The 54,545-nt window shown below is 56.3% G+C and carries 56 protein-coding genes; 35 read left to right on the plus strand and 21 right to left on the minus strand.

The window, feature by feature from the left end; all coding sequences use genetic code 11:
• The 7 genes from ACIQT8_RS24730 to ACIQT8_RS24760 all read left to right on the plus strand — a co-directional run.
• Window positions 1-203: hypothetical protein (locus tag ACIQT8_RS24730; protein ID WP_400971075.1), on the plus strand; the 203-nt coding region annotated here is incomplete at its 5' end.
• Window positions 204-894: 691 nt separating this feature from the next.
• Window positions 895-1,722, plus strand: a complete 828-nt coding sequence (locus tag ACIQT8_RS24735; protein ID WP_400971078.1) for a DUF3100 domain-containing protein — start codon at window positions 895-897, stop codon at window positions 1,720-1,722.
• A complete protein-coding gene (locus tag ACIQT8_RS24740; RefSeq protein WP_400971081.1) occupies window positions 1,719-2,237 on the plus strand; it encodes a hypothetical protein in 519 nt (172 codons plus the stop codon). Before ACIQT8_RS24735 ends, ACIQT8_RS24740 begins: the two co-directional genes overlap by 4 nt.
• Window positions 2,238-2,288: 51 nt before the next feature.
• Window positions 2,289-3,452: a M20 aminoacylase family protein gene (locus tag ACIQT8_RS24745; RefSeq protein ID WP_400971084.1), complete on the plus strand. Its 1,164-nt coding sequence runs from the start codon at window positions 2,289-2,291 to the stop codon at window positions 3,450-3,452.
• 64 nt (window positions 3,453-3,516) lie between these two features.
• Complete coding sequence (locus ACIQT8_RS24750) at window positions 3,517-4,428, plus strand: LysR family transcriptional regulator (protein ID WP_400971087.1); 912 nt, start codon at window positions 3,517-3,519, stop codon at window positions 4,426-4,428.
• Between the two features lie 126 nt (window positions 4,429-4,554).
• Window positions 4,555-5,442, plus strand: a complete 888-nt coding sequence (locus ACIQT8_RS24755; protein WP_400971090.1) for an NAD(P)-dependent oxidoreductase — start codon at window positions 4,555-4,557, stop codon at window positions 5,440-5,442.
• A 13-nt stretch (window positions 5,443-5,455) separates the two neighbouring features.
• Complete coding sequence (locus tag ACIQT8_RS24760; RefSeq protein WP_400971093.1) at window positions 5,456-6,994, plus strand: aldehyde dehydrogenase family protein; 1,539 nt, start codon at window positions 5,456-5,458, stop codon at window positions 6,992-6,994.
• A gap of 355 nt (window positions 6,995-7,349) precedes the next feature.
• Here ACIQT8_RS24760 and ACIQT8_RS24765 read toward each other — a convergent pair whose 3' ends face one another.
• Entirely contained in the window at window positions 7,350-8,633 is a 1,284-nt protein-coding gene (locus ACIQT8_RS24765) for a Gfo/Idh/MocA family oxidoreductase (RefSeq protein WP_400971096.1), read from the minus strand.
• A 496-nt stretch (window positions 8,634-9,129) separates the two neighbouring features.
• On the opposite strand from ACIQT8_RS24765, the gene ACIQT8_RS24770 reads away from it, so the two are divergent.
• Window positions 9,130-10,050, plus strand: coding sequence for a LysR family transcriptional regulator (locus ACIQT8_RS24770; protein WP_400971099.1), 921 nt, complete (start codon window positions 9,130-9,132; stop codon window positions 10,048-10,050).
• Window positions 10,051-10,104: 54 nt separating this feature from the next.
• On the opposite strand, the gene ACIQT8_RS24775 is transcribed toward ACIQT8_RS24770, so the two are convergent.
• From ACIQT8_RS24775 to ACIQT8_RS24785, 3 genes are read right to left on the minus strand one after another with little or no spacing between them, the layout of a single operon-like run.
• Window positions 10,105-10,860: an ABC transporter ATP-binding protein gene (locus ACIQT8_RS24775; RefSeq protein ID WP_400971102.1), complete on the minus strand. Its 756-nt coding sequence runs from the start codon at window positions 10,858-10,860 to the stop codon at window positions 10,105-10,107.
• Window positions 10,836-11,705 (minus strand): ABC transporter permease, encoded by an 870-nt coding sequence (locus tag ACIQT8_RS24780; RefSeq protein ID WP_400971212.1) that lies wholly within the window; start codon window positions 11,703-11,705, stop codon window positions 10,836-10,838. The genes ACIQT8_RS24775 and ACIQT8_RS24780 overlap by 25 nt, the downstream gene beginning before the upstream one ends.
• A 38-nt stretch (window positions 11,706-11,743) precedes the next feature.
• Window positions 11,744-12,769 carry an ABC transporter substrate-binding protein gene (locus ACIQT8_RS24785; protein ID WP_400971105.1) on the minus strand — a complete coding sequence of 342 codons (1,026 nt, stop codon included), beginning with the start codon at window positions 12,767-12,769 and terminating at the stop codon, window positions 11,744-11,746.
• A gap of 403 nt (window positions 12,770-13,172) precedes the next feature.
• Here ACIQT8_RS24785 and ACIQT8_RS24790 point away from each other — a divergent pair, with 403 nt between their 5' ends.
• Window positions 13,173-14,111, plus strand: a complete 939-nt coding sequence (locus ACIQT8_RS24790; protein WP_400971108.1) for a LysR family transcriptional regulator — start codon at window positions 13,173-13,175, stop codon at window positions 14,109-14,111.
• 48 nt (window positions 14,112-14,159) lie between these two features.
• Here the strand turns inward: ACIQT8_RS24790 and ACIQT8_RS24795 are convergent, their stop codons facing one another.
• The 4 genes from ACIQT8_RS24795 to ACIQT8_RS24810 all read right to left on the minus strand — a co-directional run bounded on the left by ACIQT8_RS24795 (window position 14,160) and on the right by ACIQT8_RS24810 (window position 18,548).
• Window positions 14,160-15,437: a CitMHS family transporter gene (locus tag ACIQT8_RS24795; RefSeq protein ID WP_400971111.1), complete on the minus strand. Its 1,278-nt coding sequence runs from the start codon at window positions 15,435-15,437 to the stop codon at window positions 14,160-14,162.
• A gap of 162 nt (window positions 15,438-15,599) precedes the next feature.
• Window positions 15,600-16,298 carry an RraA family protein gene (locus ACIQT8_RS24800; protein WP_400971114.1) on the minus strand — a complete coding sequence of 233 codons (699 nt, stop codon included), beginning with the start codon at window positions 16,296-16,298 and terminating at the stop codon, window positions 15,600-15,602.
• Window positions 16,288-17,286 carry a hydroxyacid dehydrogenase gene (locus ACIQT8_RS24805; protein WP_400971117.1) on the minus strand — a complete coding sequence of 333 codons (999 nt, stop codon included), beginning with the start codon at window positions 17,284-17,286 and terminating at the stop codon, window positions 16,288-16,290. The genes ACIQT8_RS24800 and ACIQT8_RS24805 overlap by 11 nt, the downstream gene beginning before the upstream one ends.
• A 371-nt stretch (window positions 17,287-17,657) precedes the next feature.
• Window positions 17,658-18,548, minus strand: coding sequence for a LysR family transcriptional regulator (locus ACIQT8_RS24810; protein ID WP_138791510.1), 891 nt, complete (start codon window positions 18,546-18,548; stop codon window positions 17,658-17,660).
• 202 nt (window positions 18,549-18,750) lie between these two features.
• On the opposite strand from ACIQT8_RS24810, the gene ACIQT8_RS24815 reads away from it, so the two are divergent.
• From ACIQT8_RS24815 to ACIQT8_RS24840, 6 genes are all read left to right on the plus strand, one after another.
• Window positions 18,751-19,755 (plus strand): ABC transporter substrate-binding protein, encoded by a 1,005-nt coding sequence (locus tag ACIQT8_RS24815; protein ID WP_400971122.1) that lies wholly within the window; start codon window positions 18,751-18,753, stop codon window positions 19,753-19,755.
• A gap of 25 nt (window positions 19,756-19,780) precedes the next feature.
• The gene (locus ACIQT8_RS24820; RefSeq protein ID WP_400971125.1) at window positions 19,781-20,614 is read left to right on the plus strand and encodes an ABC transporter ATP-binding protein; all 834 of its coding nucleotides are present in this window, start codon (window positions 19,781-19,783) and stop codon (window positions 20,612-20,614) included.
• 73 nt (window positions 20,615-20,687) lie between these two features.
• The gene (locus ACIQT8_RS24825; RefSeq protein WP_400971215.1) at window positions 20,688-21,491 is read left to right on the plus strand and encodes an ABC transporter permease; all 804 of its coding nucleotides are present in this window, start codon (window positions 20,688-20,690) and stop codon (window positions 21,489-21,491) included.
• A gap of 37 nt (window positions 21,492-21,528) precedes the next feature.
• Window positions 21,529-22,413 (plus strand): hypothetical protein, encoded by an 885-nt coding sequence (locus ACIQT8_RS24830; protein ID WP_400971127.1) that lies wholly within the window; start codon window positions 21,529-21,531, stop codon window positions 22,411-22,413.
• Between the two features lie 23 nt (window positions 22,414-22,436).
• The gene (locus ACIQT8_RS24835; protein WP_400971130.1) at window positions 22,437-22,922 is read left to right on the plus strand and encodes a PPC domain-containing DNA-binding protein; all 486 of its coding nucleotides are present in this window, start codon (window positions 22,437-22,439) and stop codon (window positions 22,920-22,922) included.
• 11 nt (window positions 22,923-22,933) lie between these two features.
• Window positions 22,934-23,911: a 2-hydroxyacid dehydrogenase gene (locus tag ACIQT8_RS24840; protein WP_400971133.1), complete on the plus strand. Its 978-nt coding sequence runs from the start codon at window positions 22,934-22,936 to the stop codon at window positions 23,909-23,911.
• Window positions 23,912-23,968: 57 nt separating this feature from the next.
• On the opposite strand, the gene ACIQT8_RS24845 is transcribed toward ACIQT8_RS24840, so the two are convergent.
• Together ACIQT8_RS24845 and ACIQT8_RS24850 are read right to left on the minus strand one after the other, a co-directional pair.
• A complete protein-coding gene (locus ACIQT8_RS24845; RefSeq protein WP_400971136.1) occupies window positions 23,969-24,157 on the minus strand; it encodes a hypothetical protein in 189 nt (62 codons plus the stop codon).
• Window positions 24,158-24,440: 283 nt separating this feature from the next.
• Window positions 24,441-25,145: a GntR family transcriptional regulator gene (locus ACIQT8_RS24850; protein WP_400971139.1), complete on the minus strand. Its 705-nt coding sequence runs from the start codon at window positions 25,143-25,145 to the stop codon at window positions 24,441-24,443.
• A gap of 233 nt (window positions 25,146-25,378) precedes the next feature.
• Between ACIQT8_RS24850 and ACIQT8_RS24855 the strand changes: the two genes are divergently transcribed.
• The 6 genes from ACIQT8_RS24855 (at window position 25,379) to ACIQT8_RS24880 (ending at window position 29,882) form a co-directional block, all read left to right on the plus strand.
• Window positions 25,379-26,218, plus strand: coding sequence for an ABC transporter ATP-binding protein (locus ACIQT8_RS24855; RefSeq protein ID WP_400971142.1), 840 nt, complete (start codon window positions 25,379-25,381; stop codon window positions 26,216-26,218).
• Between the two features lie 2 nt (window positions 26,219-26,220).
• Window positions 26,221-26,994, plus strand: a complete 774-nt coding sequence (locus ACIQT8_RS24860; protein ID WP_400971145.1) for an ABC transporter permease — start codon at window positions 26,221-26,223, stop codon at window positions 26,992-26,994.
• 29 nt (window positions 26,995-27,023) lie between these two features.
• On the plus strand, window positions 27,024-28,046 hold the full coding sequence (locus tag ACIQT8_RS24865; protein ID WP_400971147.1) for an ABC transporter substrate-binding protein: 1,023 nt from the start codon (window positions 27,024-27,026) through the stop codon (window positions 28,044-28,046).
• Window positions 28,047-28,274: 228 nt separating this feature from the next.
• Window positions 28,275-28,880 (plus strand): J domain-containing protein, encoded by a 606-nt coding sequence (locus ACIQT8_RS24870; RefSeq protein ID WP_400971150.1) that lies wholly within the window; start codon window positions 28,275-28,277, stop codon window positions 28,878-28,880.
• A 212-nt stretch (window positions 28,881-29,092) separates the two neighbouring features.
• Window positions 29,093-29,323 carry a BrnA antitoxin family protein gene (locus tag ACIQT8_RS24875; RefSeq protein WP_400971153.1) on the plus strand — a complete coding sequence of 77 codons (231 nt, stop codon included), beginning with the start codon at window positions 29,093-29,095 and terminating at the stop codon, window positions 29,321-29,323.
• 247 nt (window positions 29,324-29,570) lie between these two features.
• Window positions 29,571-29,882 carry a diguanylate cyclase gene (locus tag ACIQT8_RS24880; protein WP_400971156.1) on the plus strand — a complete coding sequence of 104 codons (312 nt, stop codon included), beginning with the start codon at window positions 29,571-29,573 and terminating at the stop codon, window positions 29,880-29,882.
• 873 nt (window positions 29,883-30,755) lie between these two features.
• Here the strand turns inward: ACIQT8_RS24880 and dgoD are convergent.
• Both dgoD and ACIQT8_RS24890 read right to left on the minus strand, forming a co-directional pair.
• Window positions 30,756-31,904, minus strand: a complete 1,149-nt coding sequence (gene dgoD / locus ACIQT8_RS24885; RefSeq protein ID WP_400971158.1) for a galactonate dehydratase — start codon at window positions 31,902-31,904, stop codon at window positions 30,756-30,758.
• 44 nt (window positions 31,905-31,948) lie between these two features.
• A complete protein-coding gene (locus tag ACIQT8_RS24890) occupies window positions 31,949-32,704 on the minus strand; it encodes a FadR/GntR family transcriptional regulator (protein ID WP_400971218.1) in 756 nt (251 codons plus the stop codon).
• A 188-nt stretch (window positions 32,705-32,892) separates the two neighbouring features.
• Between ACIQT8_RS24890 and ACIQT8_RS24895 the strand changes: the two genes are divergently transcribed.
• The 5 genes from ACIQT8_RS24895 (at window position 32,893) to ACIQT8_RS24915 (ending at window position 38,060) form a co-directional block, all read left to right on the plus strand.
• Window positions 32,893-33,876, plus strand: a complete 984-nt coding sequence (locus ACIQT8_RS24895) for a substrate-binding domain-containing protein (protein WP_400971161.1) — start codon at window positions 32,893-32,895, stop codon at window positions 33,874-33,876.
• 69 nt (window positions 33,877-33,945) lie between these two features.
• Complete coding sequence (araG, locus tag ACIQT8_RS24900; protein ID WP_400971164.1) at window positions 33,946-35,472, plus strand: L-arabinose ABC transporter ATP-binding protein AraG; 1,527 nt, start codon at window positions 33,946-33,948, stop codon at window positions 35,470-35,472.
• Between the two features lie 2 nt (window positions 35,473-35,474).
• The gene (gene araH / locus ACIQT8_RS24905) at window positions 35,475-36,422 is read left to right on the plus strand and encodes an L-arabinose ABC transporter permease AraH (RefSeq protein WP_400971167.1); all 948 of its coding nucleotides are present in this window, start codon (window positions 35,475-35,477) and stop codon (window positions 36,420-36,422) included.
• Entirely contained in the window at window positions 36,419-37,288 is an 870-nt protein-coding gene (locus ACIQT8_RS24910) for an aldose 1-epimerase (RefSeq protein WP_400971168.1), read from the plus strand. Before araH ends, ACIQT8_RS24910 begins: the two co-directional genes overlap by 4 nt.
• On the plus strand, window positions 37,281-38,060 hold the full coding sequence (locus tag ACIQT8_RS24915) for an SDR family oxidoreductase (RefSeq protein ID WP_400971171.1): 780 nt from the start codon (window positions 37,281-37,283) through the stop codon (window positions 38,058-38,060). Before ACIQT8_RS24910 ends, ACIQT8_RS24915 begins: the two co-directional genes overlap by 8 nt.
• Before the next feature lie 82 nt (window positions 38,061-38,142).
• Here ACIQT8_RS24915 and ACIQT8_RS24920 read toward each other — a convergent pair whose 3' ends face one another.
• A complete protein-coding gene (locus tag ACIQT8_RS24920; RefSeq protein ID WP_400971174.1) occupies window positions 38,143-39,072 on the minus strand; it encodes a LysR family transcriptional regulator in 930 nt (309 codons plus the stop codon).
• A gap of 76 nt (window positions 39,073-39,148) precedes the next feature.
• Here ACIQT8_RS24920 and ACIQT8_RS24925 point away from each other — a divergent pair, with 76 nt between their 5' ends.
• Together ACIQT8_RS24925 and ACIQT8_RS24930 are read left to right on the plus strand one after the other, a co-directional pair.
• Entirely contained in the window at window positions 39,149-39,859 is a 711-nt protein-coding gene (locus ACIQT8_RS24925; protein ID WP_400971176.1) for an SDR family oxidoreductase, read from the plus strand.
• A gap of 212 nt (window positions 39,860-40,071) precedes the next feature.
• Window positions 40,072-40,923 carry an NADPH-dependent oxidoreductase gene (locus ACIQT8_RS24930; RefSeq protein ID WP_400971221.1) on the plus strand — a complete coding sequence of 284 codons (852 nt, stop codon included), beginning with the start codon at window positions 40,072-40,074 and terminating at the stop codon, window positions 40,921-40,923.
• Window positions 40,924-40,998: 75 nt separating this feature from the next.
• Here ACIQT8_RS24930 and ACIQT8_RS24935 read toward each other — a convergent pair whose 3' ends face one another.
• Window positions 40,999-41,394 carry an FCD domain-containing protein gene (locus ACIQT8_RS24935; protein ID WP_400971179.1) on the minus strand — a complete coding sequence of 132 codons (396 nt, stop codon included), beginning with the start codon at window positions 41,392-41,394 and terminating at the stop codon, window positions 40,999-41,001.
• A 327-nt stretch (window positions 41,395-41,721) separates the two neighbouring features.
• Here ACIQT8_RS24935 and ACIQT8_RS24940 point away from each other — a divergent pair, with 327 nt between their 5' ends.
• On the plus strand, window positions 41,722-42,072 hold the full coding sequence (locus tag ACIQT8_RS24940) for a hypothetical protein (RefSeq protein ID WP_400971182.1): 351 nt from the start codon (window positions 41,722-41,724) through the stop codon (window positions 42,070-42,072).
• Between the two features lie 175 nt (window positions 42,073-42,247).
• Window positions 42,248-42,478 (plus strand): hypothetical protein, encoded by a 231-nt coding sequence (locus ACIQT8_RS24945; protein ID WP_262527048.1) that lies wholly within the window; start codon window positions 42,248-42,250, stop codon window positions 42,476-42,478.
• Between the two features lie 470 nt (window positions 42,479-42,948).
• Here the strand turns inward: ACIQT8_RS24945 and ACIQT8_RS24950 are convergent, their stop codons facing one another.
• Window positions 42,949-44,115 (minus strand): MFS transporter, encoded by a 1,167-nt coding sequence (locus ACIQT8_RS24950; RefSeq protein ID WP_400971185.1) that lies wholly within the window; start codon window positions 44,113-44,115, stop codon window positions 42,949-42,951.
• 429 nt (window positions 44,116-44,544) lie between these two features.
• Here ACIQT8_RS24950 and serA point away from each other — a divergent pair, with 429 nt between their 5' ends.
• Complete coding sequence (serA, locus tag ACIQT8_RS24955) at window positions 44,545-45,783, plus strand: phosphoglycerate dehydrogenase (RefSeq protein WP_262527052.1); 1,239 nt, start codon at window positions 44,545-44,547, stop codon at window positions 45,781-45,783.
• A gap of 50 nt (window positions 45,784-45,833) precedes the next feature.
• Here serA and ACIQT8_RS24960 read toward each other — a convergent pair whose 3' ends face one another.
• Window positions 45,834-46,253 (minus strand): BA14K family protein, encoded by a 420-nt coding sequence (locus ACIQT8_RS24960; RefSeq protein ID WP_400971189.1) that lies wholly within the window; start codon window positions 46,251-46,253, stop codon window positions 45,834-45,836.
• A 378-nt stretch (window positions 46,254-46,631) separates the two neighbouring features.
• Between ACIQT8_RS24960 and ACIQT8_RS24965 the strand changes: the two genes are divergently transcribed.
• A complete protein-coding gene (locus ACIQT8_RS24965; RefSeq protein ID WP_400971191.1) occupies window positions 46,632-47,033 on the plus strand; it encodes a hypothetical protein in 402 nt (133 codons plus the stop codon).
• 131 nt (window positions 47,034-47,164) lie between these two features.
• Here ACIQT8_RS24965 and ACIQT8_RS24970 read toward each other — a convergent pair whose 3' ends face one another.
• The 3 genes from ACIQT8_RS24970 to ACIQT8_RS24980 form a co-directional block, all read right to left on the minus strand.
• Window positions 47,165-47,881: a DUF6065 family protein gene (locus ACIQT8_RS24970; protein WP_262527056.1), complete on the minus strand. Its 717-nt coding sequence runs from the start codon at window positions 47,879-47,881 to the stop codon at window positions 47,165-47,167.
• 71 nt (window positions 47,882-47,952) lie between these two features.
• Window positions 47,953-48,684 carry an anti-sigma factor family protein gene (locus ACIQT8_RS24975; protein WP_400971194.1) on the minus strand — a complete coding sequence of 244 codons (732 nt, stop codon included), beginning with the start codon at window positions 48,682-48,684 and terminating at the stop codon, window positions 47,953-47,955.
• Window positions 48,681-49,223, minus strand: coding sequence for an RNA polymerase sigma factor (locus ACIQT8_RS24980; protein WP_400971197.1), 543 nt, complete (start codon window positions 49,221-49,223; stop codon window positions 48,681-48,683). Before ACIQT8_RS24980 ends, ACIQT8_RS24975 begins: the two co-directional genes overlap by 4 nt.
• A 112-nt stretch (window positions 49,224-49,335) precedes the next feature.
• Between ACIQT8_RS24980 and ACIQT8_RS24985 the strand changes: the two genes are divergently transcribed.
• The gene (locus tag ACIQT8_RS24985; RefSeq protein ID WP_400971200.1) at window positions 49,336-50,748 is read left to right on the plus strand and encodes a S8 family serine peptidase; all 1,413 of its coding nucleotides are present in this window, start codon (window positions 49,336-49,338) and stop codon (window positions 50,746-50,748) included.
• Between the two features lie 78 nt (window positions 50,749-50,826).
• Here ACIQT8_RS24985 and ACIQT8_RS24990 read toward each other — a convergent pair whose 3' ends face one another.
• Complete coding sequence (locus ACIQT8_RS24990) at window positions 50,827-51,042, minus strand: hypothetical protein (protein ID WP_400971203.1); 216 nt, start codon at window positions 51,040-51,042, stop codon at window positions 50,827-50,829.
• 38 nt (window positions 51,043-51,080) lie between these two features.
• Here ACIQT8_RS24990 and ACIQT8_RS24995 point away from each other — a divergent pair, with 38 nt between their 5' ends.
• On the plus strand, window positions 51,081-52,763 hold the full coding sequence (locus ACIQT8_RS24995; protein ID WP_400971206.1) for an SLC13 family permease: 1,683 nt from the start codon (window positions 51,081-51,083) through the stop codon (window positions 52,761-52,763).
• A 144-nt stretch (window positions 52,764-52,907) separates the two neighbouring features.
• Window positions 52,908-54,083: a glycerate kinase gene (locus ACIQT8_RS25000; RefSeq protein ID WP_400971209.1), complete on the plus strand. Its 1,176-nt coding sequence runs from the start codon at window positions 52,908-52,910 to the stop codon at window positions 54,081-54,083.
• Between the two features lie 159 nt (window positions 54,084-54,242).
• Here ACIQT8_RS25000 and ACIQT8_RS25005 read toward each other — a convergent pair.
• A partial coding sequence (locus tag ACIQT8_RS25005) for a 4Fe-4S dicluster domain-containing protein (protein ID WP_400964314.1) occupies window positions 54,243-54,545 on the minus strand: 303 nt, incomplete at its 5' end.

Consider the following 54,545-nt stretch of genomic DNA (forward strand, 5'->3'; position numbering starts at 1 on the left):
AAAATCCTGCCACGCCAAATCCGGCCCCGCAGCAGACCATCAGAACACCCCCGCAAGACGCCCAAAACCACGGCAAAACCCAGGCGACACAAGCCTTCAACACCGCCAGAATGACCTCAGAAACACCGCCTCACAGCCCAGAATCCAGATCCGTCGACGGGCTGAAACGTGCGACAAATGCATGTGCCCAATTTGAATACTAACGTTCCGCGCCACATGGGAGGACTTTGGGGTTCGTTCGAAAAGCGTTGGGATCCATGTGGGGAGTGCTCTGTATTTGCCGGACCACATCTGGCATCACACAATTTCTGTTTCGCAAAGGGATCAAAACTTAGAGGGCCTGTTAGATTTGGCCGTCACACTTCGCCTGGATGGCTTTGACAGACGTACAAGCCCAAGCGTCATTGCCTCTGTCTATTGGAGCCCCCCTGGCACTATCGACGTTGAGGGCTATTTTGACGCTCTTATTTGGCGTCGCACTGCGCCAGAGATCTATAGAATCTATTTCCCCGATCCATAGCTGTCGAACAGCGTTTGGGTTCGTCACCGGCAGCTTCCCGGTCGCTGACATTGGTTATGCGGGCGACAGAAACATCGTCACATTACCGTACAACCGAAATCAGGGTAACGCTCTTATTATAGTGGAAGCGAAGCGGGCATATCTGTTCTGAATCTTGGCGCTCGAATGAAACACTGATTTCTGTGAGATGGCCCGTATCCTCAGAAGGATGTGGTTAAGCCTCAACAGGGCTTGCAAGGCGTCTGGCGTTGCCACTATGGCAACGCGTCGTTGCTTTTCGCCATACTTCCAATCGAATTGACTGGGGTCATAATTCGGTCATGCGGGCGACAAGAGCAAGGACGGCGCCGCATCGACCAGAGGGACAACAATCTATGACTAATACATCCGCAGGCGGATGGTGGCTGCACGCAGTTGTGCTGGCTATCGTCATCGTCGCTGAATTCATCGGCATTCAAAGACTGTCAATCGGCGTTGGCACTGTTGTCTTCTTGCCGATCCTTTACGCGTTCGCCCTGGGCATCGCGCTCAATCCCCATATTCTTAAAAAGACGGCTGCGCTCATTCCACCTGCAGCCGTGAAACTCTCCGGCACGATGATCACCATTTCGATCATGCCATTCATCGCCAAGTTCGGCACCACGGTTGGCCCGCAGATCGACAAGATCATTGAAGCAGGTCCTGCACTGGTGATCCAGGAACTCGGAAACCTCGGCACGATCGTCGTTGCCTTCCCGATTGCCGTCTTCCTTCTGAAGATGGGCCGTGAATCGATCGGTGCGACCTATTCCATCGACCGTGAACCGAACCTCGCCGTGATCTCGGACCGTTATGGCCTGAACAGCCCTGAAGGCGCCGGCGCGATGGGCGTTTACGCAACGGGAACACTGATAGGCACTTTCGTGTTCGCAATCATGCCACCTCTCATCCATTCTCTGGGATGGTTCGACTACCGTGCGCTCGCCATGTCGTGTGGCGTCGGTTCTGGCAGCATGCTTGCAGCGTGCACCGGGAGCCTTGTCTCGGTTCTGCCTGACAACAAAGACATCATCCTGGCACTCGCAGCCGCCAGCAACATCCTGACTTATGCAACCGGTCTTTATGTTGGTCTCTTCGTTGCGCTTCCGCTGACGGAATGGCTCTACAAGAAAGCCCGTCCAAATGACCCTGCAAACTGGGCAGCCAAAGGAGAGAGCAAATGAGCATGAATTCCGCGCAAACCTCCTCCGTCGAGGACCAGATCCCCGCCCACGGTGAAGACGAACGCAAGGTCAACGTTATCAGGTATTCTGGCCTGCTTCTGATCGCCTGCGCAATCGGGCTTGTCGCTAACTGGGTTGGAACAGGCACCAACCCGCTTGTCGCCCTCCCCGGCATGGCGATCCTCTACCTTGTTTCTGTCGCAGGTCTCATTCTGGCCCGCTACATGCCCTTCTATCTTCCGGGCGTTGCCTGGACTTCGCTGCTTGCGATCGTTGTGACATTGCCTTTCGTACCGGGTTCGGCCTGGACCCTCGAAAAGGTCAATGCTCTCAACTTCCTTGCACTCGCAACCCCTGCGCTTGCCTATGGCGGGCTGGCACTGACCAAGGGCGAGTTCGATATCGCCAAAAAGTCGGGTTGGAAGATCGTGATTGTCGCGATTTGCGTCATGTTCGGAACCTATATCGGTTCCGTCGTCATTGCAGATCTTTCACTCCGCATCGCGGGTCAGTAAAACTATCAACCGGCCACATATCACATGCGGCCGGTTTTTATTTGAAAGGGAATGCAGGTGCAGAATTTTCTTCAACACTCCGATATCGAAGAAGCCGTCAACTGGCGTCATCATTTGCACCGCAACCCTGAACTCGGGTTTGAAGAAACCGAAACGTCCGCCTTCATTGCTGCGCGTCTCGCAGAATGGGGCTATTCGGTTAAAACCGGCTACGGAAAAACTGGACTCGTTGGCAGCCTGACCCGCGGTAGCTCGTCTAAAGCAATCGGCATTCGCGCCGATATCGATGCCCTGCCGATTTCGGAGAAAAGCGGCGTTGACTACGCGTCACGCTCACCAGGAAAAATGCACGCCTGCGGCCACGATGGCCATGTAGCCATGGCGCTTGCTGCAGCGAAATCGCTCACAGCTCAATCATTCGACGGCACCGTTCATTTCGTCTTCCAGCCTGCTGAAGAAAACGAGGGCGGCGGACGGGCCATGGTAGAAGACGGTCTCTTCCGTGATTTTGCCATGGACGGTATTTACGCCATGCACAACTGGCCAGCGCTGGACCTTGGGCAGTGCGTTGCACGCAACGACCAGATGATGGCCGCATTCGGTACTTTTGAGATCAAGGTTAAGGGTCGAGGGGCGCATGGAGCCATGCCGCACGAGGGAGCAGATCCGATCGTTGCCGCATCTCAGATTGTCTCCGCTCTACAGACCATCACCAGCCGCAATGTCTCCCCGCTGCAATGCGCCGTCGTCTCGGCGACCCAGGTTCACGGTGGTGATGCTTGGAACGTCATTCCCGAAGAGGTCGTGATCCGGGGCACAACACGCTGGTTCGATGAACAGGTTGGCGCGAAAATCGAGGCGCGTCTTGCAGCACTTGCAGGCTCCATTTCAGCGGCATTCGATTGCGAAGCTGACGTGGACTACATGTACCGTTATCCCGCCACGATCAATGACCCAGCTTGTGCGGCAATCGTCCGAGATGTTGCGCCCGATGTGGCTGGTGTGACTGTGGTCGAGGCCGATCCGAGCATGGCAGCGGAAGACTTCTCTTTCATGCTGCGTGAAAAGCGCGGGTGCTATTTCTGGCTTGGCGCGAAGAAGAGCGGCAGCAATCCCGGCCTGCATTCCGCCTATTTTGACTTCAACGACGCTCTCCTGCCGATTGGTGCCAACATGTGGGTCTCGCTGGTCCAGAACCAGTTAAAGACGGCGTGATCGGGATCAAGGTTGAGGTATCCAGTCGATTGACAGGATCTCGCGACCGGCGAAGTATGCCCTGATGGAGACGCTTGACGCCAAAGCCCTGCGAATGTTTACCGCTGTCGTTCGTACGGGTTCGATCCGTAGCGCGGCCGAGCATCTGCATGTGGCGGCATCCGTTGTCTCTCGTCAGATTGCCGAGACCGAAAAAAACGTCGGCCTGCCGCTCTTTGAGCGAAGCAGTCGTGGTGTAGGGCTCACCGACGCCGGCAGGCTGGTGCTTGAGCACGCACAGCGTGTCATCGAGGACAGCAATCTTCTCTCCGAACAGCTCGACCAGCTGCGTAGCGTCCAGCAGGCCCGTATCCGCATATGTTGTGGTGAGGGCTTTCTGGGCGACATGATCGAACATGGCCTCAAAAGCTTCGTGAATATCTACCCAACGGTTGCGTACTCCCTGACACTCGGCAGTACAGATGATGTGCTCGATACCGTTGCGAATGGCGATACCGATATCGGCATCGCTTATAATCCGGTGATCGACACACGCATCCGGTCTCTGGCGATTTCCCGCCAACCGCTTTGCCTGGTGGCACCCAACGGACATCCCCTGCTCGAGCGAAAAACTGTGCTGCTGCGGGATTGTCTGGCAGAATGTCGCTACGCTCTTCTCAGCAAGGGACATGGTGTCACGCAATTGGTTGGCCGCGTTGCAGCAGACTGCGGGGTCGCCGTTGCTCCTTTGGTGGAAACGCCCTCAATCGACGTCCTGCGTCGCTTCGTTATGGCTGGCCTTGGCGTTACCTTCCTGCCGCACTTTGCCGTAACGACTGAACTCACTCGCTCCGCACTCGGTGTTGTCGAACTGAGTGACCCGCTTTTGTCACAGGCGAGCGCCCATCTTCTGGTCAAATCCCGTCGCCGACTGCCTGCCTCGGTCGAGCGCCTTGCAAGCCATCTTGCCGTTGAGATGGCCGCCTTCAAACTCTGAATAGAGCGTTGCTCCACTCGCAACGCGTCGTTCCCGACACCTAGACTATCGGTACCGGGACGAAGATGAGAACGTTCGCCATCACCAAACCAGCAGAGCGCATTGCTCTCTAAAAGGGAACGTTCAATGTCGACAGACAAAAAGGTTACAGTCGGGGTCATCGGACTTGGCAGCATGGGGCTTGGCATGGCTCAAACACTTGCGTCCAGGGGCTTCCGCACACTTGGCTTCGATCTCAGTGCAGAGCGTCGCGACCTTGCAGCCAAGTCGAACATCGAGCCTCTCGATACGATTGCAGCAGCTTTCGAAGCGAGCGATTTCCTCGTCTTTTCATTGCCGACGGCAAAAGACGTGGCTGATGTCGTCAATCAACACGTCGACATCCTGGAGAAGCGAAAGAGCGCTCATGTCATCATCATCGACACGTCGACGTCCGAGCCAGATGTCAGCCGTGAACTCGCCGACCGCCTCGTTGCTCTCGGACATGGTTTCCTCGATGCTCCAGTCAGCGGTGGCCCGGCAGGCGCGGCGTCCGGCAAGCTCACCATGATGCTTGGCGGAAGCGAGGAAGACGTGGCTTTTGCGCGCCCTGTCATCGAGGCACTGGCCGCCAAGGCTTTGCATGTCGGTGCGAGTGGTGCAGGCAATGTTGCAAAGCTGGTCAACAATCTTTTGGCAGCCGCGCATATGGTCACCACCAGCGAAGCACTGAAACTCGCACTTGCTGGCGGTATTGACCCGGAGGCTGCATTGCGTGTCCTCAATGCCGCATCCGGTCGTTCGATGATCAGCGAAGTTCATTTCCCGACCTGGGTCATGTCAAACCGTTTCGACAGCGGGTTCTCCATGGGCCTGATGCGCAAGGATGTCCGTCTCGCCAGTGAATTGGCACAGCGCACGGGCGCTGAACTTCCAATGGCCGACCTCGTGGCCAAGCTCTGGGCCGGCTCCACCGACCTCAAGGACGGCGACGACTTCACCCGCATGGGTGCTTTCAAACCAGTTTCAAACTAAAGGACTGCAGATTATGGGCAAGAACGAAATCATCCTCGATCAGGGTCCGCGTGTTCGTGAACTTCTCAAAGGTTTCTTCAGCACCGAGGAAATCGGTAGCCTTGTGAATGGCGAGATTGTTTTTGGAGGAGGCGAAACACTCACCCTCACAGACCCCTCCTCGGGTAAAGCCTTCGCAACCTTCAAGGATGCCGATCAATCCGTTATCGATGCGGCCATGGATGCCGCCGCCATCGCACAGCGCGCATGGATGAAGATCACCGCTTCGGCTCGCGGCCGCATCATGTTCGAAATCGGCCGCCAGATCCGTGACAACGCCGCCGCGATTGCCGAAATCGAGAGCCGTTCAGCCGGCCGCCCCATCCGCGATATCCGCGGTGAAGTGGTCAAGGTCGCGGAAATGTTCGAATATTACGCCGGATGGTGCGACAAGCTCCACGGCGACGTCATTCCAGTGCCGACCTCGCATCTCAACTACACGCGCAACGAGCCGATCGGCGTTGTGGTGCAGATAACACCATGGAATGCACCTCTTTTCACCGGCGGATGGCAGATCGCTCCAGCACTTTGCGCAGGCAACGGCGTTGTCATAAAACCGTCTGAACTCACACCCCTCAGCACACTGATCCTCGGTCTGCTCTGCGAACGCGCTGGTGCGCCGCGCGGACTTGTCAACGTGATCGCCGGCCAGGGAACCACTGCGGGCCAGGCTGCCATCATGCATCCGAAAACCGGCCTGGTGGTGTTTGTCGGTTCGGCACATGCCGGATCGCTGATCGCAGCAACAGCGGCAAGAAGTGTAGTTCCCTGCATTCTCGAACTCGGCGGCAAATCAGCAAACATCGTCTTCGACGATGCGGATATCGAGCGCGCCATTCTTGGCGCCCAATCAGCAATCTTCGGTGGCGCCGGCCAGAGTTGCGTTGCCGGTTCGCGTCTCCTCGTTCATCGCTCAATCCACCAGAAATTCGTGGAACGCTATGCCTTTGCCGCTAACAAGATCCCGGTCGGCAATCCTTTTGAGGACACAACGCAGGTAGGCCCGATCAACAATCTTCGCCAGTGGACCAAGATCACCGAGATGGTACAGCAGGGCGTTAGCGAAGGCGCAACGCTCGCCGCAGGCGGCGGTCGGCCTGAGGCGCTGGAAGGAACTGGCGGCTTCTACTTCTCCCCGACCATTCTTGACAACGTCTCTCCGACAGCCACGCTTTCCAAGGAAGAGGTATTTGGGCCTGTTGTCGGCGTTACGCCGTTCGACACGGAAGAGGAAGCGATTGCGCTTGCCAACGACAATCCTTACGGTCTTGCCGGGGCCGTCTGGACGCAGAATGTTGCACGCGCCCATCGTGTGGCGTCACAGGTACGGGCCGGAACTTTCTGGATCAACGGCTACAAGACCATCAGCGTCATGTCGCCGTTCGGCGGCTTCGGAAAGAGCGGATATGGCCGCTCCAGCGGCAAGGATGCACTGATGGCCTATACCCAGACAAAAAGCATCTGGGTTGAGACCGCAGAAGAACCCGCCGTCGCATTTGGTTACGTCGGCTGATGTTATCCGAGGGGTCGGCGAAAGCCGGCCCTCTTCTTTGCAAGAAATCAGCAATGCCAATCCTGGCGTAAACAGGCCCCTTGCGACGGAACCGGTGTACCTCAGAAAAGTTGGTAATTGGCGGCATAGATCTCCTGAAACTACGTCCATCCATCTCGAACGGTCCGCTTTGCGCGACACATCGTGGCCCCTTGTAGGAAGGCAGGCTCGTTCCCGAGCCAGGCTGTTGGCGCGCCCCTTCACAAAGGCGTGCGCCACGCACTGCGACTATGTTTCGGTGGAAAGCAGACGATCATCAACCAACTGATTCATCGCTGTCTCCTTTTCCAGCTTTGCACGCGCGTCTGATGACCGGTCAGAGATCAACCATGTCGGCGACTTCGACCGGCAGGCCCGTCTGGAAAGAGCGGTTGGCAGCAAGGCCGGTCAGGATCGACATGGCACCGTCACGAAAATCTGCGGCGAAGGCGCTGCCCGAGTTCGAGCCACCAAAAATATCCGCGAGCATGCGCCTGTCGCCGCCGCCGTGACCGCCCTCCTCCATCAGCACCGGTACGACACGCGGTTCGCCATGCAGCGGGAAATGATAGAGCTGTATCCCCTTTGCCTCGCCTTCATTTTCTGAAGAGCCGCCGGCATTAATGTAGGAGGTTTCGCGAACCATGAGCTCGATTCGTCCTTTCGAGCCGTTGAAGGCGACGTTGAATCCTTCCCAGGGCGCATAGGTGTTGAGCGAATAGGTCATTACCGCACGGTTCCTGTAGCGCACCATGACCTGCATCGTGTCTTCGATGCTGATGCCGTCGCCAAAGACGTTCTGGTCACGCTGATAACCGTCCTCATGTTCGGCATCCCAATAGAGCGCTTTCTGGACCGGGCTTTCGGTCAGGTCGATGGCGAAGGGATCGGTTTTCGCAGCTGCAACCTTGGTGGTGCGGGTATAGGGCGTGAACAGGCCGCGCTCCTCGGCATTGGCGCGGCCATAGAAGCGCAGATCGCCCATTCCGAAGACCGTCTGCGGTTGGCTTTGCAGCCAGAAATTGACGAGATCGAAATGGTGGGTGGACTTGTGGACCATAAGCCCGCCGCTGTTGCGCTTGTCACGATGCCAGCGACGAAAATAGTCGGCTCCGTGCTTGGTATCGAGCAACCACTCGAAATGCACGGAATACACGTCACCGATGCCGCCTGAAGCGATGAGCTCATGGACCGCCGCATTATGCGGGGCATAACGGTAATTGAACGTGACGCGGACTGAGCGACCCGTCCGCTTTGCCGTATCGATGATCTGCTGGCATTTGACCACATCCGTCGTCATCGGCTTCTCGGTGAGAACGTCGCGGCCAGCCTCCAATGCTGCAATGATGTAGATGTGGTGGGTACGGTCGATCGAGGTGACGATCACGACATCGGCACCCGTCTCGTCAAGCATGCGGCCAAAATCCTCGGCCTTGTATGTCGGCAACTGGCTGAGGCCGAATTCCTCAATCAGGACCCTGTTGGTGTAATCCATGCGGGTCTGGTTGGTATCGCAGAGCGCTGCCAGTTCACTATTCTCACTGTAATCGCGAGCAATGGCTTCGTAAAACATGCGGGCGCGTGCGCCTGTGCCAACCAGCACATACTTTTTCTTGGCCATGGACTATCTCCTCTTCCTTTCACGCCAAACCGTTCCGATTGATGATGCCGGTCCGGCGCATCCATTTGTTTCTGATCATCTCTTGAGAAGGACGCTTCCTCTACTGTGGCCATGCGCAACCTCCGGAATCGAATAGCCGGCAATCTCCGAGTGCGGCTCGATCATTTGACCGGCAGGACTACTGGCCTGAGGGTGACATTGATCTCGCTGGAACGTCGGAAACACATGCAGAATTGCGATGTCACCGAGATATCCGGCAGGCTCGACACATTACTCACCGATCACCGGTCCCGCCCGTTACTGCTATCGACGTGCATCGAGGATGCTGCGGGCCAGCTTCCCAGGTGAAAATCCGGTTGGCTGCATTGTTTTTCGATGTCCGCTGACTCCTCCCCGAGTGCACTTTCTTGGCGAAGACTAGCCGTCACAAGACATATGGACAAATAGAATATTTCCGCCCAATCATAGAATTTCTTTATGAAGACGGGAGGTGAATATGGACAAGGCACTGGAGCAATTCGCGGCGGTTGCCGAAGCCGGATCATTTATGGCGGCAGCCGAAATACTGCACATCTCCCAACCGGCGCTGAGCTACAACATCAAGCGGCTGGAAACGTCATTGGGTGTGGAGCTCTTTCACCGCTCAGTGCGCGGCGTCCAGCTGACGCCCTATGGGGAAACGCTCTACAACAGCACTATCTTTATGAAGCGTCTTCACACGAATGCCCTTAACACAATTGCCCGGCAGAAAGCGGAGCTGGAAGAAGGCATCAGCATAGGCACGGGTTATTCGACCTGGATCCTGCTTTTGAAGGATTTTGTGATCGAACACTTCAACATGCACCCGGCAGCGCCGATCAATGTCAGCATCGGCAACACGATGCGCTGCATGGACCAATTGGTCGCTGGCGATATTTCCCTGTTCATGGGGCATCGGATCGACCAGTTGAAACCAGGGCTCGCGGTTGACTTCATTCCCCTGGGGCGAGCGACCGACGGGTATTTCGTCCGTGACGGGCACCCACTTCTTGAACGAACGCATTCGGTAGACGAGATACGCGGCTATCCAACGACAATGGCGAATCCGATGGAAGCACGACAAAAACGCCTCGTCTCAGGATCGGGTAAGCGGGATATCGATGGCATTGGCCACGCGTTCGCATGCAACTCGATGGACGCATGCATCGACTTCGCGCTCAATACGGATTCGGTGCTGATTCACAGTGATGTGCTAAGAGACTACTTTGTAGAGAAAGGCCTGCGAGAGGTGAAGATCGTCCCATCAGGGGCCGGTCGCCGCGCTTTGATGGGATTTTACATTTTACCGGAGGGCCGATCCAAGCCCAAGATCAAGGAAATCATCCAGTTGATATCAGCCCGAGCCGAGGCTGCAGGACTGTTTCCATCGACAGTTTGAATACACCTTGCTTTTCTCCGGTCGCTCACGGCCATGGAAATCTTCCCAATTTTTTCATTGGTTATCTGGCACTCGCTCAGAGACGGATCCGACCCCGAGACTGGCGAGAAGTCTGTTACGGAGGCTCGCAAAAATGGGGTCGGCATGGTCGCGTGGCGACTTCAGGTCGATTGGGACATCTTCTATGAAGCGGCCATTGTCGAGCACAAGCACTCTGTCAGCCAGTGAGATTGCCTCATCGACGTCGTGCGTTACCAATAACACCGCAGGTCGATGCCGAAAACAAAGCTCTCGCAACAACTCGTGCATTTTTAAACGGGTAAGGGCATCCAGAGCGCCGAACGGTTCGTCTGCGAGAAGAAGCTCAGGTTGCCTAACAAGCGAACGAGCCAGCGCGACGCGCTGCTGTTCACCACCAGATAGCTCGATAGGCCAAGCGGAATCACGACCTTCCAGCCCGACTTCCACGAGTGCCTGCTTGCCAGTCAGGCGTTCATTTTTCGGAAGCCCAAGCGTAACGTTTTGAATGACGGTTTGCCATGGGAGCAGGCGCGCGTCTTGAAATACCACCGAAACATTGTCGGGCGTCAGCAACGTACCCGATCCCTCAGTTCCGTAGTCCAACCCCGCGAGAGCCCGCAGAAATGTACTTTTTCCTGAACCACTACGCCCGAGCATGGCAACAAACTCGCCTTGCGGAATATCGAGGTCGACGTTGTCGAGGACTTTCTTTTGGCCAAAACTTCGGCTGACATTGCGGATATGGACAGCAGTTTCATCGGTATTCAATGTGCCAAGGTGCGACGCCATGAGAGCAATCTCCTTTCAAGAAGGCGAACAAGACTGTCGGACACCAGACCCAGAAGGGCATAAATGACGATGCCAACCAGAATGACGTCGGTCTGACCGTACGTGCGAGCAAGGTCGATCATGTAACCGAGCCCGCTTGTGGCGTTGATCTGCTCGACCACAACAAGTGAAACCCAGCACAATGTCACGGCAAATCGTAGCCCCAACAAGAAACCGGGCAACGCTCCCGGTAGCACAACCTGAAAAATGAAGTCTCGCTGGCTCATCTTGAGCGTTTCCGCGAGTTCAACATATCGGCTGTCGATACTGCGCAGCGCGTTATGCGTGTGTATGTAAACCGGGACGATCACTGCCAGGATGATTGTGGTAATTTTCATCTCCTCACCGATTCCGAACCACAGGATCAGCAAAGGGATCAGCGCCATGGTTGGCACGGCGCGTTTGATCTGAACGGGGCCATCAATGAGGGCTTCACCGATACGCGATAGTCCAGAGACAACTGCGAGTGCAGTACCGACTATCAATCCGAGACTGAGGCCTATTAGCGCTCTATACGACGATGTTATCAGGTTATCTTGCAGACGCCCCTGTTCGATCAGCCTGACAAACGCACCGACCACTGTCCATGGTGCAGACAGGATCCTTGGGTCTATGAGTCCAAGGGCCGAACCCGCAGCCCAAATCAAAATCAGCAAGAGAGGCCCGATGTGTAAGCCGAAGGGGATTTCGGCACCAGGTCCAAGGCGCTGCCTCACGCCGTTTTGTAATCGTCTGCGGCCGTTTTTAGACGCCTTTTGTGAAAGCGCGCCTGGGCGCTCGTTGTCCACTTCCCATGTTGTCGCCATGTTCATTGTTCCTTCGCCAGATGCAGTGGATGAGGGATTCACTGCCCTTGGGCTAGAGCGGATACACCGAGCTTTTCGAACCGATTGTCGAATATTGCCTCCACGTCGAATGGCTTGTAGCCAAGTTGGTCAGCCAGCAGGTTGATTGTTGCTTGGTGGCGCTCCTTAACATCCCGCCAGTCGCCGGAAACCACCTGTTCCCCTGTCAACTCGATAAGGTATTTGCCGTCTTCCTCGCTCAGGCCCTCTTTGCCGACATAGTACTCTTTAAGCCATCGTTCAGGATTCCGGTTAACCCAGTCGTTGGCTTTCGCCCAGAGACCGACAAACTCAGCCAGCGCCGCGGCCTTGGCTGGATCGTCCAGCACCCACTGTGGCGCGTAGAGGTGGCCGGGATCGTCTCGCAATCCATGTTCAACCAGAGTGGCACCGTCTGAACCATACTGCGAAATGTAGCGTCGGATGTTCACGCCGCCAATCGGTGCGATATCGACCTGTTTGCTTGCAAGCGCTTTGGGATAGACATCGGCAGTGCTAGGTAGTTCAACGAGCGTGACATCATCTTTTGTAAGGCCAACGCTTTGCAAGGCCCTCAGCACCAGTGTGCCCTGCGCTTGCCCAGGACTGAAGGCGATACGCTTGCCCCGGAAATCGGCAAGCCCCTTTACTTCAACCCCTGGAGCCACGCCGAACCGATAAATTGGATTTGCAATTGGGTCGCGTCGCTCTTTGTAGGCGATATTGCGTACCGGCAAATTGTTCCAGTTTGCAAATATGGACGGGATTTCGGCTACTGACCCCACATCGAGGGCGCGGGCGCGAAACGCCTCCGATGTTTGTGGTCCACCGCTGATATTTGCCCATCTCACCTCGAAGCTTAACTCTTTGTCGAGACCCGACAGTTCGAGCGCTTTTTGGGTAACTGGGTCACCAATCGTCAGTACCGTCCCCTCTGGAACCGCGGTTGCAAGGGGAGTATTGCTGGCCGAGTTCGCAATACCGGATTGAATGCTTACTGCACAAAAAACGGTCACGGCGAGTTTTGTTAGACGTGTTAATTGCATGTCGTGCGTTCCCCGGTGATATTGGTGCAACTACGTTGGAAAGCTCATGCTCATACATTGTATATAAAATTTATAGACTATTAGATCTAAGATTGGCCTCGAGAATAAAAAATTCTTCCGTCGACATAGACCTGGAGCATCCGGCTCGTCCGCCAACCAAACTGCGACGGGCGGATAAATCGATCACAGAGGCCACGCAGACGCCGCGACGCCAACCGAGCCGCATTTGATGATGCGAACCGACAGCTGGCCCTTTGACTGTTGATCTTTCGAAATCTAGTTTTTGCGGACGACCGGTACCACGGCTTGCGAGGCTTGGGAGCGAAAGCAAGGACGGATAAACTGGTAACACACCAGGTAATCGCGCAGGGCGAAGTCCTCGCTCAATGCAAGATGGAAGACGATGATCGACCTTAGAGATGCTAATTATTTTGTCACGGTTGCCGAAGCGGGGAGTCTTGCGCTTGCGGCGGAAAAACTCGGACGCACGCAGCCTGCTTTGACCAAATGCATACAGAGGCTAGAGGACGACCTGCGGATTGAGTTGTTTCGTCACGAGGGACGGCAACTCGTCCTGACAGAGGCGGGCCATGTATTCCTAACACGTATGCGCAGTCTTCTCGGTTTTGCGACCGAAGTCCGACGCGAGATGTCGGATCTCGGAACCGGCGTCGCTGGTTCGATAAAAATAGGCAGCGCAGCCACGACGGCGGAATATATGCTGCCGCATTTGACAGCTCAGTTAATCAACCAAGCACCCGCAGTGACTTTGGAGCTGACAGTGGGCATGAATGACGTACTCATGCGTGCGCTCATTGAAAAGTCCATCGACCTTGTCTTCGGGCCACTGACACGGTCTACAAGCGAGAGCGAACGGTTCGAATCTTTTTCGCTAACCAGTGATGACGTTGTCGCTGTTGCCAGTAACGATCACCCCATTTTCGATCATCCGCTAACACCTGAGACCCTGGCTGCATATAAATGGGTACTCGCAGGGCCGGGAGTTGCCACGCGTCAGTGGCTGGAGAGTACGTTCCGGTCGCTTGGATTGAACGAACTTCAAGTGCAGATGGAAACCAGTTCCATCTTTCTTCTGCCGAGACTGATTTCAGAGACAAAACTGCTTAGCTTCATCTCCAGACGTAATCTGGCCCCCAACGCCGTAGGCGAGCATCTGCGTGAAATCCCGCTGGAAGCAACAACGATGCGCCGCGAGTTCGGTATCATCCGCTTGCGTGAGGCCTATTTCACGCCGGCAGCCAGATTGCTGGTGCGGATTGCAGAAGAGAGCAGAGCACAGTTCGAAAACCGCCCTCTGCCGGGTACGGAGAGTTCCTTCTGAGCAACCGTGCCTGACGACAGCCATCCGCCGTCAGGCATCGGACCGGCCCTATCGGTGAATGGGGATGACACCGATAACGATGGACATGCCCAACATGATGAGTGACGCGGCCACCGACCAACCAATGGTAAACTTCTGGGTCTCACCGTAGTTGAGGTCCAGACGACTGACCAGCAGGTAGGTGGAGGCAACCAGTGGACTGAGGATATGCACCGGTTGGCCGACCAGGGAGGCACGTGCCATTTCCGCTGCGGTAATCCCGTAATGTCCTGCGGCTTCGGCAAGAATGGGCAGCATTCCGAAGTAGAACACGTCATTGGAGACGAGCCACGTGACCGGAATACTCAGTAGCGCCGTGATGACGGCCATGTAGGGACCAACCTGCTCCGGGATGATCCCCACGATCGATTGGGCAAGGGCACTGGCCATGCCGGTTTCATTGAGTATCCCGATGAAGACGCTGGCCGAAAACAACATGGCAGCGACTGAAAGGATAGCCGGTGCGTGATTGGCGAGCACATGCTGTTGAGCGGAGTATTGCGGGAAATTGACAGCCATAGCGATGGCCGCGCCGATCATGAAGAGGTAGGAAAGCGGCAGGAGTTCCAGCACCAGCGAGGTCATCAGCGCAATGGTGAGTGCCCAGTTGAAATATAGCTTCCAGCCAGGCACGCCCCGGGCTTCGAGCAACTGGGCAGAGTTGAATTCGATTATACCAACCCGCTTACGTTCGCGAACACCGAAAATCCACGCCATCACGAATGCCCAGGCGACACAGGCGAGCAGCGGAATGATGAGCGGAGTGAAAACATCGCCCATTTCGACCTTCATGGATGCGGCCGCACGCGCAGTCGGGCCACCCCAGGGAAGGAGATTGCCCACCCCCGTGCACTGCAAGAGAAGACAGGCCACCATTGGCAACGACAGACCAAGCCGGCGATACAGCGGCATGAATGCGCCAAGCGTGATCATGTAAACCGTTGCGCCATCCCCATCGAGAGCGACAAGGTAACCGAGAGCCACCGTACCGACGAAAATCTTGACAGGATCACCGCCAACCGCGCTGACGATCCGTTTGACGATCGGGTCGAATAAGCCGGCGTCCGTCATCACCATGAAATATATCATCGCAAAAATCAGCAGCACGCCCGTCGGAGCAATCGTCCTGATACCCTTGACGACCATGTCGCCCATATCGGCACCGAAGCCGCCGATCAACGCAAAGACGGTCGGCACCAGAATAAGCACTGTCATGGCCGACATGCGGCCACTGATCAGCAGGTAAATGAAGCAAGCAAACATTGCGAAGCTGAGTGCAATGAGCACGATAAAATCCTCCTCCCACAGGCATGCAGCCCGCGAGTAATTTCGATTGAATTGCCTTTAAAGATGCAAGGCTAGAATTTTGCAGCCTGTCGGCCTCTGCTGCATGGCGGCAGCACCTCCCGTAACGTCACCCAGTCCCAACGCCCCTTGGCGACGCGCTGATCAGACCGGTAAACCTTTCGCTCGCAGAATGGCGTCGAAACGCTCAGGGTCCGAGGTACCCTTGACGTTGCTTTCGCGGATCTTTGCTTCCCGCTCAAGATGCGCGAGGGTCTTGGGCAGGAGGGCGGCAGCGTCTTCGGCTGGAATGGCGATCACACCGTCAAGATCACCCAAGACAAGATCGCCCGGCTGGACCACAAGCCCTCCGACGGAAACCGGAACATTGATCTCGCCCGGACCTTCCTTGCTCGGGCCGCGATGTGTGTGCCCGCGGGCAAAAACCGGCATCTCGCCCTCAGCCCATTCTGCCAGGTCGCGAATGGCGCCATCAATGACGAAACCACCCAGCTTCTTTGTCATTGCGGTTGTTCGGATCAACCCGCCGATGACCGCCTGCGTAAGATCGCCTCCGCCGTCGATCACGATGACGTCGCCAGCCTGCGCCATCATCATCGCCTTGTGGACCATGAGATTATCGCCGGGCCTGACACGCACGGTCACGGCCTGACCACAAAGAATCTTGGCGCCGTGATAGGATTTCAAACCCATCGAACCGATCGACCGCCCCATGCAGTCTCCTGCGACCGCAACAGGAACTCTGCCGAACTCTTCAAGAAGATCTTTCGGCAAATCGCCGTGTCGCGGATTGATGTGATAGCCGGCAGGCCAGACGACAGCCGTCTTGGTTTCACCGCTCATGGAAATACTCCTTTATGGATGGTATCGTTTCGGGATTGACGCAGGCCGATTTCGGCGGGGGCTCTCCCTTGAGAAAACCGAGAACATTTTCCGCCGCACTCTTTGCCATTTCTGCAAGTGCGGCCGGTGTCGAGCCGCCCACATGCGGCGTGAGAACCACATTTGCGAGCTTCAGCAACTCATTGTCGGGCAAGATCGGTTCGTCAGCCGTAGTGTCGAGCCCTGCTGCGAAAAGCCGTCCTCCCTTCAACGCCGAGATCAGAGCTGCCTCATCGACAACTTCACCGCGGGCAGTGTTGATGAGAATTGCCTGATCGGGGAGTTTTGCAAACGCGCCGGCATCGATCAGGCCGCGGGTATGCGCGTTCAGCGGAACATGCAGGCTCAACACGTCGCAGACAGGCAGCAGTTCATCGACCGATCCCACCATGTAGATGCCGTCCATCGGCGCGACGCTTCCGTAGCCGGGATCATACGCCGCGACGTTCATGCCGAGCGCGAGGCACGCTTTGGCAAGGCGCTGACCGATCTGACCGAAGCCGACCAGACCAAGCGTGCGACCGCTGAGCTCCAGACCATCCTGGGCGCGGGACCAGCGTCCGTCTTTTATTTCTGCATCCATCCAAGCGATCTTGCGGGCACAAGCGAGCATCAGGCCGAGTGCCATTTCAGCAACCGACTGCGCATTGGCGCCAGGCGTGACAAAGACCGGGATGTTGCGGGCCGTGGCGGCTGCAACATCAATGTTGCTGACGCCGACACCGTGTTTTGAGATAACTTTGAGACTTGGGCAGCTTGCTATTGCCCTTGCTGAAAGGGTGACAGTGCGAGAGATAACCGCATCGATCTGGTTGGCGGCCATAATATGGTCGACCGCTGCTTCACCGCCGCCCGCGTCCAGATAGATCAATCTGCAACCGGCGGCCTCCAGCACAGAGGCACCTTTGGGATGAAGTGCTGATGCAGTTATGAAAATCGTGTAGGCCAAGATATCTCCTCCATAGTGCCGAGGTCGCCAAGGAGGTGCAATATCTGCCCGTCGACGCCATCTACCGTTCAATGAAAGGAGCCTGCAATCGATCTGCGGTCGGTGTTGCAGAAATAGGATTTGCCCGGCTCCTCCACACGGTCATTCGACTTTATGGACCGAGAACATCAAATCAATTTCATTATTTTCATTTTCATATTCCTGTCGGGAATATGTTCCGCAGTACAACCGCGAAGATGGCTGGCGGCGTCAGTCGTAGCGCCTGCCATCGGTTCAGCGGGATCATGCACAGTCACGGCATCCAGGCGCACCTTCGGCGCAGCATTGGCAACGGAAGCCCCAGACAAAAGAAGATTGCTGTCCTGTGTTCATTATTCGATTTCCGCCGTCGCCTGAATGATACGATCGACGAGTACCTGGCTTGCCGTGGGAATGTACCCACCCTTACGCATGAAAATTCCGAAATGGCGCTCCAGGGTCATTTCCGGGATAGGCAGTTCGACCAGATTTTCACCACCATTTGTCCGAGTGAGGTTCTGCCGTGATGTGAAGCTGAGCAGATGGGTACGCGCGATCAGCTTCGGCATCAGCGGCAACGAACTGATCTCCACCTGCACGCGTGGGGGCGGTAATGAGAGCCGTTCAAAAGCGCGTTCGAGCCAGACACGCATTCCGACGCTCGATTGTGGCAGTATCCATTTGAACTCGTTCAAATCCTCCAGCGCAACCGGCCGTCCCGCCAGCGGATGATCGCGGCTGGCGACTATAACCACATGATCCTTCATGATCGGCAGACAGTCGAATTCATCGCTTTCGTAGACAGGACTGATGACCACATCGAGTTCATCTCGCCGCAGGTTATCCAGCAGTAAGTCTGTCATGCCTACGGTGAGCTTCAGCGTGACATCCGGGCTCGATCGCGTCAGGTTCTGAAGGATTTCAGGCATCAGAAATTCGGTGATGGTCGCAACGACGCCCAGACGCGCATGGCCGCGCGATCCATTGACGTAATCATGGATCTCGCGCTGCGTTTCATCAATCGACTGGATGATGTGCTTTGCCCGGCGAATGAGTACATTGCCGACCGGCGTCGGGACGATAAGGCGCCCCTTGCGCTGAAACAGTTTCGTCTCGGCCTCTTCCTCCATGCGCATGATGCATTTGGTCAGCGCAGGCTGGGTGACGTTCATCCGTTCGGAAGCGAGCCGCAGATTGCCACACTCGCTGATGGCAACAAGGTACCGAAGATCGCGTTCATTCATCTGATGTATTCCTATCGGTTATCGGATTTGGAATATTATCCATTGGACGTCATCGATTTCTTGGCGATATCGTGACTGCACTGAGATTTCAAGCATCACGCCAAGCCTGTCGGCGCATCATGCTCCCAAAGGCCCCTGCTGAGGAGAGCAGGCCCAGCTGCTTGAAGTTTTTGCAAAGTGCAGACTTGGTTGGGAGGACCATATGAACGCGTTCAGGAAGTTTCTCATTTCGACGGCCATCGCCGTCTCGGCCACGGTCGGCCAGATGGCTCCGGCGACTGCAGCAGAAATCCGTGTCGCCGGTGGCGTCGGGATCCTGTTTGCACCGATTCACGTGATGAAGCAGGGCCAGCTTGTCGAAAAACATGCCAGGCAGATGGGGCAGGATCTGTCCCTGCAGATGCTGAGCTTCCCAAGCGGCAGTGCAGTGACCGACGCGCTTCTTTCGGGCAATGTCGATATCGTTGCAGCAGGCGTGTCCAATGCGGTGCTGCTCTGGTCGCGCACCCGCGGCGACGTCAAGAGTATCGCAGCAGTCAGTGGCACGAAAAGTGTGCTCGTCACAAAAGATCCAGCCGTCAGGACCGTTAAGGATTTCAAGGAAACAAGCCGTATTTCGGTAACGTCCCTAAAGGTCTCCAACCAGGCGATCTATCTCCAGATGGCTCTGGACAAGGAATTCGGCGACGCCAAGAAATTCGATCCCATGATGGTTCAGTTGGGTTTTGCCGATGGCGTACAGTCGATGATGAACCCAAAAGGGCCAACCGACGCGATGTTCGCAGGTCCGCCCTATTACCAGCAACTGCTCGAACAACCCAACATGCACGCGGTCCTGACGACTCTCGATGTTGCCGGGCCGACGACTAACCTGCTGGCCTTCAGCACCGCCGCGTATCACGATGAAAACCCCGAAGCGATCAAGGTCTTTCTCGCAGCTCTCAACGAGGCGCAGGACATGATCAACAAGGAGCCGAAGAAGGCAGCCGAGCTATATCTCGCCTCGACAAAGGAAAAGTTCACGGTCGATCAGCTGGCCGGTATGTTCGCGGAAGAGGGAAATATCTTCCAGTCGCTGCCGCTCGGCGTGCAGCAGACCGCCTCCTTCATGGCCAAGATCGGCCTCATCAAGACCGCCCCTGAAAGCTGGCGGGAATTCTTTTTCCCCGATCTGCAGTCCGCACCACAGGCGGAACACGCGAACTGACCATTACAACAGGGAGGAAACCGCGATGAACGTCAATCTGCCGTCGTCCGGAAACCAAATTCGGAAAATCACGAAAGCGGAACCCATTCTCGATATTTCCGATGTCACGCTGCAATACACCGCGGGCCATCTTTCTATCCTCGCGACACATAAGGTCAGCGCCCAGGTTTTCAGCGCCGACCGCTTCGTCCTGCTGGGCCCTTCCGGCTGCGGCAAGTCTACGCTCCTGAAGGCGATAGGAGGCTTCCACAAGCCAAGTGAAGGCGAGATCCGTCTTCACGGCAAAAAAGTCGTCGGCCCCGGACCTGACCGGATGATGGTGTTTCAGGAGTTTGACCAGCTCTTGCCGTGGAAGACCGTCGTACAGAACGTCATGTTTCCGTTGGTCGAGTCCGGTAAGCTGAAGAGCCGCAAGGAGGCAGAACAACGCGCGCGCCACTATCTCGACAAGGTCAACCTGACCAAGTTCGCGGATAATTATCCTCACATGCTGTCAGGTGGTATGAAGCAGCGTGTTGCAATTGCCCGCGGAATGGCGATGGAACCCGACATCCTGCTGATGGACGAACCGTTTGCGGCCCTTGATGCCCTCACCCGCGTCAAGATGCAGGACGAATTGCTGGAGCTTTGGGACGATACCCACTTCACCGTCCTTTTTGTCACACACTCGATCGCCGAGGCCATCAAGATCGGCAACCGCATCCTTCTTCTTTCTCCCCATCCCGGCCAGGTGAAGGCGGAACTGAACGGTCTTTCCCGCGACGACGCCGCTGGAGCCAAGGGCAGCGCACTGGAACGGGACATTCACGACATGCTGTTTGCCGAGAAGGCAAGCCAGGAGGTTCAACATCATGGCTGACGTCAGCGCATCACCGCTCCACAACTACCGCCCCGAGATTCGCCGCGAGCCGGCAGGTGCCGAAGCCTTCGGCATGATCGAGCGCAAGCTGACTATCTGGGAAAAGATCTACGGCTCGGGACCTGCACGCAAATTCTTCATTCTCGCGCTTCTTGCCATTGCATGGGAAATCTACGGCCGCGCTGTCGATAACCCGCTGTTGTTTCCGACCTTTTCGGAGACAGTTTCGGCACTCGTTGCCGGTATTGGGTCGGGTGAACTCCTGCAACGGATCTGGGCCTCGTTGCAAGTTCTGCTGACAGGCTATGTCATCGGCATATTCGCGGCCGCGGCACTGACGATGGTGGCAATCAGCACCCGCATCGGCGAGGATCTGATGGTGACGCTGACGGCTATGTTCAGCCCACTGCCAGCGATCGCGCTGCTGCCGCTCGCGCTGATCTGGTTCGGCCTCGGATCGGCAAGTCTCGTCTTCGTGCTGGTCCACTCGGTTCTGTGGGCGGTGGCGCTCAACACGTTCTCCGGCTTTCAGTCGACCTCCCGCACTCTACGGATGGTTGGTCGCAACTACGGGCTTAAGGGCTGGCGCTTTGTCAGCCGCATCCTGATCCCTGCGGCACTGCCCAGCATCGTCACAGGGCTGAAGATTGGTTGGGCCTTTGCATGGCGCACGCTCATTGCCGCCGAGATGGTCTTTGGCGTCTCTTCAGGCCAGGGCGGGCTCGGCTGGTTCATCTTTCAAAGCAAGAACATGCTGGACATCCCATCGGTATTCGCCGGCCTGCTGAGCGTCATCCTGATCGGCTTGTTCGTCGAAGGCGTCCTTTTCAAACTGCTCGAAGACCGCACCGTCCGCCGCTGGGCGATGCAGAACTGACGCCTGCATTCGCGGGCCCAAAACTCTGGAGGATTAAATGAACACCAACGTTGCGACTAAGGACATCGGTATGGACAGGACCGATCTCGTCGAGACCATTGCCGACTATTTCCGCTCCGAACATTGGCGCAAGGTGATCGAGGTTCTGAGCATAACGCAGGAGCCGATCTACCACGCCCACGCCTATATCGAGACGCAAATCCACCCGCTCAGCCTGGAGGAAATAGTAAAGGGCTATTTCGACAAGATCGGCCGACCGGTGCATCGTAAGATCGAGATCTTCACCTCCGGGCAGGTGGCTGATTCCGGCTCCATCCACGGGATCGAGCCGCATGGCATGCCGCATTTCGACCTGTTGTGGAAATATTCGAAGACAGCCCTGATCGAGCCCGCAAAGCGCGATCACAATGTCGAATACTGGGGTCAGAGCTATATGGACCAGTTCTACAAGAAATTTCCGTTCAAGACCGAATTGACGGCACAGGAACAGGCCGAACTGGACGGTTATTTCGAGACGGCCGCATTCACAAAATACTGTGAACTGAACGAACATCCGGACGTCGTGCATATCCACGCCAATGTCGAAACCTCAGCACATCCCGATCTCATCCGCGCCGCGGCGCTGAAGGCGATGGTCAAGCGCGGCTGGGAGATCGAGGAAGCGGTTCCTGTCGCCTTCCAGATGCGCGGCCAGATGCACGGCAAGATCGTCTTCATCGGCAACACGCCCGAAAAGATCTTTGACATCGCTTGGGCCTTCAACCCCGCCGTCACGCTCATCCCGAGCACCCGTTACTGGCTGACGACGGAAAATCCGACTTACGATGCCCGCACCATGCATGAATTGCCGCAGTTGCTGAAGCGCGATCCCTATCGCCAACTCTCCCTCGTGGAGATCGAAGCTGTCGTCGCGGCTATCTGACACACGTTTCCAAGGAAAAGACCATGACCTCTTCCCATTTTTCATCCGCCACCGGCCAGGGCGGTCGGGTAATTGCGGCCCGCATTCATCCGGATCGCGACGTGCTGCAGTCGATCGAGGAAATCTGCCTTGCGCACAGCATTTCTTGCGGTCAGATCACGACGACGATCGGCAGCCTCAAGCGCGTCGCCTTGCATTACGTCAGCCGCGTGGAACCGGATCCGACACTCGGATACACGACGCAGCTGATCATGGAAGGGCCTTTCAGCCTGCTGACCGGCCAGGGACTGGTATCTCCAAGCGAAGAGCCCGGGCGCCTGAATATTCACTATCACGCAGTGATCAGTGGCGAAAACGACGTGGTCTATGGTGGCCATATCGAACCGGGAACCATCACGCTGACCACGCTTGATCTCTTCATCAGCGAGGTTCAGGGCGTCGACATCATCCGTGGCCGAGATCCCCAGACCGGCGTCATCGTCACCACCATCCAGGCTGCGGCCGCTTGAAAGGCATATCCATGAAAGTCTTCATCACCCAGCCTCTGGAGCATGAGGCCGTCGCAATGCTCGAGAATGCCGGTATCGAGGTCGTCTGCAGCGGCGTCAGCCGTCCGCTGACACGCGAGGAGTTTCTTGCCGGTATCCAGGATGCGGACGGCGTGATCTTCGTCTGGCATACCGAAGAACTCGACAAGGAGGCATTCGATCATGCGCCCAAATTGAAGATAGCGGCACGGCGCGGCGTCGGTTACGACAATATCGATATCGAGGAGGCGGCGCGCCGCGGTGTCGAAGTTACCGTCACACCCGTACACACCCACACGATCGCCGATCTGACCTTCGGTCTGATGATCAACGCCGCACGCAAGCTGCACCATGCCGATGCCTTTGTGCGTGGCGGCCATTGGACGGAGGCCGGCACGTGGGTGGCACAGCGCTTCATGGGCTTCGACGTCTCCTATAAAACGATCGGCATCATCGGTTTCGGCAAGATCGGCAAGCATATGGCGAAACGCGCTCGTGGTTTCGACATGGAGGTGCTCTATAGTGACGTCATCCGCCAACCCGAGGCGGAGAAGGAGTTGGGTGCCACTTTCGTCTCGCTCGACGAACTTTATGCGCGCGCCGATTTCATCTCGGTCAATTGTGCGCTGACGGAAAAGACACGGCGAATGATCGATGCTGATGCGATCGCCAAAATGAAGGATACGGCAGTTATCGTGCTATCTGCACGTGGCGGAATTGTTGATGAAGAGGCACTCTATCAGGCGCTGTCGACCGGTAAACTCGGCGCTGCGGGCCTCGATGTGTTTGAGGAGGAACCGGTTTCGCCGGAAAATCCACTCTTGAAACTCGAGAATACCGCCTTCTCACCACATCTGGGCACAAGCGTCATGGAAACGCGCATCCGCATGGCAACGACAGCCGCAGAGGACGTGATCCGCGTTCTGAACCGGCAGGAGCCGATTTACTCACTTATTAAGCGAGCCAGTTAGCCGTTGGGTGTCGGATAGTGTCAGCCGCGAGTAGATTTCCGCTCGCGGCGATATTTGTCATAGGTCGCCCCCCGACACAGCCGCAACGGCAGAGCAGGCAGGACTTCTCAAGATGCACACGGGTATAACGAAGCCCGACAACACCAGTCGCCCGTCGATCACCTCCTCCTCCTCCTCGCGCCCCATCCCGGCGGCGATGCGACCATCGATGATGCCGATATCCTGCGGCGCGACATGTCCCCTCATTTGCGCGTCGCGCCGCACGAGATCGAAGGATTCTTGAAATCACGTCTCTGTAACTAGAGGGGGCGGGATTTGCGTAACAATCTTTGTATGCACTTCTGGCGCACCATTCGCAACACTCTTGAAGATTTCGAGGCTTGAGACGACAGTGGCGGTCTGCAGGCGGAGAAGGATTATCTCGCGGCTTTCATGGCCCCTTATCCGGTTCGCGCCGCCACCTATTTCGCTCCCGCTTCACGACGGCGCCGAATGAATACTAGACCCTTCCGGGGCCCGTCAGGTCCCGTCAGTCCGCGTAGGGTGCCAGAATATCCATCAGATCGCGTGGCTTCGCACCGGAACTTTGCAGCAATGCCCTTGAGGCGACCGCCTCCAGATGCTCCGCCATCATCGCCTCCGCCTTTTCCACCGGTCCGGTGCGGATCGCCTCGATCAATTCAAGATGCTCACTCACAGCGCAGTCTGAAGAATGCGGACGCCCGAAGGCGGCAAGGGACAGGCCGGCGCGATAGCATATTTCCGTGACGTAGCGGATCAGAATCGGCTTGCCGGTCATCTCCGCCAGAAGCACGTGAAAATCGGTAGCAAGCCGGATCGAAGTGCCCTCGGATCCGTGCCGCGCATCATGCTCGGCATCGACGATCTCCCTTAACTGCTTCACCTGCGCATCCGTCAGCCTGCCGGCAAGACGCCTCACCACCTGCTTTTCCAGGTCAAGGCGGATATCGAAAATATCCCGCGCATCCTCGAAGGAGGGCGTGGCGACAACCGCAATGCGGTTGCGCCGCAGATCGACGAGGCCTTCCGCCGCCAGCTGACCGAGCGCATGTCGGGCAATGGTGCGACTGACGCCGAAGCGCTCGCCGAGCGAGTCCTCCGGCAGTCTGTCACCCGGCTGCAGCGCCCGCTCGATAATGGCGCGGCGCAAAGCCGTACAGATCGCTGCGACACGATCCCCTTCACTTCTTGCCGAACTCTTTTTGCCCGTCATCACGAACCCTCTGCTTCTGACAACTCGATAAGGGAGGTCACAGCAAAGATCAACTCGGCGCGGTGCCGCATTTGAATGCAGCTCAAGCCGAATCTGCCCAAAACTAATGCATGCACTTATTGCATTCACTTTAGTAAGTGAATTCTCGTTCGTAAAATCCATCGATTCCGTACGCATGCAATATGGCACGCTGATTGCATGCACTTTTCCGAAACGCTTTTGATGGTGACCTTATGCTGATTGTTCCTCAACCGACGACATCCGCTCCTCTTGCCGTGGAGCTATCCCAAGCTGCCGTCTCTTTCGGCCGGCAGGAAAAGGCCGTCGTCGCGCTGCAAGAAACCAGCCTGCGCATTGCCGATGGGGAATTCGTGGCGCTTGTCGGCCCGTCCGGCTGTGGCAAGTCGACCATCATGCGGCTCACCGCCGGCCTGCTGCAGCCGACCAAGGGTGCGGTCATCGTCGGCGGGCGGGAAGTCAGCGCCAAGGCGCTGCGCATCGGCATGGCCTTCCAGAACCCGACCATGCTTCCCTGGCTGACAATCGAGCGCAATGTCATGTTGCCGCTGAAAATCGTAAAGCCCTTCCGGTCTGAGTACCGGGCCAAGAAGAACGGCGAATTCCGCGACCGGGTTCGCGCACTGCTGACCGATGTCGGGCTCGATAAGTTCGCCAACCATTACCCGTGGCAACTTTCCGGCGGCATGCTCCAGCGTGCCAATCTCTGCCGTGCCCTCGTCCACGAACCGAGCCTGCTCCTGCTCGACGAGCCGTTTGGCGCGCTCGACCAGTTCACCCGCGAAGAACTTTGGGGCACGATGCAGTCGCTCTGGATGAAGCGCCGCCCGACAGTGCTGCTCATCACCCATGATCTGAAGGAGGCAGGCTTTCTCGCCTCGCGCATCTGCGTCATGAGTGCAAGACCCGGCCGCATCATCGATGACAGTCCCGTCAATTTTCCGCGCCCCCGCACCGTAGAGATGACCTTCGAGCACGATTTTGTTGTGCTCAACCAGCGTCTTCGCGAACTCATCATCGATGCCCGTTCCGACACCGCAATCCAGGGAGCCTGACCATGAGCTACGAATTGCGCCGCCGCTTCTGGGCCGCCGCCCTCATCGTCGCCTTTTTCGGACTGTGGGAAATCCTCTGCTTAGCGCTGCAGGTGTCCGATCTCGTCCTGCCCCGCCCAAGCCAGGTCTTCGAAACGCTGGTCGATCGCTTCCCGGTCCTCGTGCCGCATATCATGCAGACGCTCTGGACGACGATGGTCGGCTTTGTGCTGGGCGTTGCCGTCGGCGTCGTCATCGGCGCGGCGATCGGGGTGTCACGCACGGCCTATGATACGGCCTATCCGCTGCTGATCGGCTTCTCGTCGATCCCCAAGGTCGCAGTCGTGCCGATCTTCGTCCTCTGGTTCGGCTCCGGCTCTGTGCCGGCCATTCTGACGGCGCTTGCCATGTGCTTCTTCCCGATCGTCGTCAACATCGCCACCGGTCTTGCGACGACCGAGCCGGAACTGGAGGACGTGCTGAAATCGCTTGGCGCCAGCAAGCTCGATATCCTCTGGAATGTCGGCCTGCCGCGCACCATGCCCTTCTTCTTTGCCTCGCTGAAGATCGCCGCCACCTTCGCCTTTGTCGGCTCCGTCCTGTCGGAAACCGTCGCGTCCAACCGCGGCATTGGCAATGTCATGATGTCGGCCTCGTCCAATTTCGATGTACCGCTGGTCTTTGCCGGCCTCTTCATCCTCGCCCTGCTGGGCGTGGCTCTCTACGTCGCCTTCTCGCTGATCGAGACACGCGTTACCGGCTGGGCCACCCGCCGTCAGGATTTCACTGCCGCCTGAACATCTACCCAAACCCAACGGAGCCAGACATGCTGAAGAAACTGATCTCGACTCTTGCGCTGAGCCTATGCCTCGGCGGTACCGCCATGGCTGATACGGATATCAAGTTCACCCTCGGCTGGAAGACGCAAGGCTCGGACGCCCCCTTCCTGCTCGCCATGCAGAAGGGCTATTTCAAGGAAGAAGGCCTTAACGTCACGATCGACCAGGGCGAGGGCTCGGCCGCCACCGTTACTCGCATCATGTCGGGCGTCTACGATGCCGGCTTCGGCGATATCAACGCCATCATCCAGAATGCCGCCACGAGGCCCGACGAAGTGCCGGTGATGGTCTACCAGCTGTGGAGCAAGCCGCCATTTGCCATCGTCAGCAAGCAAGAGACCAACATCACCACGCCGGCCGATCTGGAAGGCAAGAAGCTTGGCGGCGCGCAGGGCACGCCCACGACCCGCCTCGTCACCGTGCTCGGTTCGATCAACAAGGTCGACATGACCAAGGTCGCAATCGAGAACATGGGACCGAACCTGCAGGAGCCGATGCTGATCAAAGGCGATATCGACGGCGCCCTCGTCTTCAACATCACCAGCTGGTTTAACCTGATCAACAACCGCCAGGACCCGGCCAAGGACTATAACTGGCTTTCCTTCGGCGATTACGGCCTCGACCTCTATGCCAACGGCATGATGGTGTCGCAGAAGCTCGTCAAGGAAAACCCGAAGGCGGTGGCAGGACTGGTGCGCGCCGTGAACAAGGCCGCCAAGGAGATAGCCGGGAATTCCAAGGCCGGTATCGACGCCGTGATGGCCTATGACAATCTGGCCAAGGAAGAGCTCGAACTGGCGCGCATGAAATTCTCCTACGAGAACCTTATCGTCTCGCCTGAGGTCGACAAGCTTGGTCTGGGTGACGTCGACGATGCCCGCCTCGCCCGCTCGATCGACATCGTCGCCGACGGCTACCAGCTGCCGTCCAAGCCGAAACCGGAACAGATCTTCACCCGCCAGTTCCTGCCGGCGCTCGAAGACCGCAAGCTGGTCTACAAGGCCGACTGATCCGCGCAGATGCGCTTTGCTGGTCGGAAGTATCCGGCCAGCCTATGGAACTGGTCGTTCATTCTATTTCGATGTGCGACATGCCAATGATTTCGATTGCTTAAAAGGAACGTCAACGGGGTCATTCCTGATGCCAGAGAGGAGAGAGTGCGCAATCTCAATGCCTAACATCAAATGTGAGGCCATCTCAGCGTTGCTCAAGTGACCCTCAGCGTCCATAAAGTAGCGATGACGCATGATTCCAAAATATTCGTAGGCCTTCGGTCCGCTCGTAAACAACCCGCGTCGGCCAGCGCGGGTTCAGGTCCTCGATGTCAGTGGGACGGGTGCGAAAAAAGTGGTACCCACCGAGCGCCCGTGGGTGCTGGCGCTGAAGGGCTTTACCTTCTATTCTGTCTGGAACATGTGAAGGACTACAACAAGGGATACAGCTACACATCGGCAGCAACGAATGCCGACGTCGCCCGTTATCAAAAAGAGGCGACGACCGGCTCTCGCCGGACGTTTGGAACCCGCGTTGAGGACGCAAAGGAAATCCCGATACCCTCGACCGAGCGTTCTGGCTCGGCAAAAACCCTTAATGCTCGCAAGGCAGGCACGCCTGGACAGACGAAGTCCGGTCAGCAGGAAAGAAAACTCAAGCCACTCGAAGCCAAGGCTTTTGAAACACTTGGACTTTCACCTCGCGCTACAGCTGACGAGATCAAGAGCCGTTACAAGGAACGGCTCAAAATGCACCATCCAGACGCCAATGACGGAGATCGAAATTCTGAGGATGAACTTCGTGCAGCGATTGGAGCCTACAGGATTCTCAAGCTGAATGGCTTTTGTTGAGACGTGTTCGCTCGAATTATTCTTGTGGAATTTAACTTCGCAACATCCGGTCCCTGATGATTTGCGGGCGGCTGACCACTTTATCAGCAGCATTGCGTTCTTTCGGCCACCCACTACGCCTATGGCTACGACCACCGCTTTTTGGACATACAGTCTGCAAACTTAAACTGACCAGGTGCGCTGCCAAGCGCTAGACACAAAAGGATATGACCATGGCAACAACCCGACGACCGTCCAATCCGAAAGACGCAGCGGAGATGCTGTTCAAGCCGGTGAAGAAGGTCGCAGCGCCGGCCGTTGAACGGCCTGCAATCCCTAACACCAAGGAGCTTGTATCGTTGAAGATCGACAGCGATGTACTCGCGCATTTTCAGGCGGACGGTCCGGGCTGGCAAGAGCGCATCAACGATACCTTGCGAGCTGCAATGAATGTGTCCAATTGAGCTCTGGAACGTATGAAACTCTTGACCTCAAATGGGAGATTGCGAAGGCGCTTGTAAACGTGGCGGACAATATCGACGCTTCAAAAAAAACGCTCTGATTTTATAATTTGTCCAAAACAATGTTCAACCTCCTCGATACTCGAGTTGGGGTCATCCTTTGCGAGCGTGCTCGATCTCTTCGCCACGGGGCTGCCTTGGCGGGCGTCTCCACCGTTCCGGTCACTATCACTTGTCCTGAAGGGATAAAGTGGCCGCGTGCGCGGTCTCAATCGCACAGAGCACGGCTCAATTGACACTTTTTGACTTCGCAGTTCGCTATGGAGGAGAAGAGATTCTTCTTGTGATGCCGAACACTGATGTCGACACGGCAAATGATCGGATTGATAATCTTCGACGTGTTTTAGACGCTAAAACCTTCACGTCTGAGAAGCTTCACGTGACGTTTTCGGCTGGGATTGCGGAGTACCGTCATGGAAGCCGGAAAGAATTTCTGATACGAGCCGACAACGCACTCAATGATGCAAAAAATTCGGGACGAAACTCTACGAAGCTTGCTTGATTTTGCTGACGATCGTGACTTGCACTCGATCAAACTTGGCCGAGGCGGTGCTCAATGACCTCGATATCTTGTCGTCATAAGTGCGTTGATGGTAGACTCGCGGCTATGCAGCAGCCTTCATTATTAGCAGCCGCCAGCCGATCGGGAGTTCACACGTTTTACTACAAACTGTGTGCGGGTTATCCACTGCGGCCGGAGAAACCCTCTATTGCATTGCCCTCAAAAAATCTCATCGCGGCAACGGCTGATATCATCCCTCTTGAGAAACTCCGTGGACCGGGATCCGTGTACCGTCACTTGTCCCCGCCAGAAGGTCTATCGCTGAATTTCATAATTCAGGGCCGCAGCATTGTAGAAACACACTTCAGTCTTGAGACGATTGGCACGCGGCATGAGAGCTCGTTCGCAATTCTCAGCAAGGAGTTGACGGAATTTGCCGGCACTGCAAAACACGTCCCACCTTATCCGAGGCCAGCCTTCTATTCACTCGACGAACTGATCGGAATACTCCAGTCGTTCGATGAGCTGGCACGGCTTCTTCACGGATCGTCACGGACCTCGTATGGCGGTTGAATCCACGGCCCCGGCTCTATGGGTTGCTTGACGTGTTTTAACCGTTACCTCAAGCTCGTTAATGCGCATACCATGGCACAGAATTCTGTTCCCGAGTAACGTTCCGCGAGTGGGAGACCTTCGCCTCCAATGAGGTTAAAACGGTCGATCAGCTGATTTCCGAATACGCGGCACCGAGTACGCCACAAGGTGAATACTTATTCTCCCTGTGGCTTAGATCGTGGTCGAGCCGGCCAGGCAGCTTGACTGCGAGCTTGCACTAGAACGCTCGCTGCAAAGCTGGCTATGACGTAACTGACGTTACCACTCAGCAACGCTTCCGTCTTCGTGACGCCAGACTGGATTTCGCCAGCGATGCCCTTCCTTGGCACGCTCGATCACGTAGGCTTCGTCAACCTCGACGCCGAGACCCGGCCCCTGGGGGATGGACACGAAGCCATCCGCATAGTGGAAGACTTCCTTGTTGGAGATGTAGTCCAGAATATCGTTCGACTTGTTGTAGTGAATTCCGAGGCTTTGCTCCTGGATGAAGGCGTTGTAACTGACAGCATCCACCTGCAGGCATGCCGCCAAAGCGATTGGGCCGAGTGGGCAATGAGGAGCAAGTGCGACATCATAGGCCTCTGCCATGGTCGCGATCTTGCGGCACTCCGTAATACCACCTGCATGAGACAGATCGGGCTGGAGAATGTCGACATAGCCGTCTGACAGAACCTGCTTGAAGTCCCAGCGAGAATAAAGTCGCTCGCCGAGTGCAATCGGTGTCGAGCAATGGTTTGCGATTTCCTTCAGAGCTTCGCGATTTTCCGACAGCACCGGCTCTTCGATGAAAAGAAGGTTGTATGGCTGCAATTCCTTGGCCAGAACCTTTGCCATCGGGCGGTGGACGCGACCGTGGAAATCGACGCCTATGCCGACGTGCGGGCCGATTGCCTCGCGGATGGTCGCGATGGTTTCAACGGCTTTTTCAACCTTCTCCCAGGTATCAACGATTTGCATTTCCTCGCAACCGTTGAGCTTGATTGCCTTGAAGCCACGAGCCACAACGTCACGGGCATTTTTTGCCACATCTGAGGGACGATCGCCGCCGATCCAGGAATAGACCTTGATCTTGTCGCGTACTTGCCCACCCAAGAGGGAGTGGACTGGCTGGCCAAGTGCCTTGCCTTTGATATCCCAAAGCGCCTGGTCGATGCCGGCAAGGGCGGACATGTGGATCGCGCCGCCGCGATAAAATCCCGCACGATACATGACCTGCCAATGGTCTTCGATCATCATGGGATCTTTGCCGATGATGTTATCTGCAAGCTCATGCACAGCCGCTTCCACGGTCAACGCGCGGCCTTCTACGACCGGCTCCCCCCAGCCAACGATACCTTCGTCGGTTTCGATCTTCAGGAACATCCAGCGCGGCGGGACGATGTAGGTGGTCAGCTTGGTTATCTTCATTGCTTCACTCTGTCTGGGATGATGGCGACTGGAGCCGCCGGATTTTAGACGGCGCTTGCGGGATATTTCTGCATGGCGATGGCGAGATCGCGGGCGGCAATATCCAGCATGCGCTGCGAACAGTGTCTCGCTGCTTTCCCGTCACGCATGCGCAGGGCCTCTATCAAGGCATGATGCACATCAAGTGCTTCGCCGCGTGTATCGACAGCCTCGTTGGAGGCATGCAAAGAAAACTCAAGTGCCGCGCTGATGATGCTTGAGAGCTGCATGAACACCTGATTTCGACTGGCTTTCAAGACACCGGTATGAAACGCGACATCGGCCTTGGTGAATTTCTCGACATCGCCTTCAGCGTCACACATTGCCTGCCATGCAGCCTCGATTGCCGCGATTTCCTGAACGCCTGCGCGCTGCGCCGCCAACTCCGCTGCAAACGGCTCGATTGCGCGCCGTGCATCCAAAACACATTGAAGAAGATCCATTTCAACGATCCGCGGACCGATCCATTCAAGCATCTGCTGATCGAGAATGTTCCACTCTTGCTTATCGCACACCGACGTGCCGACACGAGAGCGGCCACGGACAAGTCCCTTGGATTCAAGGATTTTCAGTGACTCACGGATCACGGTACGGCTCACGCTGTAGCGAATGCAAAGCTCGCTTTCGGTCGGCAGCAATGACCCCGGGGGAAAGACATCTGCAAAAATGTCGCTCGCTATGGAACGCGTCACATTTTTTTGGACACGCGGGCGTTTTTGAACGGCATCTGCGGAAACACCTTCTCGCTCAATCACTTCAATACTCCATCCCGAACGCGTCGCCCTGCGGTCGATCAATAGACCAATTTGCACTCAAACGCGACAATACCTGCCCAAGCGTCAAAGTCATACACTGATATTTTATTCATCATACAAATGCAATTGACGAATATGATGGAAGACACTAAACCTCGTCGCACTGCATCAGCAGAAGATCAGGGAGAGAGACAATGGGCATTTTCAAGACAGCCATCCTGGCTGGCACTGTCGCCGTTATCGCGGCCACCTCGGCATTCGCGGCCGACGTCAAGATTGGCTTCGTCGTCAAGCAGGCAGAAGAACCGTGGTTCCAGGACGAATGGAAGTTCGCTGAAGTCGCCGCCAAGGAAAAAGGCTTCACGCTCGTCAAGATCGGAGCTGAGGATGGCGAGAAGGTTCAGTCGGCGATCGACAACCTTGGTGCCCAGGGAGCGCAGGGCTTCATCATCTGCACACCCGATGTGAAACTTGGCCCCGGCATCGTTGCAAAAGCTGCGGCCAATGACCTCAAGCTCATGACTGTTGACGATCGCCTTGTGAATGCTGATGGCAGCCCTATCGAAGACGTGCCACACATGGGCATCTCCGCGACCAAGATCGGTGAGGCCGTTGGCGAGGCTATCGTTGCCGAAGTCAAGAACCGCGGCTGGAATATCGCTGACGTCGGTGTCATTCGTGTCTCCTACGAACAGTTGCCAACAGCGGTTGATCGCGTCGGTGGTGCCGTTTCCGTTCTGAAAGTCGCCGGTTTCGCTGACGCCAATATCTTCGATGCACCGCAGGCTAAGACCGACACCGAAGCAGCACTAAACGCCGCGACGATCGTTCTCAACAAGAACGCAGGCATCAAGCACTGGGTCGCTGTCGGCCTCAATGACGAGGCCGTTCTTGGTGCGGTTCGCGCGACCGAAAGTGTTGGTATTGCTGCCGATGGTGTTATCGGGATCGGGATTGGCGGCGCGGAGTCGGCCATCAACGAATTCAAGAAGCCCGCTGCGACCGGCTTCTTCGGCACGGTTATCATCTCTCCTAAGCGTCATGGCTACGAGACCGCACTCAACATGTACGAGTGGATTGCCAACGGAAACGAACCGGAAAAGCTGATCCTTACAGCAGGTCAGCTCGCCAAGCGCGATGACTATCAGTCCGTGCGCAAAGACCTCGGCATCGAATAATCTTTCCTTCCGAAGTTATGAAGCTGGCGACCTTTTGTGTGCCGCCAGCCTTCCTGCCGGAGCGCATTCATGCAAGACTTTCTCGAATTCAAAGCGATATCAAAAGGCTACCCCGGCGTTCAGGCGTTGTCAGGCATTTCGTTCGGTGTCCGCAAAGGTGCCGTGCATGGCCTTATGGGCGAAAATGGCGCGGGTAAATCAACGTTGATCCGCCTGCTTTCCGGCGACCAGGCAGCCGACACGGGTCAAATCGTCATCGGCGGTGAGGTTCAGCACTATCACTCCGTACGGGACGCGTTCGACGCCGGGGTGATTGTTATCCATCAGGAACTGCAGCTTGTCCCCGAGTTGACAGTCGCGGAAAATCTCTGGCTCGGCCGATTTCCCGGCAAGGCAGGCGTGATCGATCGGCGTAAACTTCTCGATGTCGTTCGCCAGAAACTCGACGAAATCGGCATCGATGTCGATCCTGCCGCCAAAGTCGCGACGCTTTCGATCGGCGCCCGGCAGATGGTTGAAATCGCCAAGGCAATCATGGAGGATGCACGCGTCATTGCGCTGGACGAGCCGACATCATCGCTTTCATCGCGCGAAAGCGAAATTCTCTTCACATTGATCGACCGCCTGCGTACGCAGGGCATTGTCATTCTCTATGTTTCGCATCGCCTGGACGAAATCTTCCGCTTGTGTGACAGCATGACCGTTCTGCGCGACGGCAAGCTTGCAGCCCACCATCCTGACATGAACCATGTGACGCGCGACCAGATCATCGCTGAAATGGTCGGACGCGAGATTTCCAATATCTGGGGCTGGCGCGGCCGTGACTTCGGACCGGTCCGCCTTGAAATTGAGGACATCGCAGGACCCAAACTTATGCATCCCGCCGCATTTTCCGTGCGCCAAGGAGAAATCCTCGGCTTCTTCGGCCTGATCGGCGCCGGACGCAGCGAGCTCATGCGCCTTGTTTACGGCGCGGATGACCGTGCGAAAGGAACAGTGCGTGTAGACGGTGCTGTGGTGACGGAAAATAGCCCGCCACATTCGATCCGATCTGGCCTCGTCCTGTGCCCTGAGGACCGAAAATTCGATGGGATTGTTCAAGGACGCTCTATCGAAGAAAATATGGCGATTTCCTCCCGCCGGCATTTTTCTCCCTTCGGCCTCATCCAGCCGAAGAGGGAGGCTGATCTCGCCGAAACATTCATTGCCAAACTCCGCGTCCGCACGCCCTCGCGAAAACAGGACATCATCAATCTCTCGGGTGGAAACCAGCAAAAGGTCATCCTCGGCCGCTGGCTCTCCGAGCAAGGTGTCAAAGTGCTCATCATTGATGAACCCACCCGAGGCATAGACGTCGGAGCAAAATCCGAGATTTATGAAATCCTCTACGACCTCGCTTCACAGGGAATGGCTATCGTCGTCATCTCCAGCGAGTTGCCGGAGGTCATGGGCATTACCGATCGCATTATGGTCATGTGCCATGGGCGTATCGCAGCCGATTTCAAACGGGAAGAATTTGATGAGCGGCGCATTCTTGCGGCCGCCCTGCCCGATATCACCTCCGCCAGCGAACTTCCAAGCGAACAGGTCCAATAACAATGACGTCTTTGAAAAAACTTCTCCTGGGTGAACAGGGCCTCGTCGTTCTTTTTGCCGTTGCTTTCCTCATTGTTTCGCTGACGGTTCCGAACTTTCTGACCGAACGCAACATGCTGGGCCTACTACAGTCGGTTGTGACGATCGGTATCGTTGCATGCACGATGATGTTTTGCCTTGCCTCGAGAGACTTCGACCTTTCGGTCGGATCAACCGTTGCCTTTTCCGGCATGGTTGCCGTCATGGCATCAAACGCCACCGGATCGATCGCACTTGGGATTCTGGCGGCGATTGCATGCGGCAGTGCGGTGGGGCTTATCAACGGGCTCGTGATTGCCCGTTTCCGTATCAATGCCCTGATCACAACACTCGCGACCATGCAGATCGTGCGGGGTCTGGCACTGATCTCGTCGGACGGACGCGCCGTGGGCATAAACGACCCCGGTTTTTATCAGTTGGCCCTGTCGAAATTTCTCGGCGTCCCAACACCGATATGGGTCATGCTGGCAACCTTTATCATCTTCGGTTTTCTCCTTAACCGCACCGTGTTCGGCAAGAATACTCTCGCTATCGGCGGCAATCCGGAGGCCTCGCGTCTGGCCGGGGTGAACGTCGTCAATATGCGGGTCTGGATCTTCATGCTGCAGGGTCTGGTTTGCGCGGTCGCCGGTATCTTGCTTGCATCGCGCATCACATCGGGTCAGCCTAATGCAGCAACGGGTCTCGAACTGTCGGTGATTTCTGCTTGCGTACTTGGCGGGGTCTCGCTTGCAGGCGGCCGGGCGGCGATGAGCGGCGTCATCGTCGGTGTCCTCATCATGGGCATTGCTGAAAACGTCATGAACCTCCTCAACATTCAGGCTTTCTATCAGTATGTGGTGCGTGGCCTCATTCTTCTGCTCGCTGTCCTGCTTGACAATCTGAGGTCCTCGGCAGCGGGCCACCGATGAGCGTCACAGACCCGTACAAACTCGAGAGCGGCGATCTCGCCGTTCTTGTGTCGCGCCGGGGAGGATGTCTGCTGGGCGCAACTTTTTCCGGATTTCCTGTGATGATCGGTTTAGGTGGCCCATCAAGCGACATGGCAAGTTTTCCGCTTGTCCCATTCGGTAACCGGGTTGAGTTCAATAAATTCCGGTTCGGCAAAAAAACCTACACGTTCCAGCCGAACACATCCGACCCATATTATGTTCACGGGGATGGCTGGCTTGCGAACTGGTCTGTGGAAGGGGTCGATGACGCAGGCATCGAGCTAGCTTTCGAGCATCTTCCCGATGAGCAAAGTGCTTATCACTATCGAGCCAGACAGCGGATCACGGTAAGCGAAGACACCCTCACGCTCGACCTCTCCGTTTCCAACAAAGCGGCTAAAACCATGCCATTCGGCTTGGGTCAGCATCCGTTCTTTGTCCGCACGCCTTCGGTGCGTGTTAAGGCATCCGCTGGCGAATACTGGTCCGAGCGTGCGGGGCATTTACCTGGTTCCAGGGAGGAATTTCCGTCCGATCTCGACATTCGCACCGGGGCCGGACTGCCAAAGCGTTTTACCAACAATGCATTTGGAAACTGGGAAGGAACGGCCTCAATCGAATGGCCGGAACTTCGGCTTGAGGCATTGATCGAAACCACACCAGCGCACGCCGTCTTGATGCTTTACGCACCGTCAGATAGGCAAGATTTCTTCTGTCTTGAGCCTATGACCCACCTTCCCAACGCCCATCATATGGAAAGTTTGGGTGGGCTAACGCTTTTGAAGCAGTCAGAAACACTCCATTCCCATACGACAATTCAGTTTCGGAGACATGATCATGGTTGAACGATTGATAGACAAGCGCATCATGATCACTGGCGCTGCGCAAGGGATCGGCCTTGCCATTGCCGAAGCGTGCGCCCGCGAGGGCGCCGCCCTGCTATTGGTTGACCTTGACAATAATCTGCTCGAAGACATGGCTTCTCGCCTGTGCGACCAAGGCGCTATTTTGCTACATCGCACCGCTGATATTACCGACCGCACCTCGATTGAAGCCGCGGTCAATGACGCAGGAGATGAAATTGGCGAAATCAACGCTCTCATCAATAACGCAGGCGTCAATGTTTTTTCCGAACCGCTCTCCTCAACGGATGAAGATTGGGATCGCTGCTTCGACATTAATTTGAAAGGTGCATGGAACTGCTGCCGCGCTGTTCTGCCGGCCATGGTGGCGCGTAAAAAGGGTGTGATACTGAACATTGCATCGACCCATGCCTTCACCATCATCGCTCACACATTTCCCTATCCACTTGCCAAACACGCACTGCTTGGGATGACAAAGTCATTGGGTCTTGAATATGCACACGCGGGAATACGCGTGAACGCGCTCGCGCCGGGCTACGTTTCCACCCAGAAGGTGATCGACTACTGGAACGGATTTCCCGACCCCGAAGCTGCTAAAGCCGAGACAATGAAGTTACATCCCGGCGGTCGTATCGCGACCCCAGAGGAAATTGCCATGGCCGCAGTTTTCATGGTTTCCGACGAGTGCCCATTCATGAACGCGACGTGTCTGACGGTCGACGGGGGATTAAGCGTACAGCAGCATCCGGCTTGAACCGTATCTTACGTCCACTTTACGCTTTGGCTGTATCTCGGCGCCGACAGCACTTTCGTCGAATGAAGAGTACCTTCTCGGCTCAAAGCAGCGCGCCATCGACAAGCAGAGGTTTAGTCGCATCTACAATCGCATCGATAGCCACCCGCAAGCGCGGCAACATCGCAGGTGATGCCGGCCAGAGCGCCTGTATTGGCAAATGCCCCGCAATCCGGTCATCTAGCACCGACACCAATCGCCCGCTGGCGAGATCATCTCGCACAAGCCACCGCGGTACGAGGCCAAGACCTTCTCCCTCTTTGATGGCTGAAAGCGTCAGCAGGCTACCCTCAAGGACAAGCCGGGTTTTGGGGTGCCAGGCCAGCAAATTTCCATCAGCGTTACGGAATTGCCAAGGGCCAGGTTTACCGTTCACCGGTGAGGCGATCAGTGCGTGTTCGGCCAGATCTTCAATTCTGTATGGGATCATCCGGTCTGCAAAATAGTCACCAGACGCGCATAGTACGACTTTTTGGCTCCCGAGGGCGCGCGACATCAACCCGTTCGTGTCAGCCACCTCTCCTATCCTAACGGCGAGATCGGTTTTCCCATCCAAAAGGTCACTGGGTATCGTCGATGTTGAAATTCGAAGATCAAGGTTCCGCCATCTTCTACAGAGGCCATAAAGCGCTGGTGCTACGATCCTGGCGCCAAAGAGCGGCGGCAGGCTGACGTGCAATGCACCAGAAGGCTCTTGGGAAAGACTTGAAATTGCCAACTCGGCGCGTTCAATCTCTCGTCGCGCGTTGAGACACGCATCACGATAGACGACGCCCTCGGCAGTCAGGCTCAATCTGCGCGTCGAACGTTGAAGCAGCCTTATCCCCAGTCGTCCTTCCAACCGTGCTACTGCTTTTGCCACTGCAGAAGCGGAAAGCCCTAGACGCGTCGAACCGGCTGCGAAACTACCTGTTTCACAGACAGACAGAAAGACACCCATATCGTCGCCGTGTTGATGCTGCATATCTTTCATTAGCGAATTTTATTCGGCAATCGAACGAAAATTATCCCTTATCGAGGATAGTAGAACGCAGCTTATGATCGCACTCATGAGCACAAATAGAACCTACGCAATCATCGGGGGCACGTCCGGAATTGGATTCGCCCTTGCCCGGAAACTGATAGAACGTGGAGATAGTGTCCATCTTGGAGGTCGCTCTCAAGATCGCTTGACCGATGCACTGTTGACGCTTGGAGATGGGGCATCGGGCCAAACGGTGGAGATTACCGAGAAAGAAAGCCTCGACCAATTTTTTGCCACAGCGCCCCTGCTTGCTGGCCTTTTCACCCCCGCCGCCACTTACAAGACAGGCTCTTTTTCCGAGGGCAACCTCGAAACCAGTGAGCAACTTTTCAAGGCGAAGTTCTGGGGACAATACTGGGCAGTCCATGCAGCCTTGCCGCGTCTTGCCAAGCATGCATCTATCCTACTCATGTCTGGAGCCGCCTCGGCACGTCCCATAGGCGCTCCGGCTTATGCCGCTTGCAACTCCGCGCTGGAGGGGCTTGCTCGTGGACTGGCTGTTGAACTCAATCCAATCCGGGTCAATTGCCTCTCTCCTGGAACAACAGACAGTGAGCTATGGCGAAACCGTCCGGACAATGTTCGAAAGCCGGCATACGAGATCTGGAGCACGCTCAATCTAGTGCAACGTCCCGCCACTGTAGAGGAGCAGGCACATGCCGCGCTCTTCCTGCTGGACAACACCAACATGACCGGCAGCACGCTATTCAGCGACGGCGGTTATTCCCTTCGATAAAGGTGCGCACCCGTTCCTGAAAACGCTTTGACGCCAGATGGATGAATGACATCCATTGCGGTGACTGCTGAAATCCCAGGAATGTTGTTTCACGCTGAAATCACGATTGGGCAGGATATTCCTCGGCCTCGACACCGGTGGCGATTATTAAAAACTGATGATACCCAACTTTTGTCGTGGCCTATCCAATTCTACCAATCACAGGTTTTCAAATGAGCATTTTCGACCCAGCAAGAACAATCGATTTACAGCAACAGCAACAACAACGGGTCACGAACCGTTATGGGACGGAGGCTGATTTCTCTCCCCCCTTCTGGAACGACACGATTGACGTGCTGCTGAACCACCGCACGACGCGCGCATATCTTCCTAGACCTTTACCACAGGGGAGCCTCGAACTTCTCGTCGCCGCAGCCCAGTCTGCGCCCACATCCTCCAATCTTCAGGCGTGGAGCGTCGTTGCGGTCGAAGACAGTGATCGCAAGGCACGACTTGCCGATTTCACAGGCGGGAACGCCCACGTCAAGCAAGCGCCTCTCTTTCTCGTCTGGTTGGTTGATCTGAAAAGGCTTCGAAATGTTGCAGCCAGCCAGGGTAACGACGGTGAGGGTCTGGATTATCTGGAGAGTTTCCTGATTGGTGCGATCGACGCCGCGCTTGCAGCGCAAAATGCCGTATCGGCAATTGATTCCCTAGGCCTCGGCTCCTGCTACGTAGGCGGCATTCGCAACAGACCCGAAGATGTATCACACGAACTGCGTCTTCCCTCTGGAGTCGTTGCGTTATTCGGTCTGTCCGTTGGCTATCCCGATCCGGCAGTAAAGACCGATGTCAAACCACGCCTCCCGCAATCTTCGGTACTGTTTCGTGAAACGTATTCAGGCACGGAACAGCACGACCTGGATAGCTACGACGAAGTCATGAAGGTTTTTCAGGAGCGACAGGGACTTCCCGAATATGGCTGGACAGCCCCTATTGCGAAACGCATCGAAAACGCTGAAGCGTTGAAAGGCAGAGCAGACCTCAAACAAACATTGCACCGTCTCGGCTTCAGTATCAAATAAGACGAGCAACGCAGCCTCGAAACGCTGACGGTGTTTCTGTTAGCGATCAATTTGGGCATCAGGGGCTCGCGTGGGCTACGGCGATCGTAGACGCATCAGCATCCTGTGTTTCTGCGAGGCGTGAATATGCGCGCGAGCAGCATCCTCGGCCGCGTCTCGGTCCCTTCGCAACAGAGCCTCAACGATCGCGTGATGCTCCTCCACCGCAAGCCGGGCACGCTCTTCCTGATCCAGCAAGCTCGGCAACACCGACATGGTGCCTGACAGCTGCTCTGCAGAACGCAGCAGGTACCTGTTATGTGCTGCGAGCATAATCAAGTCTTGAAAATTGCGGTCGAGATCACGAAGCAATTTGTAATCGAGGAGATTGTCCTGCTCTCGCTGATTAATGTCGGCGAGAGCGGCCAATTCCATGTCGCTGGCAACCTGGGCTGCATGGCGTGCGGCGGCACGTTCAAGAATTTCATGCATGTTGTGCAATTCGACAACCTGCTGATGAGAGAGTTGGGTTACGATCAGCCCCCGGCACGGCTCGTTGCTCAGAAGCCGGTCGCCCTCCAAGAACAATCGCTCATTCGGACTGCGATGTCCCGGTCTAAATAAACATTGAAAACTTGTTGCTCTTCCTGCTCACAGCGTGCATTTCGCTCGCAGGCAGACCACAACGAGTCACGACACGTTCTAGAGCGGTGACGGTCAATGAGTTGCAGGAGCGAATATTTGGTAAGCCATATGCGAAATTTGGTCCCTGTCGCACTTCTGTCAGCGATGGTTGGAAGTGTAGCCGGATCGCTTATAGTGCTAGCTTACCTGTTCGCTACGCATCCTGACCCAGAATACTCGCTAGACGCGTATGATGTGTTGTTTTACGCTTTCCTGGTTTTGATGAGCCTCTTTGGTACGATTCCAGGCTGTTTTTTGGTTGGTATTCCGTCAGTCATCGTCACGAATTACCTGGCACCAGGCGCTCCTTTCAGAGCATCGACGCTGCTTGTTTGCGGCGCAGTTTTCACATGGGTCTTTGTTCTTGGTTGGCCGGCGACGATGTTGTTCGAGATATCCTACGCAGACATCTTGCTCTTGAGCCCTTATGCTTTTTGTTCTGCAGTCGCGCTTGCTTATCTGGTGAACAGAAAGATGGAAGCCTGAACGTGATCGTCCAGATGTGAGACTGCGAGCTTCCATGCATCGCTTTGGACGCAGTCAGAGACTGTCATTTCTGAGGGGTGCACCGGCACGGTTGCCTCACGGTTTGTTTCGAGGCAACATATTTCGGCAGTACCCGCTGCATATTTTTCATTTGCGTGAACTCATGGAGGAACAAATGGAAGGTGCACCCGTACGTTTTCGAGCTGTCGAAGACTGTGAAGCTTCTGGCTTTTCGATCCCTGCCGGCCCCTATTTCGGCAAAGAAAAAATCCACGAAACAGTAGACCACCCTGATGGCAGGGCATTCCACTATAGCCTTGACTTGGCCGATACTGGTGAAACGCTCGACGTGACACCGCTTGTAGCGATCGGCAAGATAACCGTCGTAAGACAAAGCGCCCTGTAGCTCGAACAATCTCTTGATCGTAAGCTGTTAAATGTTTGCGTTGCCAATCGTGAAACCCTCCTCTGGGAGGGTTTCTTATTTGTCGGGAGAAGTGACTGACCGGTGTTAACAGCAAGCCGTGCTTAAATGAGAAGCGGTTCTTTCGGGGATGGCCTCTTCACCCAAAGCTCCGGCGCCCGCTCGATGGCCATCAAATCTCGCGGAAAAACACGCGACCGGAACGAGATTGCCTCCTCCAAACTGCTGCGCAACCAGCGTTCGTGGTCCTCCTGATGAAGAAGGACTGGATGCTGCGCATAAAGCTCTTGTTGAGGGAGGCGAAAGGCGAGGTCCTGCAAGAAGGCAATGACGATAATCCGTGATCGATGCAGAGTGAAAGGCGGTCAGGGCAGTTTTGCGACGTCTTCTTGAATTTGCGTCTTATAAGCTATTCTTCCTTAGCCTCCGCGGTGGCTGCTTGTGGCATCCGGTTATGACCGGACTGCGCGTCCACGAAACAAATAAGCGATGAGAGACACGACCAGCGCGCAGGCGGTGACACCAAACATGATGCTGAATGCAGGCTCCTTATCGAAGACCCGCGCAATCACGCCGAAGAGCGGAGAAAATAGAGCAACGCCGACAAAGCCGAGACCATTCAGCAATCCAAGAATGACCCCTCGCCTTCTTGCTTCAATGTGAGACTGCGCTTCTGCCATAGCGATTGTGTGGCAATTGCCGATTGCATAAAGCATCGAGAGCGCTGCGGCCGCCGAGATCGGGCTCTGCGCCGGACTGATTGCAAGAGCAGCCGTGAGTGTGATCGCGCAGGTATAGAAGACCGCTACAATCGATCCAGGTTTCCAGCGTCGCATTGCGAAAGGCAGCAAAAAACCCGTGACTGTTCCTGCTACGCTGATCAAGGCGAAGATATTTGCAGCGCCCTGAGAGGAAAGCTCCACGACGTCGAGCAGGTAGGGTGACGCCCACGCGCTCCTGAAGACGGTCCCGAGTGACGCGCTGAGGAAAATCGGTGCCAGAAGAGCAAGGAACATCGGGTTTGTTTTGATGGAATCCGAGGCATCGCGCCCGATGTCCTGGCTTCTTGTCAATGCGGGAACCCACATCCAGACCAACCCGGCTGCAACTGCCAGGAAACATGCCGACACCGCGACAGCATTGCGCCACCCAAAGGAGGAAACAACCATCTCGAGGGGTGTTGTCGAGACGAGAGCGCCAATTGACCCTAGTGCGGCGATGCCCGTCGCAGTTCGTGCGGCTTTTTGCCAGGTCTGCGTTTGACCGAAATAAAAATAGACCGACATCAGGGCCGGCGCACATCCGATACCCAAAAGCCCATGGCCCAACACTGCCGGGAAAAATGAGGTTGCGCCAGCCATCAGTGCCGCACCAATTGAACCCAAGAGAACAAGCACCGCTGCAGGCATCCGACAGCCGAAACGATCGAAAAGCAACCCGACAGGGACCTGCGAGATCGCGAAGCTTGCAAAAAATGCCGAGGAAAGCAGCCCGAACTGAACCGGGGTGAGCGCGAGGTCACGCGAGAGCTCGGGGCCGACAACCGCGAAGAACGTTCTGAAATACATGCTCAGGAAAAAAGTAAAGGCGAACGCCACGTAGGTTTTCCGGTGAGGCATGTAAATTCCAAATAAGGTGAGGATGCCTCTTTCTCAACGGGAAGGGCAGATATCCAATATTGATAGGACGCTCATATCTCCTTGGTCCGTATGTCTCAAGCAGACTCTTCGAGCTCGCAACCACCTATTAGAAAGAGCTTTCACTTGACAATCGTAATCGTGCACCTGGTTCAGCAATCTCAAGGACCAGACCGACAATCTTCTTGCGCAGTTCGGGGCCTGGATCCTGGCGACAGCCGTGTTGCGCACCATCCCTTATGTGTTCGGCAGCTTCATCCCCCACTTTCGGGCTACCTATCGCCTTATACGGTTTAATTGCTCCCCATTCTGTTTGAGCCTATTGGTGGACTCAATGGCTTGTTTTAATCCGCCGTGTCGACTTACAAACACCACTAACCTCTCTAAAGTCCGGAAATCGAAAGAACACCGATGACAACTCAACTCTCCCTCCCGCGTGACCGAATTTCCGTGCTTCTGCTCGAAGGCATTAGCCAGACTGCCGTGGATTACTTTTCAGCGTCCGGCTACACCAATCTCATACATCTGCCGAAGGCCCTTGATGACAACGAGTTAAAGCGCCACATCGCGGACGCTCACATCATCGGCATTCGTTCGCGCACTCAACTGACAGAAGAAATCTTCGACGCAGCCAAAAAGCTCATCGCCGTTGGTTGTTTCTCTGTCGGAACGAACCAGGTTGACCTCGACGCCGCCCGGAGACGCGGTATCCCCGTATTCAACGCGCCCTATTCCAACACGCGCTCGGTCGCAGAACTTGTGATCGGAGAAATCATCATGCTGACACGGCAGATATTCCCGCGTTCGGCGTCCGCCCACCAGGGTGGTTGGGAAAAGTCGGCTGTCGGCAGCCGCGAAGTTCGCGGCAAGACGCTCGGGATTGTCGGCTATGGCAATATCGGCTCGCAGTTGAGCGCGCTGGCCGAAAGCATGGGTATGGTCGTACGCTACTTCGATCTTTCCGACAGACTGCGCCGTGGCAATTCTGAATCGATGGATTCGCTCGGTGAGCTTCTCGAAATTTCTGATTATGTGTCGATGCACGTCCCTGAAACGCCATCGACCAACAACATGATCACCGAAACCGAACTGCGCCGCATGAAGAAAGGTGCCATCTTCATCAACAACTCACGCGGCACTGTAGTTGATCTCGACGCACTCGCGAAAGTCCTCCAGGATGGTCATCTCGCTGGTGCTGCCGTTGACGTGTTCCCGAAAGAGCCCGCATCGAACAAGGATCGTTTCGAAACGCCCTTGCAGGGTTTGAACAACGTTATCCTGACACCGCATATCGGTGGCTCAACAGAAGAGGCGCAGGAGCGCATTGGCGGAGAAGTTTCCAGAAAACTCATTGAGTATTCCGACATCGGCTCGACAATGGGTGCCGTCAACTTTCCGCAGGTTCAGTTGCCCGAGCGACCGAATGGCACGCGCTTCATGCATGTGCATCAGAACCGTCCTGGCATTCTCATCCAACTGAATGAGATCTTTTACTCGCGTGGATTGAATATCGTCGGCGAATTCCTGCAGACCCATGGCGACACGGGTTACGTCGTCATTGAAGCTGAAGGCACATCCGACCACGCGAACGACGTTCTCCAGGCATTACGGGAAATTCCCGGAACCATCCGCGCGCGATTGCTCTATTGATCACCGGCGGCCTGCTTGTGGCAGGCCGCACCAAACCGGTCTCCGGCAAATCAGTTGTATGGAGACCTGCAGTAGGCACGCACACCCACCCGCGGGACATAGGTGTTGTCATAGGCACGATATGTCCGGTAGCGATTTGCGCACCACTGGGCATGGCCTCCTCTATAAGAATGCCTCGGAGCTGCTAATGCCCCGCCAATGATAGCTCCCACAGCGAGCCCGCCTATGATTGCACCAGCGTTCGAACGACGATGATGACGGTGATAGTGCCTATGATGATACCTGTCAGCGCGGTGGTGACGCCATTCGCGGTAGTGACGACGATGATGACGATACTGCACTTCCTCCACATTTGAGACTTTAGGCGCGGAAAATGCGGGCATTGGCGTGGCTGACGCGGCGGTTAACGATGAAAATGTCATGATTGCGGACAATGAAATCGCGCTGAAAATCTTGCTAATCTTTTGCATACGTTCCTCCTAGCTTGATCGAGAAAGAGCGAGGGATGCGTCCCACACTGACCTCGACATCTCCTTCAACGCTTTTGGCGCGTTTTAGTTGAGTTGATATTGTGTCAGGAGCCTAGGCAGCGTTACGCGCACGATTCAGGCGCGCAAATGCTTTTGTGAACGTGTCGGGCATTAGATCCCTAGTGCCGGACGGCGATCTCAACAGTAACGGAAAGATCGCCATTTAACTTTACGCACATCTACCCAATAGTCGTAGAAGGCCTTGGCTCTCGGCAGACTGGAAGTAATCCAATCGGCAAGTCAGCTTCCGAGGTAGGCGCAGTTCAATCGTCGTCGGAAGAGTTCGAGCTGGAGTTCGACGACGAATTGGAGCTGGAATTGCTTGAGGAATTCGAACTGCTGTTCGAGCTGGAATTGCTCGACGAGTTCGACGAACTGTTCGAATTCGAATTCGAATTCGAATTCGAGTTTGAGTTTGAGTTTGAGTTTGAGTTGCTGTTGGAATTCGAGTTTCCGTTCGAACTGAAGTTGCTGGAAGAGTTCGAGGCCCTATTGGTGCTGGAATTCGACCAGCTCCTGCGATTATCGTCACGGCCACGACGCGCCTCGCGAGAGCTTGCGTTATTGTTGAACGTACGCTCCAGGAAGCGGGTGACTGGATCGTCGGCGACGGCCGGGGTTGGGGTTGCAACATTGGTGGCAAGCAATGAGCCCAGAATGGCAAACATCTTCTTCATTTTGTTTCTCCTGATTGTCGGGCAGCCTTCATTGACTGCTTGAGAGAAACGGATCGCCTTCGGACATATTCCACAAAATAATAATTATTTTCAGAATCTTAAGGATACGTAACGGCGCGCGTCGAGAGCCGACAAAAGCCGGATATCGGCGAAAGGGGCTTGGATCTGCGAATTTCAACGCTGAGCCCGGGCGAATTTCCGATACCAGCCATCGGATGCCTGCGTCTTGCGCAGGATCGATTTGCGGGTCACCGCCTCACCTTCGCTTTCCGACCGGATATCGGCGGCAAGGTCGGTCGTTTCCCGGCGGAAGGGAATGATCTGCACGATCGGCGTGCCGCGCTCCAGAACATGCAATCCATCTTCACCGATGGCGAAAAACGGAAAATGGATTTCCGACTGGTAGCTGTCGGTATCCACCACGCCCGAAACAATTTCGAACACGCCGTTCGGGCGGTTCAGCGGCGGTAGGAACAGGCAGCTCCAGCCCGGCGGCGTAACGATGGTCCAGTAATTGTGAAACTTGCAGGGCGGCATCGGTTCGCGCGGATTTCCGGCCACCTGGTGGTTAGCGTGGTTGCTGACCATGGTGCGGTCAAAATCCCAGCCGCAATCCACCGTCTGTCCACCATCGGAGATCTGCATGCGCACCGTCGCGGCAAGGCCAATGATCCACCCCGTTGCCATTGCATCGAGAAACGGCATGCAACGCTTAACGGTGAGGCCGTTATCGGTCGTCGAAAGACGCGCCTCGGTGACGGGCGGCAGTTTGCGAAACCATTCCGGCAGCGCGGTTTTTGCCCTCACGGGCACGGGGATGATGCCCTCGTCCTCGTTCCTGCAGAGGAAAGTCACTCTCGGTTCGGGCTTTTTCAGCAGTGGCAGTGTCATGATCGTTCTCCTCGCAGCATATGCGTGGAGAACGGCGCAGGTTAGAACTTATTCCGAACGCATCTGAAGAATCATTCGGCCATTCCGGCGAGCGCGTTTCTTTCAGCCTCTGCGGCAAGCGGTTCACCGGCTTCGATCGAAGCGAGATAGGCGTCGATCGTTTCCTGAGAGGATGCTGGCACGTAACCTTCTGAACGCGGCGACGACAACGCCAGACGCGTGACCCACGCGCCATTTGTGCGGCATGCAACGGTTGCAGTCGTCTCGTTGCGCCGTTTCAATTCGTACTCCCGGCAGAGTTCTCCCCGACCGTCAACAAAACTTGAAACGATATGCAGCGCCTCGGATTGGCCGAGCGTGACATCGCTGCCGGAAGGTTGCTGGTCAAGCGCGGCAAACAAGGCGTTTTCGGAGGCCCCCTCCAGGTCGACATTGCCTCGGCCCGCCATATATCCGCCGACACCGGTGATGACGGCAAGGATGGAAGCCGCGATCGGCATCATCCAAGGCCGCCTACTACGGAAATGCATCCGTTTTTCGGGGCGTTGGAAGGCAAGCACCTTGTGCTCGGCCGCCTCTGTCATGCGCCGAACGGATGTCGCAAGTGCTTCCGGCACCGGCTCATCGATCAACGGCTTCATGGCGGCCCCAACAGCCATGCGAGTGTCGAGAAAGACGGCCAGCCGTTCGGCCAGCGTCTCGTCTGTCTCGAGCGCCGTCTCCAGCCGCTGGCTGGTCGCCGCGTCCAGTTCGCCATCAGCAAATGCCATCAATGTTTCGTCGTCAAAGTGTTCCATAGTCATGCAACGCCGCCTTTCGTATCGGACGAACGTTTCTCCCCAAGGCTTATTCCCGTCAGTTCGGCCAGATTTTTGCGCGCCCGCGCCAGACGGCTCATCACCGTGCCGATAGGAATGGCGAGCACGTCGGCCGCATCGCGATAGCTCAGCTCCTCCACGCAGACCAGAACGAGCACTTCGCGTTGTTCTTCCGGCAGTTTCTGCAAAGCAGTCGCCACTTCCATCAGTTCCATACGGGCATGGGTTGCGGCCTCTCCCGAAGGGACTGACACGTCATAGGCTTTCTCGATTTCATCCTGCGGACCGGCAGTGCGGGCGCGGCGCAGATGATCAATCCAGAGATTGCGCAGGATACGGAACATCCAGGCGTCAAAGCGCGTATCCGGCGCGAAACTGTCGGCGGCGACGATTGCACGCTCACAGGCGGCTTGCACGAGATCATCGGCCAGTTCTCGCGAGTGGCAAAGCGAAATCGCAAATCGGCGCAGATTGGGTAAAAACTCCACCAACCGCTGTGGCACTGTGCGCGTGTCATTCGTCATGCGATTTGTTTGGCACGGCAGGGAATATTTTGTCGAGATAAACGTCTATCCAAGATAGCATTCCCGTGCTTGTTGGGAATATTTCAGCTGTTTTTCTACTGGAGATAGCGCTTTGTCGACGATTGCACCACCCCGCTTCAGATTTATCCTGGTGATACTCGTTGCCATCGGTGGCATGGCCGCAATGCCACTGCTTCAATCCGTCGGCATCGCACCTGGCGTTGCTGCGGCATTTGCGGATGATGACGACGATAACAACGACGACGATGATAGCGGCAACAGCGCCGGATCCTCTGGCGGCTCTTCCGGCGGTGAAAACCGTGGTGATGATGGCAGGCGTCTGAGAGGCGACCTACGATCGTTGTTTAGGTGGCCATTTCAACGAGCGGAACGTCCTGCGCCACCAAGACGTGCTGTCGCCATTCCTGATCGCGCTCGCGACGAAATCGTCGCCTTGGGCCTCGACGAGGCAACGATCGCAAGCCTGACGCAAGACGGTTTCGTGATTGATGAGCGAACAACAATCGCGCTTACCGGTAGCGAATTGGTCAAGCTGACGATACCGCGTGGTATGACCCTAGATGTCGCGCGTCAGGCCGTCGTTGCCGCCGCACCCTCAGCTAATGTGGATTTCAACCATTTCTATCAGCCCGAGGAGAAAGACACAGCGTCCTGCCCCGGCGGCGACTGCAAGCTTATTCGCCATATCGTCGACTGGCCGCTAGAAGCTGGTAACGGGCGAGCGACAGGTTGCGGCGCTCCCTTGCCGATCGGCCTGGTCGACACCGCCATCAACGCCGATCATGCCTCGCTTGCCGAGGCGACTATCGAAGTGCTGCAATTGGGGGACGGCACCAACCCCAGCTCTGCGGCGCAACACGGCACTGCCGTTGCCGCTCTCCTCGTCGGCTCTTCCGGCAGCCGCGCTCCCGGCCTGCTTCCCGGCGGCAGACTGGTCGCGATCGATGCCTTCCAGCGCTATGGCAGGGCTACCGATATAGCCGACATCTACGATCTCATACGGGCACTTGATATGCTGGCCGCCCGCAATATCAGGATCGTCAACCTCAGTCTCAGCGGGCCGCCGAACATGCTGTTGGAACAGGCTGTGCGCGCCATCATCGACAAGGATACAATTCTGATTGCAGCCGCCGGCAACGAAGGGCCGAACGCCAAACCGGTCTATCCCGCCGCCTACGCTGATGTGATCGCCGTTACCGCTGTCGACCGGAACATGAAACCTTATCGGCGTGCGGTTCGTGGCGATCATATCGACATCGCCGCTCCAGGCGTTGGGGTATGGACGGCGGCCTCCATTTCGGGCGGCAGGCAAAAGAGCGGCACCTCGTTTGCCGCACCTTTCGTAACAGCGGCTGCTGCCCTGCTGCTCGGCGCCAACCCGGAAATGGAACCCGATGAGGTGGCGGACGCCCTAACGCGTTCGGCAAACGACATGGGCGAGCCGGGCAAGGATGCGATATTCGGCTGGGGCCTGCTGAACGCAAAGGTGCTGTGCCAGAGTTGATCTCCGCAAGCCCGTGTTCGAAAAGAATGCCCGGCGCGTAGGCCGGGCACGATATTTTCTGTTCTCGATGGCTCAGTCTCAATCGTCGTCGTCATCGTCGTCGTCGTCATCACTGCGATAACGACGGCTGTAACGGCGATCGTCGTCATCGTCATCGTCATCCGCAAGGATGACCTGCGAGAGTGTGGATGCCTGCGGTTGTGCACGTGGCATGGCCTGCACCTTATGTGCTGAGGCCATCAGCGTGACCACGGCAATTAGGGCCATGCCGCTTGTGACAAAACTTCGGTTCATGTCTGTTCTCCTTCCGTGTCCGAGGGCGATACGTGTCGATGAACGTGGAAGTCGCTGACTTATTCCGGCGGCGATGCGTTTTCTGCATCATTGATCTTATTTTGCGAAAACACACCGAGACCGGGAATATCCATCGTCATCAAACGTTCATAATCGGGCATGGGGAGATCGGAGCCGACCGGCCGCCTCCCCCGAACCGAAACTGCCCTCTGATGACGGCGTTATGTGAAGGAGGCCAAGTGATGGTGCACCTTATGTCCTTGCCCACGGCAAATCAGCAGAAAGACAAAACGGCGATTGCGGAGCAAGGGCCAGTTGTATCGGTCAGACACCTTAAACAGGTGGTCGCAGCGTTGTTGATCGGTTTTGCCTCCGTGCTGATCTTTTTGGCAATTGACGGCCTGACCATGTCGATGCGGACAACGCTCTTCATCTTCTTCTCTGCGATTATCGGTTGGACGGTGCTAGAATTGCCTGAAACTTCAGTTGCGCTGGCGGGCGCAGTCGCGCTTGCCGTAGTTGGCGCTATACCTGAAGATCTGGTTTACCGCTCGTTGGGCAATGACATCATCTGGCTGTTGTTGTCGGCCTTCGTGATCGCCGCAGTTCTAAGGCATGTGGGCCTGATCGAACAGGTGACTGACCGACTGATGCCGAAGATGCGCAGCATTCGCTCAATGTTCTGGACGTTAACGCTGCTTACTTTCGCAACTGCTTTCGTCATCCCCTCCACATCGGCTCGGGCGGCCATCTTGATGCCGGTCTATCTCGGCCTCTCATCGGCAATCGGCAATACGAGGGTTTCGCGCGCGCTCGGCCTGCTTTTTCCAACCGTCATACTTCTCTCAGCCGGCGCTTCGCTGATTGGCGCCGGAGCGCATCTTGTTGCCTCCGGCTTTTTGTTACGCTTCAACGGCACGCAACCGGACTTCATCGGCTGGCTGGTGCTGGCCGGTCCTTTTTCGCTGATAACCTGCCTTATCGCCTGCGCCATATTGCTTCATGTGTTCATGAGCAAGGAGGAACGCGACATGGCTCCTGACGCCAGCCTTTCACCAGGCCGCCCTACCGCCCTGTCGCGTCAGCAGGTCGCGGTAGCGGCCACAGTCGGCGGCACGGTATTGATGTTCTCCGCCCAGTCCTTTCACGGTATTGACATATCCTTGGTCGCAGTCGTGGCAGCCCTTGTCCTTTGTACGCCAAATATCTCCGGCCTGACGCTGAAGGCCGCGCTAAAAAATGTTGAGTGGAATCTGCTTCTGTTCATGGCGGGCACGCTGGTCATCGGCGAAGCACTAATTGAAACGGGCACGGCCCAGATGCTAACCGATCGGCTGGTGAGCGTTTTTCGCCAGAGCATGATTACGGCGCCCGTCATCATCATCTCGTTTGCAGTGATCATCGCGACCTTTTCTCATCTGGTGATCACCTCGCGGACGGCGCGGGCGACGGTGCTCATCCCAGCCTTCGCGTTGCCGCTCTCGGCTTTTGGCGTCGATCCGGCTGTTCTTGTGATGGTTGTGACGCTGGCAAGCGGCTTTTGCCAGATGACCATGGTATCGGCTAAACCGGTCGTGCTGTTCGGTGGGCTGGAACCTGCGGCCTTTACCCAAGGCGATCTGCGCAAGCTCGGTTATTTGCTCGTCCCGCCTTTCATGTTTCTGCTTATTCTCGTGGCAACCGTGCTGTGGCCGTTGCAGGGATTCTCCAGAGGACATTGAGCAAAAACAATAATCTAGAACCTTCAAGAGCCGCTCAATGCGGCTCATTTTTATTTAGCCGAATAAATTTATTTCGCGCTGGAATAAGCGTCGAATCATCACGTTTTCCTCATGTCACTTATTTGTCATGAAAGGATAATGCCCATGCCCTTCCGCGTCGTCGTTGCCCCCTCCGGTTTCAAGGAAAGTCTTTCGGCCGAACAGGCCGCCGACTGCATCGAAAAAGGCGTTCTGCGCGCGTTTCCCGGCTCCGTCGTCACAAAGGTTCCGATGGCCGATGGTGGTGAGGGATTTACCCGGGCGCTGGTGAACGCAACCAATGGCACGATCCATCCGGTTACCGTCACCGGGCCGGTTGGACAGCCGGTACAGGCCTTTGTCGGGTTTCTGGGAGGCTCTTCGGAACCGACCGCAGTCATCGAGATGGCCGCCGCTGCCGGCCTCAGCCTCGTCCCGCGCGGTCGTCGCAATCCCTGCCTGACCACGAGTTACGGCGTCGGTGAACTCGTGCGGGCCGCACTTGATCGCGGCGCAAAGCGGATCTTGCTCGGTTGCGGCGACAGCGGCATCAACGATGGCGGAGCCGGCATGGCGCAGGCGCTGGGTATCCGGCTTCTGGACACCGACGGCAACGAGCTCGACCGAGGCGGTGCGGCACTCACGCAGTTAAACCGTATAGACATTAAAAATCGTGACCCTCGCCTTGCGCGGGTTCGTATCGATGCCGCTGTCAATTGGCACAACCAGCTACTCGGTAAGCGAGGTGTGGCCCGCGTTTTCGGACCGCAGAAAGGCGCAACACCCGAACAGGTCGAGCGATTGGCCGCAGCTATGGAGACTTATGCAGCCCACATTCAAAACGCCACTGGCGTAGATGTCGGCTCCGCACCAGGTGCCGGAGCCTCGGGTGGTCTGGGTGCCGCCGTTCTCGGTCTCCTCTGCGGCGCACTTCATCCCCGCTACGAGATCGTCATGCAGTATCTCGAGGTCGATGACTACATTCACGACGCCGACCTAGTGATCACGGCGGAAGGCAGCCTTGATGGCCAGACACCCTTTGGCAAGGTTCCGGCTGAAATCGCACGACGCGCCAAGGCAGCCGGTGTCCCAGTGGTGGCGCTTGCAGGCACGATCGGAAAGGGCGTGCGGCTCAATCTCGATTGCGGCATAGATGCCTTCGCATCGATCCTGACGCGCCCCTGCTCCCTGGAAGACGCTATCTCGTCCGCGCCAAAGCTTCTGTCCCGCGCAGCAGAAGACATGATGAGGATGATTATGATCGGCGCGACACTGCGACTGTCTTTTTCCACAGCAAGGTAGAATTTGGAAAAATTCAGTCATTTCAGATTGATCGCCCACGCTGAACTTGGCCATTTGGAACGGAATTTTCCCAGGCCGGGCCAAACATTACATGTTGGCGTAAACCGGCCCTTCGCCGGGCATTCCCGCTGACGGCGGTCCGTGCGGGCCGGGCCAACATTACATGTTGGCGTATACCGGCCCTTCGCCGCCTTGTGGCGGAACCCAGTTGATGTTCTGGTTGGGGTCCTTGATGTCACACGTCTTACAGTGAACGCAGTTCTGCGCATTGATGACGTAGGTCTCCTGGCCGTCCTTCTCCACCCATTCGTAAACGCCGGCCGGGCAATAACGCGTCGATGGTCCCGCATAAACATCGTGCTCGGACGATTTCTGCAGCGCCATGTCCTTCACCTGAAGATGCACCGGCTGGTCTTCTTCATGGTTGGTCGAGGACAGGAACACCGATGACAGGCGGTCGAA

Origin of the sequence: Agrobacterium sp. NPDC090273 (assembly GCF_044772305.1) — a bacterium.
Taxonomy (GTDB): Bacteria; Pseudomonadota; Alphaproteobacteria; order Rhizobiales; family Rhizobiaceae; genus Agrobacterium.

Excerpts from the sequence above, each read along its gene's own strand:
- araG (WP_400971164.1), top strand. The coding sequence starts at position 33,946 with ATGCAAGACTTTCTCGAATTCAAAGCGATATCAAAAGGCTACCCCGGC.
- ACIQT8_RS24865 (WP_400971147.1), top strand. The coding sequence starts at position 27,024 with ATGCTGAAGAAACTGATCTCGACTCTTGCGCTGAGCCTATGCCTCGGC.
- ACIQT8_RS24875 (WP_400971153.1), top strand. The coding sequence starts at position 29,093 with ATGGCAACAACCCGACGACCGTCCAATCCGAAAGACGCAGCGGAGATG.
- ACIQT8_RS24910 (WP_400971168.1), top strand. The coding sequence starts at position 36,419 with ATGAGCGTCACAGACCCGTACAAACTCGAGAGCGGCGATCTCGCCGTT.
- ACIQT8_RS24835 (WP_400971130.1), top strand. The coding sequence starts at position 22,437 with ATGACCTCTTCCCATTTTTCATCCGCCACCGGCCAGGGCGGTCGGGTA.
- ACIQT8_RS24765 (WP_400971096.1), bottom strand. The coding sequence starts at position 8,633 with ATGGCCAAGAAAAAGTATGTGCTGGTTGGCACAGGCGCACGCGCCCGC.
- ACIQT8_RS24745 (WP_400971084.1), top strand. The coding sequence starts at position 2,289 with ATGCAGGTGCAGAATTTTCTTCAACACTCCGATATCGAAGAAGCCGTC.
- ACIQT8_RS24810 (WP_138791510.1), bottom strand. The coding sequence starts at position 18,548 with ATGAATGAACGCGATCTTCGGTACCTTGTTGCCATCAGCGAGTGTGGC.
- ACIQT8_RS24825 (WP_400971215.1), top strand. The coding sequence starts at position 20,688 with ATGATCGAGCGCAAGCTGACTATCTGGGAAAAGATCTACGGCTCGGGA.
- ACIQT8_RS24915 (WP_400971171.1), top strand. The coding sequence starts at position 37,281 with ATGGTTGAACGATTGATAGACAAGCGCATCATGATCACTGGCGCTGCG.
- ACIQT8_RS24750 (WP_400971087.1), top strand. The coding sequence starts at position 3,517 with ATGGAGACGCTTGACGCCAAAGCCCTGCGAATGTTTACCGCTGTCGTT.
- ACIQT8_RS24760 (WP_400971093.1), top strand. The coding sequence starts at position 5,456 with ATGGGCAAGAACGAAATCATCCTCGATCAGGGTCCGCGTGTTCGTGAA.
- ACIQT8_RS24740 (WP_400971081.1), top strand. The coding sequence starts at position 1,719 with ATGAGCATGAATTCCGCGCAAACCTCCTCCGTCGAGGACCAGATCCCC.
- serA (WP_262527052.1), top strand. The coding sequence starts at position 44,545 with ATGACAACTCAACTCTCCCTCCCGCGTGACCGAATTTCCGTGCTTCTG.
- ACIQT8_RS24980 (WP_400971197.1), bottom strand. The coding sequence starts at position 49,223 with ATGACGAATGACACGCGCACAGTGCCACAGCGGTTGGTGGAGTTTTTA.
- ACIQT8_RS24860 (WP_400971145.1), top strand. The coding sequence starts at position 26,221 with ATGAGCTACGAATTGCGCCGCCGCTTCTGGGCCGCCGCCCTCATCGTC.
- ACIQT8_RS24785 (WP_400971105.1), bottom strand. The coding sequence starts at position 12,769 with ATGCAATTAACACGTCTAACAAAACTCGCCGTGACCGTTTTTTGTGCA.
- ACIQT8_RS24930 (WP_400971221.1), top strand. The coding sequence starts at position 40,072 with ATGAGCATTTTCGACCCAGCAAGAACAATCGATTTACAGCAACAGCAA.
- ACIQT8_RS24950 (WP_400971185.1), bottom strand. The coding sequence starts at position 44,115 with ATGCCTCACCGGAAAACCTACGTGGCGTTCGCCTTTACTTTTTTCCTG.
- ACIQT8_RS24935 (WP_400971179.1), bottom strand. The coding sequence starts at position 41,394 with ATGCATGAAATTCTTGAACGTGCCGCCGCACGCCATGCAGCCCAGGTT.
- ACIQT8_RS24855 (WP_400971142.1), top strand. The coding sequence starts at position 25,379 with ATGCTGATTGTTCCTCAACCGACGACATCCGCTCCTCTTGCCGTGGAG.
- ACIQT8_RS24895 (WP_400971161.1), top strand. The coding sequence starts at position 32,893 with ATGGGCATTTTCAAGACAGCCATCCTGGCTGGCACTGTCGCCGTTATC.
- ACIQT8_RS24995 (WP_400971206.1), top strand. The coding sequence starts at position 51,081 with ATGAACGTGGAAGTCGCTGACTTATTCCGGCGGCGATGCGTTTTCTGC.
- ACIQT8_RS24920 (WP_400971174.1), bottom strand. The coding sequence starts at position 39,072 with ATGAAAGATATGCAGCATCAACACGGCGACGATATGGGTGTCTTTCTG.
- ACIQT8_RS25000 (WP_400971209.1), top strand. The coding sequence starts at position 52,908 with ATGCCCTTCCGCGTCGTCGTTGCCCCCTCCGGTTTCAAGGAAAGTCTT.
- ACIQT8_RS24755 (WP_400971090.1), top strand. The coding sequence starts at position 4,555 with ATGTCGACAGACAAAAAGGTTACAGTCGGGGTCATCGGACTTGGCAGC.
- ACIQT8_RS24870 (WP_400971150.1), top strand. The coding sequence starts at position 28,275 with ATGACGCATGATTCCAAAATATTCGTAGGCCTTCGGTCCGCTCGTAAA.
- ACIQT8_RS24735 (WP_400971078.1), top strand. The coding sequence starts at position 895 with ATGACTAATACATCCGCAGGCGGATGGTGGCTGCACGCAGTTGTGCTG.
- ACIQT8_RS24815 (WP_400971122.1), top strand. The coding sequence starts at position 18,751 with ATGAACGCGTTCAGGAAGTTTCTCATTTCGACGGCCATCGCCGTCTCG.
- ACIQT8_RS24970 (WP_262527056.1), bottom strand. The coding sequence starts at position 47,881 with ATGACACTGCCACTGCTGAAAAAGCCCGAACCGAGAGTGACTTTCCTC.
- ACIQT8_RS24820 (WP_400971125.1), top strand. The coding sequence starts at position 19,781 with ATGAACGTCAATCTGCCGTCGTCCGGAAACCAAATTCGGAAAATCACG.
- ACIQT8_RS24990 (WP_400971203.1), bottom strand. The coding sequence starts at position 51,042 with ATGAACCGAAGTTTTGTCACAAGCGGCATGGCCCTAATTGCCGTGGTC.
- ACIQT8_RS24840 (WP_400971133.1), top strand. The coding sequence starts at position 22,934 with ATGAAAGTCTTCATCACCCAGCCTCTGGAGCATGAGGCCGTCGCAATG.
- ACIQT8_RS24830 (WP_400971127.1), top strand. The coding sequence starts at position 21,529 with ATGAACACCAACGTTGCGACTAAGGACATCGGTATGGACAGGACCGAT.
- ACIQT8_RS24925 (WP_400971176.1), top strand. The coding sequence starts at position 39,149 with ATGAGCACAAATAGAACCTACGCAATCATCGGGGGCACGTCCGGAATT.
- araH (WP_400971167.1), top strand. The coding sequence starts at position 35,475 with ATGACGTCTTTGAAAAAACTTCTCCTGGGTGAACAGGGCCTCGTCGTT.
- ACIQT8_RS24945 (WP_262527048.1), top strand. The coding sequence starts at position 42,248 with ATGGAAGGTGCACCCGTACGTTTTCGAGCTGTCGAAGACTGTGAAGCT.
- ACIQT8_RS24845 (WP_400971136.1), bottom strand. The coding sequence starts at position 24,157 with ATGAGGGGACATGTCGCGCCGCAGGATATCGGCATCATCGATGGTCGC.
- ACIQT8_RS24775 (WP_400971102.1), bottom strand. The coding sequence starts at position 10,860 with ATGGCGTCGCACCTTGGCACATTGAATACCGATGAAACTGCTGTCCAT.
- ACIQT8_RS24770 (WP_400971099.1), top strand. The coding sequence starts at position 9,130 with ATGGACAAGGCACTGGAGCAATTCGCGGCGGTTGCCGAAGCCGGATCA.
- ACIQT8_RS24975 (WP_400971194.1), bottom strand. The coding sequence starts at position 48,684 with ATGACTATGGAACACTTTGACGACGAAACATTGATGGCATTTGCTGAT.
- dgoD (WP_400971158.1), bottom strand. The coding sequence starts at position 31,904 with ATGAAGATAACCAAGCTGACCACCTACATCGTCCCGCCGCGCTGGATG.
- ACIQT8_RS24800 (WP_400971114.1), bottom strand. The coding sequence starts at position 16,298 with ATGAGCGGTGAAACCAAGACGGCTGTCGTCTGGCCTGCCGGCTATCAC.
- ACIQT8_RS24790 (WP_400971108.1), top strand. The coding sequence starts at position 13,173 with ATGATCGACCTTAGAGATGCTAATTATTTTGTCACGGTTGCCGAAGCG.
- ACIQT8_RS24960 (WP_400971189.1), bottom strand. The coding sequence starts at position 46,253 with ATGCAAAAGATTAGCAAGATTTTCAGCGCGATTTCATTGTCCGCAATC.
- ACIQT8_RS24850 (WP_400971139.1), bottom strand. The coding sequence starts at position 25,145 with ATGACGGGCAAAAAGAGTTCGGCAAGAAGTGAAGGGGATCGTGTCGCA.
- ACIQT8_RS24780 (WP_400971212.1), bottom strand. The coding sequence starts at position 11,705 with ATGGCGACAACATGGGAAGTGGACAACGAGCGCCCAGGCGCGCTTTCA.